At 70.9% G+C, this 57,169-nt stretch carries 44 protein-coding genes, 1 tRNA gene and 2 pseudogenes; 12 read left to right on the forward strand and 35 right to left on the reverse strand.

Going from position 1 to position 57,169, the window contains the following annotated elements; all coding sequences use genetic code 11:
• The 9 genes from AB0L95_RS36875 to eccCa all read right to left on the reverse strand — a co-directional run.
• Window positions 1–1,390: hypothetical protein (locus AB0L95_RS36875; RefSeq protein WP_365169977.1), on the reverse strand; the 1,390-nt coding region annotated here is incomplete at its 3' end.
• A 258-nt stretch (window positions 1,391–1,648) separates the two neighbouring features.
• Window positions 1,649–2,206, reverse strand: a complete 558-nt coding sequence (locus tag AB0L95_RS36880) for a hypothetical protein (RefSeq protein ID WP_365169980.1) — start codon at window positions 2,204–2,206, stop codon at window positions 1,649–1,651.
• 35 nt (window positions 2,207–2,241) lie between these two features.
• Window positions 2,242–2,532: a WXG100 family type VII secretion target gene (locus AB0L95_RS36885; RefSeq protein WP_365169982.1), complete on the reverse strand. Its 291-nt coding sequence runs from the start codon at window positions 2,530–2,532 to the stop codon at window positions 2,242–2,244.
• An 80-nt stretch (window positions 2,533–2,612) separates the two neighbouring features.
• Window positions 2,613–2,945 (reverse strand): WXG100 family type VII secretion target, encoded by a 333-nt coding sequence (locus AB0L95_RS36890; protein ID WP_365169985.1) that lies wholly within the window; start codon window positions 2,943–2,945, stop codon window positions 2,613–2,615.
• A 50-nt stretch (window positions 2,946–2,995) separates the two neighbouring features.
• Window positions 2,996–6,406 carry a right-handed parallel beta-helix repeat-containing protein gene (locus AB0L95_RS36895; RefSeq protein WP_365169988.1) on the reverse strand — a complete coding sequence of 1,137 codons (3,411 nt, stop codon included), beginning with the start codon at window positions 6,404–6,406 and terminating at the stop codon, window positions 2,996–2,998.
• Window positions 6,407–6,408: 2 nt separating this feature from the next.
• A complete protein-coding gene (locus tag AB0L95_RS36900) occupies window positions 6,409–9,420 on the reverse strand; it encodes a hypothetical protein (RefSeq protein ID WP_365169991.1) in 3,012 nt (1,003 codons plus the stop codon).
• A 2-nt stretch (window positions 9,421–9,422) separates the two neighbouring features.
• Window positions 9,423–10,754 carry a type VII secretion protein EccB gene (eccB, locus tag AB0L95_RS36905; protein ID WP_365169994.1) on the reverse strand — a complete coding sequence of 444 codons (1,332 nt, stop codon included), beginning with the start codon at window positions 10,752–10,754 and terminating at the stop codon, window positions 9,423–9,425.
• Window positions 10,755–10,764: 10 nt separating this feature from the next.
• Window positions 10,765–12,171, reverse strand: a complete 1,407-nt coding sequence (gene eccD / locus AB0L95_RS36910) for a type VII secretion integral membrane protein EccD (protein WP_365169997.1) — start codon at window positions 12,169–12,171, stop codon at window positions 10,765–10,767.
• A 55-nt stretch (window positions 12,172–12,226) separates the two neighbouring features.
• Entirely contained in the window at window positions 12,227–16,189 is a 3,963-nt protein-coding gene (gene eccCa / locus AB0L95_RS36915) for a type VII secretion protein EccCa (protein WP_365170000.1), read from the reverse strand.
• Between the two features lie 530 nt (window positions 16,190–16,719).
• Between eccCa and AB0L95_RS36920 the strand changes: the two genes are divergently transcribed.
• Window positions 16,720–17,361, forward strand: coding sequence for a response regulator transcription factor (locus tag AB0L95_RS36920; protein ID WP_365170003.1), 642 nt, complete (start codon window positions 16,720–16,722; stop codon window positions 17,359–17,361).
• A 430-nt stretch (window positions 17,362–17,791) separates the two neighbouring features.
• Here the strand turns inward: AB0L95_RS36920 and AB0L95_RS36925 are convergent, their stop codons facing one another.
• Both AB0L95_RS36925 and AB0L95_RS36930 read right to left on the reverse strand, forming a co-directional pair.
• The gene (locus tag AB0L95_RS36925; RefSeq protein ID WP_365170006.1) at window positions 17,792–17,932 is read right to left on the reverse strand and encodes a transposase; all 141 of its coding nucleotides are present in this window, start codon (window positions 17,930–17,932) and stop codon (window positions 17,792–17,794) included.
• Window positions 17,933–18,182: 250 nt separating this feature from the next.
• Window positions 18,183–20,618, reverse strand: a complete 2,436-nt coding sequence (locus AB0L95_RS36930; protein ID WP_365170009.1) for a GDSL-type esterase/lipase family protein — start codon at window positions 20,616–20,618, stop codon at window positions 18,183–18,185.
• A gap of 640 nt (window positions 20,619–21,258) precedes the next feature.
• Between AB0L95_RS36930 and lpdA the strand changes: the two genes are divergently transcribed.
• Window positions 21,259–22,656: a dihydrolipoyl dehydrogenase gene (gene lpdA, locus AB0L95_RS36935; protein WP_365170012.1), complete on the forward strand. Its 1,398-nt coding sequence runs from the start codon at window positions 21,259–21,261 to the stop codon at window positions 22,654–22,656.
• A 51-nt stretch (window positions 22,657–22,707) separates the two neighbouring features.
• Here the strand turns inward: lpdA and AB0L95_RS36940 are convergent.
• From AB0L95_RS36940 to AB0L95_RS36995, 12 genes are all read right to left on the reverse strand, one after another.
• Window positions 22,708–22,781: transfer RNA gene (locus tag AB0L95_RS36940), tRNA-Pro, on the reverse strand.
• A gap of 102 nt (window positions 22,782–22,883) precedes the next feature.
• Entirely contained in the window at window positions 22,884–23,243 is a 360-nt protein-coding gene (locus AB0L95_RS36945; protein WP_365170015.1) for an MmcQ/YjbR family DNA-binding protein, read from the reverse strand.
• Window positions 23,244–23,284: 41 nt separating this feature from the next.
• Window positions 23,285–23,881: a GNAT family N-acetyltransferase gene (locus tag AB0L95_RS36950; RefSeq protein ID WP_365170018.1), complete on the reverse strand. Its 597-nt coding sequence runs from the start codon at window positions 23,879–23,881 to the stop codon at window positions 23,285–23,287.
• Window positions 23,878–24,450 (reverse strand): XRE family transcriptional regulator, encoded by a 573-nt coding sequence (locus tag AB0L95_RS36955; protein WP_365170021.1) that lies wholly within the window; start codon window positions 24,448–24,450, stop codon window positions 23,878–23,880. Before AB0L95_RS36955 ends, AB0L95_RS36950 begins: the two co-directional genes overlap by 4 nt.
• 98 nt (window positions 24,451–24,548) lie before the next feature.
• Entirely contained in the window at window positions 24,549–25,454 is a 906-nt protein-coding gene (locus AB0L95_RS36960; RefSeq protein ID WP_365170024.1) for a LysR family transcriptional regulator, read from the reverse strand.
• Window positions 25,455–25,485: 31 nt separating this feature from the next.
• Window positions 25,486–26,685: a glycine C-acetyltransferase gene (locus tag AB0L95_RS36965; RefSeq protein ID WP_365170027.1), complete on the reverse strand. Its 1,200-nt coding sequence runs from the start codon at window positions 26,683–26,685 to the stop codon at window positions 25,486–25,488.
• 54 nt (window positions 26,686–26,739) lie between these two features.
• Entirely contained in the window at window positions 26,740–27,768 is a 1,029-nt protein-coding gene (tdh, locus tag AB0L95_RS36970) for an L-threonine 3-dehydrogenase (protein ID WP_365170029.1), read from the reverse strand.
• Between the two features lie 285 nt (window positions 27,769–28,053).
• Entirely contained in the window at window positions 28,054–28,611 is a 558-nt protein-coding gene (locus tag AB0L95_RS36975) for a GAF domain-containing protein (RefSeq protein ID WP_365170032.1), read from the reverse strand.
• Window positions 28,608–29,213: an ATP/GTP-binding protein gene (locus tag AB0L95_RS36980; protein ID WP_365170034.1), complete on the reverse strand. Its 606-nt coding sequence runs from the start codon at window positions 29,211–29,213 to the stop codon at window positions 28,608–28,610. The genes AB0L95_RS36975 and AB0L95_RS36980 overlap by 4 nt, the downstream gene beginning before the upstream one ends.
• Window positions 29,191–29,562: a DUF742 domain-containing protein gene (locus AB0L95_RS36985; protein ID WP_365170095.1), complete on the reverse strand. Its 372-nt coding sequence runs from the start codon at window positions 29,560–29,562 to the stop codon at window positions 29,191–29,193. Before AB0L95_RS36985 ends, AB0L95_RS36980 begins: the two co-directional genes overlap by 23 nt.
• Window positions 29,563–29,564: 2 nt before the next feature.
• Complete coding sequence (locus tag AB0L95_RS36990; RefSeq protein WP_365170037.1) at window positions 29,565–29,999, reverse strand: roadblock/LC7 domain-containing protein; 435 nt, start codon at window positions 29,997–29,999, stop codon at window positions 29,565–29,567.
• A 104-nt stretch (window positions 30,000–30,103) separates the two neighbouring features.
• Window positions 30,104–32,098, reverse strand: coding sequence for an ATP-binding protein (locus AB0L95_RS36995; protein ID WP_365170039.1), 1,995 nt, complete (start codon window positions 32,096–32,098; stop codon window positions 30,104–30,106).
• Between the two features lie 511 nt (window positions 32,099–32,609).
• Between AB0L95_RS36995 and AB0L95_RS37000 the strand changes: the two genes are divergently transcribed.
• The 3 genes from AB0L95_RS37000 (at window position 32,610) to AB0L95_RS37010 (ending at window position 35,518) form a co-directional block, all read left to right on the forward strand.
• Window positions 32,610–33,068: a MarR family transcriptional regulator gene (locus AB0L95_RS37000; RefSeq protein WP_365170042.1), complete on the forward strand. Its 459-nt coding sequence runs from the start codon at window positions 32,610–32,612 to the stop codon at window positions 33,066–33,068.
• A gap of 41 nt (window positions 33,069–33,109) precedes the next feature.
• Window positions 33,110–34,831 carry an MFS transporter gene (locus AB0L95_RS37005; RefSeq protein WP_365170045.1) on the forward strand — a complete coding sequence of 574 codons (1,722 nt, stop codon included), beginning with the start codon at window positions 33,110–33,112 and terminating at the stop codon, window positions 34,829–34,831.
• Between the two features lie 138 nt (window positions 34,832–34,969).
• Window positions 34,970–35,518, forward strand: a complete 549-nt coding sequence (locus AB0L95_RS37010) for a hypothetical protein (RefSeq protein WP_365170048.1) — start codon at window positions 34,970–34,972, stop codon at window positions 35,516–35,518.
• Here the strand turns inward: AB0L95_RS37010 and tnpA are convergent.
• Window positions 35,481–35,909, reverse strand: a complete 429-nt coding sequence (gene tnpA, locus AB0L95_RS37015; protein ID WP_365170051.1) for an IS200/IS605 family transposase — start codon at window positions 35,907–35,909, stop codon at window positions 35,481–35,483. The two genes, AB0L95_RS37010 and tnpA, sit on opposite strands and share 38 nt — an antisense overlap.
• A 51-nt stretch (window positions 35,910–35,960) precedes the next feature.
• Here tnpA and AB0L95_RS37020 point away from each other — a divergent pair, with 51 nt between their 5' ends.
• Window positions 35,961–37,175 carry a transposase gene (locus tag AB0L95_RS37020; RefSeq protein ID WP_365170052.1) on the forward strand — a complete coding sequence of 405 codons (1,215 nt, stop codon included), beginning with the start codon at window positions 35,961–35,963 and terminating at the stop codon, window positions 37,173–37,175.
• Between the two features lie 104 nt (window positions 37,176–37,279).
• On the opposite strand, the pseudogene AB0L95_RS37025 reads toward AB0L95_RS37020, so the two are convergent.
• Together AB0L95_RS37025 and AB0L95_RS37030 are read right to left on the reverse strand one after the other, a co-directional pair.
• Window positions 37,280–37,566: pseudogene (locus AB0L95_RS37025) on the reverse strand (hypothetical protein); the annotation flags it as partial.
• Window positions 37,567–37,896: 330 nt separating this feature from the next.
• Window positions 37,897–38,031, reverse strand: a pseudogene (locus AB0L95_RS37030) (MBL fold metallo-hydrolase); the annotation flags it as partial.
• Window positions 38,032–38,270: 239 nt separating this feature from the next.
• On the opposite strand from AB0L95_RS37030, the gene AB0L95_RS37035 reads away from it, so the two are divergent.
• On the forward strand, window positions 38,271–39,059 hold the full coding sequence (locus AB0L95_RS37035; protein ID WP_365170054.1) for an SAM-dependent methyltransferase: 789 nt from the start codon (window positions 38,271–38,273) through the stop codon (window positions 39,057–39,059).
• 574 nt (window positions 39,060–39,633) lie between these two features.
• On the opposite strand, the gene AB0L95_RS37040 is transcribed toward AB0L95_RS37035, so the two are convergent.
• The gene (locus AB0L95_RS37040; protein ID WP_365170057.1) at window positions 39,634–42,009 is read right to left on the reverse strand and encodes a peptidoglycan recognition protein; all 2,376 of its coding nucleotides are present in this window, start codon (window positions 42,007–42,009) and stop codon (window positions 39,634–39,636) included.
• 547 nt (window positions 42,010–42,556) lie between these two features.
• Between AB0L95_RS37040 and AB0L95_RS37045 the strand changes: the two genes are divergently transcribed.
• Together AB0L95_RS37045 and AB0L95_RS37050 are read left to right on the forward strand one after the other, a co-directional pair.
• Window positions 42,557–43,579, forward strand: a complete 1,023-nt coding sequence (locus AB0L95_RS37045; protein ID WP_365170060.1) for a glycosyltransferase family 2 protein — start codon at window positions 42,557–42,559, stop codon at window positions 43,577–43,579.
• Window positions 43,580–43,733: 154 nt separating this feature from the next.
• Window positions 43,734–44,954: a metallophosphoesterase gene (locus AB0L95_RS37050; protein WP_365170063.1), complete on the forward strand. Its 1,221-nt coding sequence runs from the start codon at window positions 43,734–43,736 to the stop codon at window positions 44,952–44,954.
• 288 nt (window positions 44,955–45,242) lie between these two features.
• On the opposite strand, the gene AB0L95_RS37055 is transcribed toward AB0L95_RS37050, so the two are convergent.
• On the reverse strand, window positions 45,243–46,430 hold the full coding sequence (locus AB0L95_RS37055; RefSeq protein ID WP_365170066.1) for an MBL fold metallo-hydrolase: 1,188 nt from the start codon (window positions 46,428–46,430) through the stop codon (window positions 45,243–45,245).
• Between the two features lie 331 nt (window positions 46,431–46,761).
• Here AB0L95_RS37055 and AB0L95_RS37060 point away from each other — a divergent pair, with 331 nt between their 5' ends.
• Window positions 46,762–47,952, forward strand: a complete 1,191-nt coding sequence (locus AB0L95_RS37060; protein ID WP_365170069.1) for a Glu/Leu/Phe/Val dehydrogenase dimerization domain-containing protein — start codon at window positions 46,762–46,764, stop codon at window positions 47,950–47,952.
• A gap of 14 nt (window positions 47,953–47,966) precedes the next feature.
• Window positions 47,967–48,587: a TetR family transcriptional regulator C-terminal domain-containing protein gene (locus tag AB0L95_RS37065; protein WP_365170071.1), complete on the forward strand. Its 621-nt coding sequence runs from the start codon at window positions 47,967–47,969 to the stop codon at window positions 48,585–48,587.
• Between the two features lie 115 nt (window positions 48,588–48,702).
• Here AB0L95_RS37065 and AB0L95_RS37070 read toward each other — a convergent pair whose 3' ends face one another.
• Together AB0L95_RS37070 and AB0L95_RS37075 are read right to left on the reverse strand one after the other, a co-directional pair.
• The gene (locus tag AB0L95_RS37070; protein ID WP_365170098.1) at window positions 48,703–49,488 is read right to left on the reverse strand and encodes an SGNH/GDSL hydrolase family protein; all 786 of its coding nucleotides are present in this window, start codon (window positions 49,486–49,488) and stop codon (window positions 48,703–48,705) included.
• Between the two features lie 208 nt (window positions 49,489–49,696).
• The gene (locus AB0L95_RS37075) at window positions 49,697–51,769 is read right to left on the reverse strand and encodes an alpha-galactosidase (protein WP_365170074.1); all 2,073 of its coding nucleotides are present in this window, start codon (window positions 51,767–51,769) and stop codon (window positions 49,697–49,699) included.
• 192 nt (window positions 51,770–51,961) lie between these two features.
• Between AB0L95_RS37075 and AB0L95_RS37080 the strand changes: the two genes are divergently transcribed.
• Window positions 51,962–52,759 (forward strand): tyrosine-protein phosphatase, encoded by a 798-nt coding sequence (locus AB0L95_RS37080; protein ID WP_365170077.1) that lies wholly within the window; start codon window positions 51,962–51,964, stop codon window positions 52,757–52,759.
• Between the two features lie 70 nt (window positions 52,760–52,829).
• Here AB0L95_RS37080 and AB0L95_RS37085 read toward each other — a convergent pair whose 3' ends face one another.
• From AB0L95_RS37085 to AB0L95_RS37105, 5 genes are all read right to left on the reverse strand, one after another.
• Window positions 52,830–52,949: a DUF6126 family protein gene (locus tag AB0L95_RS37085; RefSeq protein ID WP_365170080.1), complete on the reverse strand. Its 120-nt coding sequence runs from the start codon at window positions 52,947–52,949 to the stop codon at window positions 52,830–52,832.
• Window positions 52,946–53,563 carry an XRE family transcriptional regulator gene (locus AB0L95_RS37090; RefSeq protein ID WP_365170083.1) on the reverse strand — a complete coding sequence of 206 codons (618 nt, stop codon included), beginning with the start codon at window positions 53,561–53,563 and terminating at the stop codon, window positions 52,946–52,948. Before AB0L95_RS37090 ends, AB0L95_RS37085 begins: the two co-directional genes overlap by 4 nt.
• Before the next feature lie 79 nt (window positions 53,564–53,642).
• Window positions 53,643–55,037 (reverse strand): aspartate aminotransferase family protein, encoded by a 1,395-nt coding sequence (locus AB0L95_RS37095; RefSeq protein ID WP_365170086.1) that lies wholly within the window; start codon window positions 55,035–55,037, stop codon window positions 53,643–53,645.
• A complete protein-coding gene (gene dxs, locus AB0L95_RS37100; protein WP_365170089.1) occupies window positions 55,034–56,929 on the reverse strand; it encodes a 1-deoxy-D-xylulose-5-phosphate synthase in 1,896 nt (631 codons plus the stop codon). The genes AB0L95_RS37095 and dxs overlap by 4 nt, the downstream gene beginning before the upstream one ends.
• Before the next feature lie 29 nt (window positions 56,930–56,958).
• A partial coding sequence (locus tag AB0L95_RS37105) for a flavodoxin-dependent (E)-4-hydroxy-3-methylbut-2-enyl-diphosphate synthase (RefSeq protein ID WP_365170092.1) occupies window positions 56,959–57,169 on the reverse strand: 211 nt, incomplete at its 5' end.

Consider the following 57,169-nt stretch of genomic DNA (forward strand, 5'->3'; position numbering starts at 1 on the left):
CCTGCGACTGCCCCGGCACATTCTGCGACTCAGGCTGCGACGACGGCACACCCTGCGCCATATGCACCGGATGCTGAGGCGTCACCTGCGACTGCCCCGGCACATTCTGCGACTCAGGCTGCGACGACGGCACACCCTCCGAGAAATGCACCGGATGCTGAGGCGTCACCTGCGACTGCGCCGGCATGTTCTGCGACTGAGGGGTCAGCTCCACGGGCAGACTGCCGTTCGGTATGGCGTCGCGGTAGGGGCCGTATCCGTAGGACTGGTTGCCTGCGGGCCGGTAGTCAGCAGGCACGTAGCCGGGTGCGGTGTCCACTCCCTGCTCGCCGCCGTAACCGTTCTCAATGTTGTAGCCGTTCGGCGCGTACGTGTACCCACCCTGACCGCCGGAACCGCCCCCAACGTTGTAACCGTTCGGCGCGTACGTGTACCCACCCTGACCGCCGGAACCAACCCCAAGGTTCGGCTTCGCGTACGTGTACCCACCCTGACCGCCGGAACCAACCCCAACGTTGTAACCGTTCGGCGCGTAGGTGGACTGCCCCTGGCCGTATCCGTAGGGGTACCCCCCCGGGCCCGGGCCTTGGCTCTGGCCCTGGCCTTGGCTCTGGCCCTGGCCTTGGCCCTGGCCCTGGCCCTGGCCCTGGCCCTGACCCTGACCCTGACCCTGGTCGGCCGGATCGCTGGAGCCGGGAGCGTTGTTCGGGTTGTTGGGTGAGTGCGGCTGCGCGATGGAGTCCTTGTTGAGTTCGTAATGACTCGCCAGGGCGATGAGCACCTGTCGCATGTCGTCACTCATCATCTTGACGATCTGCTGGCTCCCCGAGACGCGGACCTGGCCGTTGTCCATCACGAGGTCCGGATCGACCTCGGCGGCCTGACGGGCGTACCACATGTCGATGTCGTTGACCTTGGCTATGGCCTCGCGCAGGTGCTGCGCGTTGTTCGCCAGTTGCTGGGGGACATTCTCGTCGCCGGTGACACCGCCCGACAGCACGTCGGCCATCGCCAGGGTCTGCTTGGCCACGCCGGCCATCGCGCTGTTGAGCGCCTGAGCGGCCGGTCCCTGCCACGGGCCGTTCTCACCGGTCAGCGCGTTCGTCTGGTCGATGATCGACTGCGCGACCTCCTGCAGCACCTGCTCCGTGTAGTACAGGGTGTTCGCGGCGTCCTGGAGGGATTGCGGGTTGGAGTACTGCTGCGCGCGCTGGGTGTGGGCGGCGGTGTCGGTGTAGGCGGCGCCACCGCGGATGGCGGTCATGATCCGCCGCCAGTCCCACTGGCTGTAGTCGCCCGTGGTGTCGCCTTGACCGGTCGCCCACGTGCCTTCCGAATCGGTGATGAAACCGTCGGAGTTGTCGTCAAGATAATTGTTGGAGTCAGCCATGCCGTCCGCGCTCCCGTTCGCCCTACACTGATAAGGCGCACCGCCCAGCTCACGGACGCCGCACCGCCTACACCGTCAAGTCCGGACCCCCGGCCCGGTGGCCGGGAGATCCGACGTCTCCGTACCCCATGCTGTCAACCGCGGACAACGCGGCAGAGCTGTCGGCCCGGTGACACGTCACCGGGCCGACAGCACACCTAGGTTGCCCGCCACGCGTGTCGGGGCGGACACACGCGGCTCCGTCGCGGCGTCCCGCGGTCAGAGCTGGTCCCGCTGGAGAGTCTGCAGCTCGCCCTCCGCCTGGTTGATCAGGTTGGTCAGGTCACTGCCTGCTTTTGCGTTGATGTCCTCGATGGTCGAGTACTTGGTGGCCAGGTTCCGAATATTCTCGGCCGTCTGCTTCAGCACGACCCGCAGGTCGTGCAGCGCCTGGTAGTAGTTCCCTCGCAGTCCCCCGCCGCTGCCACCGGAGTCGCTCGTGCTGTCACCGGTGCCGCCGGCCGGCCGGTCGCCCGTGACCGCCCTCTTGAGGTCTTCGGCCTCCTTGAAGGATCCGGCGGCAAGGTCCTTGATCCCCTGGATGCGGGTCCTGGCGTCCCCCAGCATGTCCGCCAGCGTATCCAGGTTGTCGGCGAACTTCTTGAGCGACGAGGTGTCGACCGAGGTCTTGCCGTTGCCCTGCTTCTGGGACACGGGAACGGCGGGTACCGGCGGCAGTGAGGACTTGTCGATGTGACCGGTGCTGCCGTCGGTGTAGGTACCGCCGTTGTACGGCTGCGGCTCGGGCTTCTTCACCGCATCAGTGCCAGATCCCATTCCGAGCGTCTGCGCTCGTTCCCCTGACACGACGGTCACTGCTCCCAGAGGCCGACACCGTACTTCTCGCCGCTCTGGTAGTAGCTGTCGATGCTGCCGAGCGACTGGGTGGCGGCGGCCGCCTGCTGCTGCATCCGCTGGGCGGCGGCGTCCCAGACCGCCTTGGCCGCGTTGTAGGCGTCGCGCGCGTCGCTCGTCCACTCGGCGAGGTTCTGCTTGGCGGCGTCGTCGAGGTTGCTCAGCGTCTGCTGGATCTGCTTGGTGATGCCGTCCATCTCACCGGCGACGAACTCCATCTGCCCGTGCACGACGGAATACGTGGTCATAGTGTCTTCCTTACGGTCGCGATCGCGTGAACGTTGACGATGTGGTCACCGGTCTGCCGGCGACCCGCACTCCGGTCCGGTCAGAAACCGGGAAGGCCCGCGGCCATGGCCTGCCGCAGGGCAGAGGCCTCGTCGCTGGCCTGGGAGTGGACGGACTGGTAGCTGTGGGTGTTGGCCGCCAGCTTGTCGGTGATCCCCTGCAGCGCCTTCTGGACCGCGCTGCAGTTCTCCAGCCACGAGCTGAGCGCGCCGAGGAAGGCGGCGGAGGAGTCGCCGGTCCAGCTGCCCTGAAGCGTCAGGTACTGGTCGTCCATGTTGCTGTACACGGTGGAGGTCTCGGCGAGCGCCTGCTCGAAGTGCGGCTGCGCCGCGAGCATTCCAGAGACATCAACGTTCGTCTGCCCGGTGGCCATGACGGATTCCTCTCGGTGATGCAGCGATCTCACTCGCTGTCAATTGCCACTCAATGGTTGCGCGCTGCCGCACTCGTGAGATAGGGCGCGCGCTGTTCGTTGCCTTCCGATACAAGGGCTTGTGCCTGCGTGTCCGGTGCCGGGGTGGACGCAGTAGCTCCGGGTCCGGTCCGGGGGGGCCGTAGGCGCAGGTCCGGCGATGTCACCCGCTCCGCCATGCGGTCCGCGAACCGGTGGACTCCCCAGGCCCCGTTGGCGGGTGGCTGGACCGACAGCCGTTCGGCGAGGATCGCGCGGGACTCTTCCTGGACACGGTAGCCGCGCCCGATGAGCCGACGGCACACCAGGTCGGCCAGCTCCTCGGCGGTGTAGCCGGGGAAGCGCAGGTACTCCGCGAAGCATCGGGCCACGTCGTTGCGCTCCCGCAACACTCCGCTGAGGTCCTGATGTGCGCCACGCAGGACGAGGCTGGTGTTGGGGACGCGCGGGGCGCCGGCGGCCAGCGCCTGCCACACCGCGCCACGCTCGTGGTCGGGCCGCGCGGAGAACGCCGCGTCGAGTTCGAGCTCCAGTAGGCCGCCCTCGGCCTCCCTGAACAGCATCGCCATGTATGCCGGGGCCTCCTGGGCCCAGCGGGCGGGGATCTGCGAGAGCGCGGCACGGTACACCGCGCCGTTGGGCAGGACCCCGGTCTCGGCCAGGCATTTGGCGTACAGCGCGGCCACGGCGCGCCGGCCGCTGCCCTGTTCGCCGGCCAGCACGACGTTGACCCCCGGCACCGGCGCCCCGCCGTCCCGGGTGGACGCGACCAGTTCGTTGACGCGTTTCAGCAGCGCGGTCCGCACCTCGCCCAGGCCGCACAGCCCCGCCAGGCGGCGCATCGCGGGGGGCGGCTCGTTCGGCGGCTGCGGTGTGCCGCGCAGGGGGGCGGCCGTCCGCCGCCCGCGCTCGTCCGCCGCGTGCTCGTCCCCGGCGCGCTCGGCCTGCTTGCCGGCCCTGCTGCCCTTGTCGGTCCTCTCCCCCTCGGGGATGGGGCCGATGTCGCCGGCCTCCAGGCGGTTGAGCGCGGCCGTGTCCTGCGGCGGGTCGGCGGCGAAGCGGGAGGCCTGGTTGCTGATCATGGTCTCGAAGACGGACCGCGCGACGCGGCCGTTGCCGAACGTCGGTCCCTTCGGGATGGTGTCGAAGTAGCGGGTGAGGGCCTCGAGGGCCGAGTCGTCCAGCTCGTAGTAGTGCTTGCTGCACAGGCCCTGCACGATGGTGACTAGTTCGGAGACCTCGTAGTTGGGGAACTCCACCGTGCGGGAGAACCGAGAGGCCATGCCCGGGTTGGACTCCAGGAACTGGCCCATCTGCTCGGAGTATCCGGCGACGATGACCACGATCTCGTCGCGGTGGTCCTCCATGAGCTTCATCAGCGTCTCGACGGCCTCCTGCCCGAAGTCGGGGCCGCTGCCCTTCGACTGGTTGGTCAGGGTGTACGCCTCGTCGATGAACAGCACGCCGCCGATGGCCTTGTTGAACACCTCGGTGGTCTTGATGGCGGTGCCGCCGATGATCTGGGCGACTAGCCCGGATCTGGACACCTCGACGATGTGGCCCTGGCTGAGGATGCCGAGTTCGGCCAGGACGGCGCCGTAGAGCCGGGCCACGGTGGTCTTGCCGGTGCCGGGCGGCCCGGCGAAGACCAGGTGGCGGCTCATCGGCGGCATGGGCAGACCCAGCTCCTCACGCCGCTGGGCCATCTTGTTGAGGTTGATCAGCCCGGTGACCTCGCGCTTGACGCTCTCCAGGCCGACGAGCGCGTCGAGTTCGGCCAGCGGACCGTTGCCTCCCGAGGGCCGCTGCTCCCCGCCGGACGGGGAGGCTGACGTGCGGCCGCGGGCGGCGGGGCGCGGCTTGGCGGCGGCCGGCGCCGCGAGCTGCTCACCCTCGCCGTCACGCAGTCGGTTGACCGCGGTTCCCCCGTTGTTGACGACGTCGCTGCGCTGGACGGTGACCGGCTCCTCGGAGTTGGAGCGGACGCCGTCCCCCGCGTTGTCGACGACGGTGCAGTCGCTGATGTCAGCGCGTCCCGACGCCTGCACGTTGACACCGTGTCCCGCGGCCTCGTGCACCCGGCAGCCGTTCGCGGTAAGACTGCCGCCGCCGAGCACCCGCACCCCGTCGCCCCCGGCGCCGACCAGTTCGGTGTCGCGCAGCGCCACCTCGCCGTCGGTGCCGATGAGCAGGCCGGCGTCGGCCACGGTGGAGGACTCGATCTCGGCACGGGCGCCGCCGGAGACGGTGACGCCCCAGTCCCCGGTGCTGCGCAGCCGCACACCCTCGAAGCGGGCGGTGGCACCCTCGGTGAGTTCCACACCGGTGGCGCGGCCTGCGTCGATCTCGCACTGCCGCAGTTCGACCCGGGAGGAGCCGGCGACCCGCAGGCCCGCCGAGCCGTCGCCGACCTCCAACTCCTCGAAGGTTGCGGTGGCCCCGCCGCTGATCTGCGCCGCGTTCCGCGACGCGCCCTTGACCCGCAGCCGTTTGAAGGTGGCCTGGCTGGCGTCCTCGACGAGGACCGCGAGCGGCGTGCCGTGGATCTCGCACTGCTCCAGGCGGGGGCTGGAGCCTCCGGTCACCTGAAAACCGCTGCTGGCCGCGGAGGCCAGGGTGCAGTCCCGCAGGACGGGGGCCGCTCCCCCGCTCACGTGCACGGACTGGCCGCGCGAGCCGCTGAGGGTGCAGTCGGTGAGCGTGGTCAGTCCGGTGCTCGTCAGGTATGCGTCCAGGCTGGCGGAGCCGGTGACGGTGACGCGCAGCAGTTCCGCCCTGGCCTGCTGCTCCACGACGACGGCGGGCTTCTCGCTGCCGTTGACCGTGGTCGACTCGACGGTGACGCTGCCTTGGCCGTTGACGCATACGCCGTTGCCGCGCACCCGTTCCAGCGTGCAGCCGCGCACCGTCAGGCGCCCGCTCTCGGCGACGACGACGGCGGAGGACCCCAGGTCGCTGACGGTGACGCGCTCCACGGTGTTGTCGGTCGAGGCGGTCACGACGATGCCGGCGCCGCCGGGATTGGTCACCTGGCAGTCGCGGGCGGCCAGTTGGCCGGACTGCCAGGCGATCATCCCGGCCCACGCCGTGTCGCCCTGGACGGTGCAGCGTTCCAGCGCCGCCTGGCCGCGCCGGACGTCCAGGACGGCCGCGTTGGCGTCGGAGCCGCACAGGGTGAGGCCGGTCAGCTGCACCGCTTCGGCGTCGACGACGACCGCGCTGCCCGTCGGCGACTGGAGCCGTACGCTGCCGGGCTCGCCGTCGGCGGACAGGGTGACGGTCCGGGTGAGGGTGAGCGCCTCGCTGTAGGTGCCGGGGCCGATGGCGATCAGTGCGCCGTCGCCGGCGGCGGCCAGCGCCTGGGTGACGGTGCGGTAGGCACCGGGCTGGCTGGTGGAGACCCGCAGGACCTGCCGGTTCACGGCTACGCCCCTTTCTGTGGCAAGGTGCCTGCCCGTGCGGCGGGCTGCCGTGGCCCGCCTGAGATGTCGGGCCTGGTTTGCAGGAGCCCGGGAGCGCTGCGGAAGGACTCCGCGTACTCCTCGGGAAGTGGCTCGCCCCCCTTGCCGTCGGGGTCCTCCTCAGCCTTCTTCCAGAAGGCGTGGACCTGTTCGAGTCCGGCGGCGGCGATCTCGTCCAGTGGCACGCGCTTGCCGCTCACCTGGCCGTTCTCGTCGACCTCGGCGGCCGACAGCTCGCGCAGCAGGATGGCCGGGCGGTCGCCGTCCAGCACCCGCAGCACCTTGAAGCGGGTGCCGGGCGCGAACAGCACGCGGTCGGGGACCTCCGCGGCCACCAGCGCGGTGCGCCGGGCGGTGAGGGACCAGACGAGGATGTCGGTGTCGCCCCGCAGGCCGCGCCGGACCGTGGTCAGCGCGGCGAGGAACGAGTGCTCGGCCACCACCGCGCCCTCGCGGTACCAGGCGCGCTCCTCGGCGCTGAGCGTCGCGCGCAGCATCGTCGCGCCCCGGTGGGAGGGCAGCCGACGCAGGCCGCTGGCGGCGCACCGGGCCAGCGGGACGTGCGGGCCGGGCGCGGCGGAGCGCACCGCGGCGTCGATCGCCGCGGTGGCACCGGACAGGTACAGGCGGACGGCTGCCAGGTCGGCGAGCGCGTCGCCCGCGGAGCTGCGCGGACCGCCGTGCAGGCCGGGCGACTCCGACAGCACCCGCGAGACGAAGGCCGCCGCGGTGTCGTAGCCCTCCCCCAGGCTGCGGCGCAGCCAGTCGCGTTCGCGCTCGACCCCCTTGGCCGGCAGCGTCACGTCGGCGGCGGGCCCCGGCGCGGGCTGGGCCCGCACGGCGCCGCCGAGCCCGGGGGCACCCGCCGGGGTGGGGGCCGCGGGCACCTCGGGGCCCGGAGGCGTCTCTGGGGCCGGGGCGGGGGGCACCGCCGGTTCGGCGGCGGACGGCGGCCCTGGCTGTGCTCCACCGGCCGGCCGCGGTGCGGGCCACACCGGTCCGGGGGTGGGCGACGACTCCAGGCGGATGCGCGGGGCACCGGGCGGTGCCGCGGTCGGCGGTTCGACGCGCCCCGCCGGGGCCGGCGGCGCCGCGTCGGAGGACGGCGGTGCGGCGGGCACGGGAGGCTGTGCCGCCCCCGGCGGGGTCACCGGGACGGCCGGCTGCACCGGCACAGGGGCGGGCGGCACGGCCGGCTGCACCGGTGCAGGAGCAGGCGGCACAGGCGGCTGCACCGGTGCAGGAGCAGGCGGCACAGGCGGCTGCACCGGTGCAGGGGCGGGCGGCACGGGACGCTGCTCGGCCGCCGCACGGGCCGTGGCCGCCGGTGGGGCCGCCGGCAGCTCGGGGCCTGCCACCGGCGTGGCCGTCGGAGGCAGGGACGGCTGGTGCGCAGGCCCCGGGAACTGTGGCTGGGAGTCGAGGGGCACGGCGGGCGGCTGTTGCCGTGGGGCGCCGTACTCCGGCCCGGCACCGGGTTCCGGTCGCGGTGGGATCGGCTGGTCGGTCCAGGTGCCGCTGTCCCCGGCGGCGGGCGGCAGAGCCAGCCGTCCGGCCGCCGGGTCGTGCGCGACCCAGCCGTCCGCCGTCCCGGGCGCGGCGACCGGTCCGCGCCGGGTCGCGTCCAGCGGCGCGCCGTTCGCCAGGGACGCGGTGGCGCCGTCGGGGAGGCGGCCTGCCTCGCTGGAGGGCATGATGCGGCTGTGCCGGCTGAAGGAGGGGTCGAGGCCGCGCAGGAGTTCGTAGGAGATGGACCGCATCCGGTCGGCGGCCATCGGGTCGGTCTCGTCGTAGAGGATGGCCGGGTAGGGCGCGTGGGCCGGCGCGCCGCGCACCACATGGCTGTCGTGCGGTTCGACGGGCGGGCGCACCCACAGGCCGCTCTGCACGACCTCCAGCAGCACGTCGGGCGCGTACTGGAAGACGCCGGGCGCGACGGCCGGGATGGCCCCCACGGGGACCCGGGCGTCCAGCGCGACCGGTGCCAGGGCGTGGCCGCCGGTCTGCGCACGCGGCACGAAGCCGAACGCGTCCGTGTAGGGGCGCCATCCGCGGGTGCCGTCGCGCAGGAGGGTGCTGACCTCGGGCGTGCCGCCGTCGCCGGCGACCGGGAGGCCGGCGTAGACGCTGACGTGCGCTCCGAGCAGGTCGGCGAGGGCCTGGCCGAGCGGTGCGCCGTCGGGGACCGCGACCGGGCCGTAGGGGATGAACCGCACCAACGGCCGTGCGCTGGGCGGCAGCGAGTTCCAGAAGGCGGCGATCTCCTCCATCGGCAGGGCCGACGTGCCCGGGCTGCCGAGCGCGATGCCGAGCAGGTCGGGGTGGGCGGCCAGCAGGTCCACCAGCCGCTGCCGGTGAACGGCGGTGTCCGCTTCCTCCCAGCTGCCGCGCAACCACACCCCGCCGGGCAGCGGCTCGGCCAGGCCGCCCGGGCCGAGCGAGAGGGGCCGGTCGGGGACCGAGTACTCCCACTGCGGCTTGGGGAAGCGGCGCGAGTCCGGCATGGACGGCTTGTTGGGCCGGTAGCGCAGCCATCCGGTGCCGTGGTGGGCGGGGACGAACAGCGCGCCGCCCGCCGCGGGCAGCACGGCGCCGTCGGGGGCCAGCACACTGCGTTCCAGCCGGTCGGCGAGCCACTGCGCGGCGCGATTGACGTCCTCGCGGGTGCCGCGGCCGGGGACGAGCCGGAAGCTGCGGCCCTGCCGGTCCAGCGCCCGCGCCACGGTCTCCCAGACCACGTCCTCGGGACGGGAGGGCAGGTCGAGGACGACCAGCGTGTTCTGCGGGTCGGCGGCCAGCCGCTGGGTGAAGGTGAGCGCGCGGCTGTCGACGAACCCGCGCGGGTGCACCAGCAGCGCGTTGCCGACGCTGCGGGACTCCAGCGCGGGGCCGCGCGGATGCAGGGCGGCGCGTGCGAGCCGGGACGGCCAGGGGTCGCCGGGGCCCGCGAGGCGTTCACGTGGGGTGCGAGCCATGGTCAGTTCGCTCCCGAAACAGGTGCGACGGCCTGCGCGCGGGTCAGCCGCACGCCGGACGGTATCCGGGCGAGCAGGTCGGCCGGCAGGATCCGCGGCGTCACACCGCCGTAGCCGAGCGCTTCGGCGGCCTGGCCGTCGAGTTGGTGCTTCACGCCCTGGTCGGTGATCAGGTAGGAGTCGGGGGTGGTGCCGCCGGCCGAGTCCTTCGGCGGCGCCGCGAGGACCGCGTCGCCCGGCGGCACGATGACCGAGGCGCCGGCGGTCGCCGCGCCGCCGGTCTCGCGCACGACCGTGGTGGTGCGGCCGTCGGCGGAGTACAGCAGGCACAGTGCGGCGCCGCCGTCGGCGGTGGCGTCCTTGCCGTCGAGCAGGTCGGGGATTCGGTGCATGAGCGTGGTGTCGCTGGACGTCCGCACCGCGGCGATGTCCGCGGCGCTGACCTGCACCGGCCCGTGGCCGCCGGGTGCGGCGGCGATCAGCGCCGCCTCGGTGGCGGTCAGCGGGGCGAGGCCGTCCGCCTTGAGGACGTAGTAGTGGCTCGTGCCGCGGATGACGGTGCGGAACACCTGTCCGATCACCGCCGGGTTGCCGGCCACGGCGGTGCCCTTGGAGCCGGTGCCGGGGATGACGGGCGGGGCGATGGAGGGGCCGCTGGGCAGCTCGGCCAGCCAGTCGGCGGTGGCCTTGACGGGCTGCTCGGTGTCCAGGCCCAGCGCGACGAGGACGGAGCGGGAGCCGACGGCGTACTTCGTGCCGTTCCACAGCACGTAACGCGTGGTTCCCGAGCCGGCCACGAGCACCGCGGCGTCGCCCGGTATCCGGTGGACGCCGGACGGGTCGAAGTCCAGCGCCTCGTCGACCGCGGTCCCACGGCGCACGCAGTCCGCCCACCCGCCGGTCAGCAGCGCGGTCGGCGGGGCCACGTCGTCGGGCGCGCCGGGGATGCCGACCGGCACGCCGCGGGGCACGCCGGCCAGCGACGCGCGTGAGACCTGCTGGAGGTGCACACCGCTGCCGACCGCCAGCAGCGCGGAGGCGTAGTTGGCGGTCGGGTGCAGCTGCCTGCTCAGGTACAGGTACCGGGTGCCGGTCTCCTTCTCGACGACCAGGGCGCCGTTGTGCGCCCAGGCGGTGTTCTGCACGGGTCTGAGCAGGCCGTAGACGGTGGCGGCGACCACGAGCAGCACGGTGATGACGACGCCGAAGGTGGCGCCGAGCCCGGACCGGCGCATCGGCGCCTCACCGGATCCGGGGTCACCGGAGACTAGGGAGGAGGCGAGTCGGCCGGTGGCGAACTGGTAGGCCTGCAAATGGTCGCGGCGGCTTTGCACTGCTTCCCCCTCAGCTGACCGACGCGCGGAAGTACGCGTAGGCGTGGAGCAGTTGCAGCAGCAGCGGCAGCAGGGCCAGCGCGGTCAGCAACTCCAGGATGTCGGCGACGTGCCCCCAGACCGGCAGCAGCCGGGCCGTGGGCAGCCGCCAGGCGCCGACCAGCAGCAGTCCGGCGGCAACCAGCAGGCCGAGCAGCAGGACGCACTGCCCGGCCGCGGAGAAGTGCCCGCCCCAGGTCAACACCACGCTGAGCAGGCCGACGGTGCCGGCCACCGCGGCCGGCACCCGCTGCCAGGTCGCGCTGAGGCTCTTGGTGCGCATCAGCACCGCACCGGACAGGACCAGCGGGAACAGCCAGTTGATCCAGCCGGCGGTCCCGGCCAGCAGGATGAACGCGGCCACGCACTGCAGCGCGCCGGCGATGCTGATGGCGGTCAGGATGTTGTCGGCGCTGATGGCACGCTGGTTGACCTGCCGCTCCGGATGGGGGTCGGTGTCCTCCTGGAGCTCCTGCGCGTTGCGCGGCAGTTGGGGCACCCGGATGCGGGCCAGGCGCAACGAGGTGCGCGGCGCGAGGTGGCCCAGCAGGAAGAAGACGACGGCGACCGCGCTGGTACTGAGCGTGGCGCTCCAGCCGAACGTGGCGGACAGGCCGCCGGTCACGACGGTCAGCGCGGCGACGAGCAGCACCGTGCCGGTCACCGCGGACCGCAGCCTCGGCAGGGGCAGCAGGATGGCCGCCAGCGCGGCCGCCCAGCCCCCGCCGGCCATCAGGTCGACCGGCTGCGGCGAGGCGAAGGCTTGCGTGCCGTGCAGCACGGTCAGCCCGGACAGGCCGGCGAACACGCAGGCGCCGACGCCGGTGATCAACGTGGCCTCACGGTCCACGGGTTGGCGCTGGTCCAGCAGCAGGCCCGCGACGAGGGCGACGGCGGTGACCCCGTACAGCACGGATTCCAGCCGTCCCGTCCCGATCCCGCCGATCGCCACGGCGAGGACGCCGAGGACCACGCAGGCCAGGAAGAGGAACAGCCGCCGGGTCAGATCGGGGCGCCAACGGTTGGAGCGGGAGGCGATGACCTGGGAGACGCCGTCGGCGATGTCGTCGAACTCCAGCTCCGGCATCGGCTGGTCGATCGGGCGCAGGTAGAGCAGGTCGCCGTGGAGCAGTCCCGCGCTCTGCGGCGTGGCGTCGAGGTCCAACGGGGGCTCGCCCAGCCGCTGGAGCGTCCACACCCCGGCCGACCGGTTGGGGTCGGCGGGGACGTGGCGCAGCAGGACGGGCAGGAGAGCCGAGACGGTGGTGGTGACCGGCACGGCCAGGTCGGCGCGCCCGGCCGGTCCCGCGATGGTCAGTCGGCACACCTCGGTGCTGACCGCGCCGAGGGTACGGGGGTCGGGTATGGCGGTGGTCATGGTACTCCTGGGAACGGGGAGGTACGGCGGCGCCGTGGGCGGGGCCGGTACGCGGTCAGGGGCCGGCGTGTCCCACCTGGACCAGCCGTACACCGCGCCGGGTGACGAGCTGGGCGCGGCCGGGGGGAAGGGTGCGGGGCCTGGCCTCGCCGATGAACTTCCCTTCCTCCTTGGGGTAGGAGTGCAGGAGTGCCGGGCTGCCCAGTTCCCAGATCCGACGCAGGACCGGGTCCATCATGGCGCGGGTGGCACCGGAGGTGGAGCGGGAGATCACCATGTGCAGGCCGATGTTGGCCGAGTGGGCGAGCATCGGGGCCAGCGCGCCCAGCGGCGACCCGGCGCCCGGGCCGCCGCCGTACAGGTCGTAGTCGTCGACGACGAGGAACAGCCGGGGGCCCGTCCACCAGTCGCGGCCGGCCAGGCGCTCCGGGCTGATCTCAGGCCCGGGCACCCGCTTGCCGACCGAGACCGCGGCGTTGCCGGCGAGTGTGGTGAGGGCGTCGCCGTCCACGGCGAACCCGACACGGTACTCCTCCGGGACGGCGCCGAGCAGGTCGCGGCGGGTGTCGGCGAGCAGGATACGCGCCTCCTCCGGCCGGTAGCGGCGCAGGATCGCGTCGATGGCCAGGCGCAGCGAGTTGGTCTTGCCGGTCTCGCTGTCGCCGAAGACCATCAGGTGCGGGGTGACCCGGAAGTCGTGCCAGACGGGGGCGAGGCGCTGCTCGTCCCAGCCGAGGCAGACCCGCAGGTCGCCCTCGGGGGCCGGGAGCTTGTCCAACGGCAGCTTGGCGGGCAGCAGGCGCACCCCCGGGGCCGGCTTCCCGGCCCAGAACGTGTCGATCTCGGCCACCGCGGACTTGGTGGCCGCGGTGAGGTCCGCGGTGTCCGAGGAACTGTCCAGCCGGGGCAGGGCGCACAGGAAGTGGAACTTGGACTTGGTCAGGCCGCGACCGGGCTGGTTGGGGACGCTGGCGGCCAGCTTGGAGCCGATCTCGGACTCCATGTTGTCGCCGAGCCGCAGTTCGAACTTGGTGCCGAACAGGTCGCGGGCCCGCGGCCGGATCTCCGACCAGCGCACCGCGGAAACGACCACGTGCAGTCCGAACGACAGGCCGCGAGCCGCCAGGTCGATGATCCGCGGTTCGAGGTCCTCGAAGTCCTGCTTGAGCGTGGACCAGTTGTCGATGACCAGGAAGACGTCGCCGTAGGGGTCGTCGATCTCGCCGCGGTCACGCTGCTGCCGGTAGGCCGTCATCGACTCCAGGCCCAGGTCGGTGAAGCGCTGCTCGCGGACCTCCAGCAGCTGGGTCAACTCCTCGATGGTGCGCTGGACCCGGTCGCGCTCCATACGGGTGGCGATCGAGCCGACGTGCGGCAGGCCGGCCGTGGACTGCAGACCGCCGCCGCCGAAGTCGAGGCAGTAGAACTGCGCCTCCTGCGGGGTGTGGGTAAGCGCGAGCGCGAGCATCAGGGTGCGCAGCATCGTGGACTTGCCAGTCTGCGGGCCGCCGGCCAGCGCGAGGTGCCCGTCGGCACCGGACAGGTCGGCCACCAGCAGTTCCCGCAGTTGCTCGAAGGGCCGGTCGACCATGCCGAGCGGAACCCGCAGGCCCCCGAGGGCCGGGTAGTCGCTCGCGCTCATGCCACGTACCGGGTCCGGGACAATGCCGGGCAGCAGTTGGTCGAGGCTGGGCGAGAAGTCCAGCGGCGGCAGCCACACCTGGCGGGCCGGCGGGCCGGCGCCCTCCAGGCGTTCGATCAGGACGTCGAGCAGACTCTCCTGGTCCTCCGAGGCGGGCTCCGGCTGCGGCTCGGGCCGCGCGGTCAGCTCCTCGGCCTCCGCCAGGACGCCGGGGGCCGCCGGCAGCCGCTGCTCCATGCCGAAGGCGACGACGCCCTCGGCACCGGCCGCCGGCTCCGCCGGCCGGGCGGCGCCGACCGGCACCGGGCAGGGGCCGGAGACGTAGGCGGCCTTGAACCGGGCGAGGTTGGTGGTATCGACCTTGAGGTAGCCGTTGCCGGGCGCGGAGGGCAGCTCGTAGGCGCTGCCGACGCCGATGACGCTGCGCGACTCCATCGAGGAGAAGGTCCGCAGGGCGATCCGGTACGACAGGTGGCCCTCGACGCGATGGATGCGCCCTTCGTCCAGCCGCTGGGACGCCAGGAGCAGATGGACGCCCAGCGATCGGCCCAGCCGCCCGATGGAGACGAACAGGTCGACGAACTCCGGCTTGTTGGCGAGCAGTTCGGAGAACTCGTCGACGACGACCACCAGTGAGGGCAGCGGGGTGAGCGCCGCGCCGCCCAGGCGTGCCTTCTCGTACTCGTACAGCGAGGAGTAGCCGCTCTCGCGCAGCAGTTCCTGACGGCGGATCATCTCGCCGTTGAGCGAGTCCCGCATCCGGTCGACCAGGTGGAGCTCGTCGGCGAGGTTGGTGATGACAGCCGACGTGTGCGGCAGCCGGTCCATGTTGAGGAACGTGGCGCCGCCCTTGAAGTCGACCAGGACGAAGTTGAGCACGTCCGAGGAGTGCGTCACGGCCAGGCCGATGACCAGGGTGCGCACCAGCTCACTCTTGCCCGAGCCGGTCGCGCCGATCAGCAGTCCGTGCGGGCCCATTCCGGCCTGGGCGGACTCCTTCAGGTCCAGTTCCAGCACCTCGTTGTCCTCGGTGATGCCGATGGGCACCCGCAGCCGGGTGTGCTGGGGGAGGCGGGTGCGCCACAGGGCCGCCACGTCGAAGGAACGGGGGTCGCGCACGCCCAGCAGGGTGACGATGTCGAAGTCGCTCTCCAGCGGCTGCTCGACGAGCTCGATGCCGCCGCCGGTCCGCATCGGGGCGAGGACGCGGGCGAGCGCGTCAGCGGACGACGGGGACAGCGAGTCGGCCCGGGCGGTGACAGTGGTCTCGCCGGCCGGGTACTCCACCTCGCCGTCGCGCACGGTCAGCCGCAGTACTCGCGGACCGCCGGTCATCGCGCCTGTGGCGTCCAGCAGGACGACGTTGCGCAGGCCGGCGCCGAGCAGCCGGGAGGTCTCGGGGATGTGCACCCGGTAGGCGACCACCACCACGAACGGCTCCCCGATCCGCGGCGGCGCGTCGGCCTCGTGGTCCGGGCGGTCGGTCAGCTCGGCGCCCAGCAGGTCCAGCAGCGCCTCGTAGTCGTCGGCCACCAGACGCAGCGGCCCCGCCGCGTCCTCCTCGTGCGGGTGGGCGTTGTGCGGCAGCCACTTGAGCCAGTCCCACTCGGCGCGGCCGACCGCGTCGGTCAGCAGGGCGATCCGCAGCTCGTCGGGCGAGTGCAGCACCACCAGCTGGCCGATCATCGCGCGCAGCATGCCCAGCGCCGCGGCGCCCTCGCCCGCGAACTCCACGCTGGCGAACCGCCGCAGAGGCACCGGAACCGGCACGTTGCCGATGGACTGGTACGCCTTGGTGAAGCGCCGCAGCGAGACGGCCGACAAGGGTTCGAGATCCTCGACCGGCTTGGTCTCCGGCGGGATCAGCTCCAGGTTCGCACGGCGGGCGCCCAGCCCGATGCGCACCTCCGCGAAGTCCTCGTGCCCGGCCCGGCGCTCCCACAGCCGGGGCCCGGCAGCGATCGACCACAGGTCCCGCGGACTCGGGTTGTCCCAGGTCACCGCCACACGCTGCTCGGCCGCCGCCTGCCGGACCTCGCGGCGCAACTGGGCCAGGTAGCGCAGGTAGTCACGGCGTTCGGCGCGCATCTTGCGCTTGCGGTCGGCACCACGCCTGCCGAGCTGGCCGAGCCCCATGCTCATCATGGCCACGCCCATCATCCCGGACATCATGTACGTGGACGACGAGCCGGAGCCCATGGTGAACATCATGACCATGGAGCCGACGCCCAGCGCCATGGGCAGGTACACCATCGCCGAGCTGAAGTCCGCGGTAGCGGGTTCGCCGAGGACCGGGGGCTCCGCCAGCTCGATCCGGCCCTCGGGCGCCTCAGGCCCCGGTTCACGAGGGGAGCGCTTGACGACCACAGTGCTCATCGGACGGTCTCCTGCGGACTTGTGGTGATTCAGAGCGCACCGGCGGTACCGGCGGATCACGCGTGGCCGGGGGCCGCGGAGCGCCGCAGCGGGGGCTGCCCGTCCACCCTAGGAACGAGCCGTCCGGCGGGGGGCCCGCCGTGCGCACCCCTGTCCGTGCGGACAGCCGATTCTGCCTGCCAGTTCACCTCCGCTCCTCCAGGCCCGCCTCCTCGTCCGGCTCCACCGCTTCGCCCAGGACCGCGACCGCGGCCCCAATCTCGACCGCGCCCAGGCGGCGTCCGGCGCGTCACGCGGTACGACAGGCGGACGGGCGCCGGCGTTCCGCGGCGGGCGAAGAGGCACCGGTCGGCCGGGAGGCACCGGCATCGCACCCTCAAACGCCCTGGTCACGCCCCGGCGGGGGCCCGCACGCCGCTCGCGCCAGGTTTCCCTGTTCTTAACCCTCAGGGAGCCCACGCCAGCCGAAGAACCGTTCACCCGTGTGAGGATCCCCGGAGATCAAAAGCAGTATCCCCACGGGAGGACAGATGCCCTCACAGACAATCGCGGACACCATACGCGTCGCCGTGCACGCACCCGACGCCATCACTCGGGCAGGCCTCCTCAGCTGCCTGCAGCAGGCCAACCGTCTCCGCGAGATCCCCCTCAAGAAAAGCAACGAAGCCGACACCATCGTCGTCGCCGTCGACACCGTCGACGCCACCACCCTCGACCTCCTCCCCACCCTCAACGACAAACCCGACGCGCGCTTCGTCATGATCACCGGACGCGAATGGCGCGCCGACATCTCCGCCGCCATCGACCGCGGGGTACGCGCCGTCATATGGCGCGACAACTTCACACCCGCCGCCTTCATCCGCACCCTCCACACCATCGCCGACGGCGGCGGGAGCTTTCCCCCCACCCTCCAGGGCACCCTCATGCAGCAGGTCCAGTGGGCCCATCGCGAAATCCTCGCCCCCCGCGGCCTCACCGCGTCCGGCGTCACCCCCCGCGAAGTCGACGTCCTCCGCCTCGTCGCCGACGGCAAGGAACTTTCCGAAATCGCCACCAAGCTCTCCTATTCCGAACGCACCGTCAAATACGTGCTGTACGGCCTCATGAAGCGGCTCCACCTGCGCAACCGGGCGCACGCCGTCTCCTACGCCATCCGCGCCGGCCTCATCTGACGTCCCGGCCCCGGACACCCCGGCCCCGAGCCCCCCGTTCCCCCAGATCCACGCACCGCCGGACCGGAACACCGCCAGGGCTCCACCGTCCCCGAGCACCGGGCGGACCGACGCGTCCGCCCTCGAGCAGCCCCCCGGCCCCCGCACGTCAGATGCCTCCCGGCATCCGCCCGTTCGCGTCGTGCCCGCTTTCCGGTCGACGGGAGAAGCACGTCGATCCGGGCCGCGCCGGGAATGTCGCCGCGAAAGCGGATTCTCCGCCGGGCGCCGCCCGCACCGCCCACCGATTCCCGGTACTCATCGAACGCGACGTCCACCGCAAACAGGTCGGCGTCTACCTTTGATCTTGGCCAGTGCTCCGGCGTTTACGCCGGGGTTGAAGGCCATCTCAGAATTGCTCTGACCCGCAGTGGGCACAGGTCAGCACTGTTTACCTCAGCCCACGGGGCGCTTCTGGTTCTCGATGTACTGGCGTACGACGGTCAGCGGGTGCCCCGCCGCAGCTCCCGGCGAAGTAGGAGTCGGACCAGAAGTGGCCGCCCCACAGGTACCGGCGGACATCGGGACCCACACCGCTCTCAGTGGAGGCCTCATCGGCCGGGGTCCCGAAGGGCGTCGTAGTCCCGGACTCGAACAGTGCGGCGCGGGAGGTCCCCGCTGCTGGGGCTGTTGACAAGGATCAGGGCCTCCCGGCGCGCTCGTCGGTCTCGACGACCCCGAGCCGCGCAGGAGGCCCTGTCCTCAGGCACACCGCGGCCGAAGATCACCCGCTCGGGACGCGACACCCGAACTCACGCTTCGGCGGGCGACTTCGGTCGCGGTCAGGGCACCACCGTTCCCTCCGCGATGTGCGGCATCCCCTCGCCCGACGCGTTCCAGCTGCATATGTACACCTGGTAGTGGTGGCCGGGGGTCAGGCCGGTGATGCGGCGCAGCGGGCTCACCGTCGGGGCGTAACCGTAGACCTTGGCGAAGACGAGCGGGGTGTCCGTGTCGTAGACGTAGACGGCGTAGCGGGTGAGGGAGGCGTCGTGGACCGGGGTCCAGCTGACGTCGATCTCCCCCGGCCCCGCGGCGTGGGCGGTCACCTCGTCCGGCGGCTTGGGCGTGGTCGGGTGGGCGATGCCCGAAACCGGCTGGGACCAGGGCGATTTCAGATCGTCGGCGTCGCCCGCGACCTCGCGCACCCGGACCTCGTAGCGGTGGCCGTCGACCGGTTGGAAGCTGAACTGCCAGGGCAGGTCCCATCGGTTGAACTGGGCCGACGGGACGGCGTCCTCCCAGGGCTTCTCCGCGCCGTCGACCACCTCCCGCCACTCCACGTCGTAGCTGTGCGCGCCGACCACCTTGTCCCAGGTCACGGTGACGCCCTGCTGGCTGCCGTCGAACACCAGGTTGGTGGGTGTGGTCACCTGCCGGTCGGGGACGCTCGCCGGGGCCTCGGGCGCCGCCGTGCCGATGCCGAACGCGTCGTGCAGGGCGGTGCCGAAAGCGGACGCGATGCGGTACTCGCCCAACGGATTGGGGTGAAGCCCGTCATAGGCGGTGGCACAGGTCTTGGAGGACGAGTCGCAGCCCATCGCCTTGTCGATGTCGGCGATCACGACCGGTGAGTCGGGGGTGGACCAGCCGGGTGCAGCCTGGGCGAGGGCGGCGTCGTAGTCCCTTGTGCGCTGCGGGAGTTGCGGGTTGGCGTCGCCGAGTGTGGTGCGCTGCGGGACGTTGGCCAGCACGATCTTCACATGCGGGTTGGCGTTGCGGGCGTTGTCCACGAACTTCTTCATGGTGTCGACCAGGCCGGCGCCGGCGCCCTGCCAGCCGATGTCGTTGAAGCCGAGCTCGACCAGGAGCACATCGGGCAGATGCCCCTGGGCGCCCTGGGCGGCCATGACCAGCTCGATGGTGCCCACGTCCTGCCCCAGGGTGCGGCCCCACATCGCGTAGTGGCCCGAATCGCCCCGGACGAAGCCCGGGGCGTCGCTCTGCGCGTAGGCGCCGGTGAACTGCGACGGGTCGGGCTGCGCCGGTGGCGGGTCAGGGGGGTTCTCCACCAGCGGCGGCGGCTCCGGCGGGTGCGCCGCGTTCTGCTTCTCGGTCCCGGTCAGCGGTCCGACGAAACGGGCCTGCCAGTTCTGGTCCTGGGCCCACTCCCACAGCCGGTACCGCCAAGTGCTGTCGCCCTCGTACCCGTTGCTGATCGAGTCGCCGACGACCATCACGTTGCACGTCTTGTCGTCCGTCGTGCCGCACTGCTCTGCGGAGGTGGAGACGTCCGTCGTCCTGAGTCCCGTCTCGAAGTTGCAGACGTCGTTGTACGGCTCCGGCCGTCCCGGCGAGTAGCCGCCCTGGTAGTTGTAGATCTGGATGAGGTACGGCCGTCTGTCATCGTGGTGCAGGAACCATGCGATGAGCCTGTCGGAATGGTTCACGTGGTAACTGGGGTTCGCGGGACCGCTGTCATCGGGTTCGATCGAATACTGGTACCCATAGGCGTGGGGATCCACCTTGGAGTCCCGCTTCCCGAACCAGGGCTCCCCTCCGATGTACGCCCACTGGTACAGATAACTCCAGCTGTCCTGCCCCTGCTGGTCGTAGTGCCGCCACTTGAAGCCTTCGTCGAGGTCCTGCTCGTCGTACGGGACGCAGGCCAGCGCGGCTGTGTTGTGCAGGTGCACCTGGCCCTTGCAGGTACTGCCCCACCACCACGCGTTCCAGAGCAGCTTCTCGTGGCCGAGGTCGCCCGCGTCGATCTCCCAGATGCACTTGACCTTGCCGCGGTTCTCCAGCTCGGGCAGCTCGCGGGTCTCCCAGGTGTTGCCCGAGCGGACGCACTTGCCCTTGATCACCCACGCCTGGTCGGAGGTCTGCCGGGCGTATTCGGCCGAGGCGAACCGCCAGATGTCCTTGGCCTTGTTGTCCGGGGTGTCGAACGGCGGCATCTTGAGACCCGCGTCGGCGAGGCGCGTCTCCAGCGTCTTCTGGCCGCGCTGCTTCGCGTACTTCTCAGTGATCGGCTTGACGCTGTCGGCCTCGCTCTGGCAGGAGCCGATCCGCCCGGTCCAGAACAGGTTGCTGCCCGGCGCGCTCACCAGCGCGGCCCGCACCTGGTCCTGCGTGGGGATGTCGTCTGCGCTCGCGTGGGGGGCCAGCGCGGTCTGCCCGAGAGCGAGCAGGGCGCCGACCAGTACAAGTGTCAGCCATCTTCGCCATTCGAGCCTCGGGCGGCTGCCCCGCCGCCCGGGATGCACAGTCAGCACCCGGAGCACCCCGCTCCCGGCCGGCTGGGCAAGAACGCACGCCGAAGCGCCGTCGTCCGTAAGGGACGTGTGGCCCGGCCCGACGCGCGTAAGAACGCGTCCGAGGTCATGAATGCAGTCAAGGCAACTCCTCAGTGGGCGTGACCGCAAGGGGGTAGAGACCCGCGCATTATTGCCGCCCCGCCGGGCGCCGTGCCGGGCAATGACGGAGTGATTACCGCGGCGCGGGACAGCGCCTGTAGTGTTCAAGTTCCGTTGGGAATCCGGACGTTGGACGTTCAGAGGGACGGCGCGGGTGCCCTTGACGCAGAGGATATGGGCCCTTCGCGCTTGAGGCGCGAAAGGCCCACGCGTGAGAGAATACTGCGAAAACGCCGGATTTCCCTTGGGCCGCATAGCCGGTCGGATTTGTCATGGTGCTCTGCGAAACGACCTTCTCCGCCCCTCCATGAAGACGACTGGAAATCGCCGGAACCGCGATTCATGACCCATGCGACGAGGAAGTCGAAAACACACTTCCCCTTCAGGAAGAGGTGCCCACCCGACACCGACCGGCGTCGACATGCCGTGCGGCCGGGCCGCGCTTAGGCTGACGAGGGCCGCCGCCGGATGTGCACTTCGTCAACCGTGAGGCCGGATCATGAACGCAGAGTTCGACGTGGTGGTCCTGGGCGCGGGCCCGGGTGGGTATGTGGCGGCCATTCGATGCGCCCAACTGGGTCTGAGAACCGCCATCGTCGAAGCACGGTTCTGGGGCGGAATCTGCCTGAACATCGGCTGCATCCCGGCGAAGTCCCTGCTCAGAAACGCGGAAGTGGCCCATCTCGTGTTGCAGGAGCGGGACACGTTCGGCGTACGGATCGACGGTTCGGTGAGTCTCGACTACGGGGCGGCGTTTCTCAGGAGCAGAAAGGTGGCCGACGGCCGCGCGAAGGGCGTCACCTATCTGATGCGCAAGAACGGCATCGCGCAGTACGAGGGACAGGGCGCCTTCGTCGACCCCCACACCCTGAGCGTCCGGATGCCCGACGGGGACACCACCCTCACCTTCGCCCACTGCATCATCGCCACCGGCTCCACCGTGAAGCTGCTGCCGGGAACCCGCCTCGGCGCGCGCATCGTGACGTACGAGGAGCAGATCCTCTCCGACCACGTGCCCGCGAGCATCGTCATCGCCGGGGCGGGCGCCATCGGCGTGGAGTTCGCCTACCTGCTGCGGGCCTACGGCGTCGACGTCACCCTGGTCGAGTTCTTCGACCGCGTCGCTCCCCTGGAGGACGAGGAAGTCTCCGCGGAGCTGGCCCGGCAGTTCCGCCGGCAAGGGATCAAGCTGATGACGTCCACTCGTGTGGAGTCGATGGAGGAGACGGCGAACGGCGTCCGCGTCGTCGTCTCGCAGGACGGTCGCCAGCAGATCCTGGAGGCGGACAAGGTGCTCCAGGCCCTGGGCTTCCAGCCGCGCACGACCGGGTACGGGCTCGGGCAGGCAGGGGTCCGGCTCACGGACCGCGGTGCCATCGACGTGGACGCCCGGTGCCGTACCAGTCAGCCGCACATCTTCGCCATCGGTGACGTCACGGCGAAGCTGATGCTGGCCCACGCGGCCGAGGCGATGGGGGTCGTCGCCGCGGAGACCATCGCCGGTGTGGAGACGATGGAACTCGACTACCGCATGATTCCCCGCGCCACGTTCTGCAGGCCCCAGATCGCCAGTTTCGGCTGGACCGAGACGGAGGCCCGGGACGCGGGGTTCGACGTCCAGGTCGCGAAGTTCCCCTTCACCGCGAACGCGAAGGCGCACGGTTTCGGCGAAACAGCCGGCTTCGTGAAGCTCCTCAGCGACGCGCGCCACGGCGAACTTCTGGGCGGCCATCTGATCGGTCCGGACGTCACCGAGCTTCTTCCGGAACTGACCCTGGCGCAGAAGTGGGATCTGACGGTGACCGAGCTGGTGAGGAACGTGCACGCGCATCCCACGCTGAGCGAGGCGGTCCAGGACGCCCTGCACGGCCTGGCCGGGCACATGATCAATCTGTGATCGCGAAGAAGGGTCTTCACAGGCTCTCACCTGCGAAGACCCTTCGCACTGTCGGGACGACAGGATTTGAACCTGCGACCCCTTGACCCCCAGTCAAGTGCGCTACCAAGCTGCGCCACGTCCCGTTGCCCGTCTGACCTGGGGTTTCCCCGGGCCGAACGTGCACAGAAACAATACCGCACTCGGGACGGTGGTCGCGCACCCGTTATGCGCCGTCCCCTGTCCTGTCACTCTCCGGTCGGGGCGCCCAGCTCGGGATGGTGCTCCAGGAGCCGGGGCGAGGCCGCCTGGCGCCAGGAGTCGGCGAGGATGTCCCGCAGTTCGGCCTCGTCCTCCAGGGCGGCGAGGCGTACCCGGATCCAGGCGAACTGCGACTCGTGCCCGGCGACCCAGAACTTCCCGGGCTCGGCGAGCACCAGCTCGTCCCGCTCCTCCTTGGGGCAGCGCACCGCCATGGATGTCTCGTCCTCGGGCAGGGTGGCGAACATCTTGCCCGCGACCCGGAACGTGGGCATGCTCCAGGCGGTCTTCTCGGCCGTCTCGGGCAGGGACAGGGCGATACGGCGTACGTCTTCGGCATCCGGCATGTCCCGCACCGTAGCCAATGCCACTGACAGCCGGCCCGTGCTCAGGGGGACGGCGTCGGCCCCTGAGGCGACACGGCGCCGACCCGCACGATCCGCCCGACCCGCCCGATCCGCTCGATCCGCTCGATCCGCTTGTAGAAGATCGTGGTCGGGCACAGCGCTCCGGCCGGTGTCGCCGCGTAGTCCGGAATCATCCCGGCGCGGGTCCAGCCCGCGGTGCGGTACAGGGACTCGGCCGGGCTGCCGGTCTCCGTGTCCAGGTGGAGCAGGGTGATCCCGGCCTCGCCGGCGGCCCGCTCCGCGGTGGCCAGCAGCGCGCGCCCCAGGCCCCGGCCGCGCGCCTCCCGGTGCACCATGAGCTTGCCCAGTTCGGCACGGTGGCGGCTGTTCGGCTTGTCCGGGAAGGCGAGACTCACGGTGCCCGCCACCCGCTCCCCCGCCGTCGCCACCCACACCGCGAGACCTCCGGCGTCGACCGCGGCCGCCCGCTCCTTCCACCAGGCGAGGGCCTCCGCCCGGTCGAGCGGGGCGAGGAACCCCACGGAGGCGCCGCCCTCGACGGTGTCGGTCAGCAGCTCAGCCAGTTCTTCGGCGCGGGCGAGCAGGTCCCCGGCGGCGAGCCGGACGATCGGGGTCATGGGAGCACCACCACGAGCGCGTAGCGCACCTCACCCGGGCCCGGGCAGCGGAACCGGGTCGGACCCCACACCCGCAGCCGCAGGCAGTCGCCGGCAGCGAGCCGGTGCTCCACGTCCTGGGCGGTGACCTCCAGCGTCCCGTCGAGGACCCAGATGTGCTGTTCGAGTCCGGGCACGGGCGGCCGGTCGTAGGCGATGTCCGCCCCGGCCGTGAGCCGCCCCTCGACGAGTTCGCCGCGCAGCCCAGGGTGCGGAGGGGACACGGAGCGTCGTACGAAGCCGGAGGCCGCGTCCTGCCACCGGGCCTGGTCGGCGGCGCGCACCACCTGGGCGGGCTCGGTCTCGATCTCGCTCAGCAGCTGGGACATGGTGCGGCCGTAGACGCCGCACAGCCGGTTCAGCATCGAGGCGGTGGGGCTGATCTCGGCGCGTTCCGCGCGGGACAGGGTGGACCGGCTGACCCCGCTGCGGTCCGCCAGCTCGCCCAGCGACCAGCCGCGCTCCGCCCGCAGCTCGGCCAGGCGCGCGGCGAGCCGGGCATCGACGGGATCCATGACGTCACTTGCCATGACGGGAGTCTATCCCGAATCCGGGATTGCGTGCCGGATATGGGATGGGTGGGCTCAGTCGCGATGAGCCGCCTCGGTCCGGCCCCGGTCCGGCCCCGTCAGTCCACCGTCGCGGCCTTTGCCAGCGCGTCCAGCACCGGGCGGATCAGCGGGTGTCCCTCCGCCCCGCGGCGCACGGCCGCGAAGACCCGGCGGGTGGGGGCGACTCCGTCGACCGGGCGGACGACCACACCCGTCAGGTCCATTCCACGCAGGGCGGAGCGCGGTACGAGGGCCACTCCCGCGCCGGCCGAGGCGAGCGCCACGACCGCACGGAAGTCGTCCGAGGAGTGTTCAAGACGGGGCTGGAACCCGGCGTGCTCACAGGCCAGCACGACGACGTCATGGCAGGGATTGCCCGGGTACGGGCCGATCCACGGGTCCTTGGCCAGCTCGGCCAGCGGCACCTCGGGCGCGTCGGCCAGACGATGGGTGACCGGCACGACCGCGTCGAAGGGTTCGGCGTAGAGCGCGACGGGAGTGAGCCGGGGGTCGTCCGCGTCGGGCGCGCCCCGGTACTCCACGGCGACGGCGACGTCGACCTGCCGGTCCAGGACCATCGGCAGGCTCGCGTCTCCCTCGGCGTCCTGGACCCGGACCCGGATGCCGGGCGCGGTGCGGGCGAGCCGCGCCAGCGCGGGGGCCACCACCAGGCCGATGCCGGTGGCGAAGGAGGCGAGTGTCACCGTGCCCGCCGAGCCGGCGCCGTAGGCGGCCAGCTCGGCCTCGGCGCGCTCCAGCTGGGCGAGGACGGCGTTGGTGTGGCCGAGCAGGATCTCACCGGCCGGGGTCAGCCGTACTCCCTTGGCGCCCCGCTCCACCAGCCGGTGACCGGTCTCCTGTTCCAGCGCGGCGAGCTGCTGGGACACGGCGGAGGGGGTGAGATAGAGCGCGGCGGCAGCGGCCGTGACCGTGCGGTGGTCGGCCACCGCACGGAGGATGTGCAGCCGCCGCGCTTCGATCATGCAACCGATTATCGCAAGACGCGCGGGCTGATCAGCCCTCCAGCTCCGCCCGGGCGGACACGAACGCGTCGACGGCGCGGTTGACGTCGTCCGTGGAGTGCGCGGCGGACAGCTGCACCCGGATACGGGCCTGGCCCTGCGGGACCACCGGGTAGGAGAAGCCGACGACGTACACGCCGCGCTCCAGCAGCAGTTCGGCCATGCGTCCGGCCTTCGACGCGTCGCCGATCATCACCGGGGCGATCGCGTGGTCGCCCGGCAGGATGTCGAAGCCCTCCTCGGTCATCCGGCGGCGGAAGAGCGCGGTGTTCTCCGCCAGCTTCACGCGCAGGTCGCCCGCCGACTCCAGCAGGTCGAGCACCTTGAGCGAGGCCGCCGCGATCACCGGGGCGAGCGTGTTGGAGAAGAGATACGGCCGCGAGCGCTGGCGCAGCAGGGCGACGATCTCGGCGCGGGCGGCGACATAGCCGCCGGAGGCGCCGCCGAGCGCCTTGCCGAGGGTGCCGGTGATGATGTCGACGCGGTCCATGACCCCGTGCAGCTCGGGGGTGCCGCGACCGCCCGCGCCGACGAAGCCGACGGCGTGCGAGTCGTCGACCATGACCATGGCGTCGTACCGGTCGGCGAGGTCGCAGATCTCCCGCAGCGGGGCCACATAGCCGTCCATGGAGAACACGCCGTCGGTGACGACCAGCTTGCGGCGGGCGCCGCCCTCCGAGGCCTCCTTCAGCTGCCGCTCCAGATCCGCCATGTCGCGGTTGGCGTAACGGAAGCGGCGCGCCTTGGACAGGCGGATGCCGTCGATGATCGAGGCGTGGTTGAGGGCGTCGGAAATCACCGCGTCCTCCGGGCCGAGGAGGGTCTCGAAGACACCGCCGTTGGCGTCGAAGCACGAGGAGTACAGGATCGTGTCCTCCTGGCCGAGGAACGCGGACAGCCGCGCCTCCAGCTCCTTGTGCACCTCCTGCGTACCGCAGATGAACCGTACGGACGCCATGCCGTAGCCCCAGCGGTCCAGCGCCGTGTGAGCGGCGGCGATGACGTCAGGGTGGTCGGCGAGGCCGAGGTAGTTGTTGGCGCAGAAGTTGAGCACCTCACCGGGGCGGCCGCCCGCGGTGACGTTCACGGTCGCGGACTGCGGGGTGTCGATCACCCGCTCGGGCTTGTGCAGGCCGGCGGCCCGGATCTCGTCGAGGGTGGCGCGCAGGTCGTCGCGCACGGAGTCGAACATGGGGGAAGCTCCTCAAAGTGCTTACGCGGGAAGGCGGGCAATCGCGGGGAAGGGCTACGCGGTCCAGTCCAGGATGATCTTGCCGCCCCGGCCGCTCGCCGCGTCCTCGAACGCCGCCTCGTGCTCGCGGTAGTCGTACCGGCCGGTGATCACGGGCGAAAGGTCGAGCCCGCCCTCGAGCAGGACCGACATCGCGTACCACGTCTCGAACATCTCGCGGCCGTAGATGCCCTTGATCGTGATCATGGAGGTGACGATCCGGGCCCAGTCGACGGGGAACTCCTGGGACGGCAGTCCGAGCATGGCGATCCGGCCGCCGTGCGTCATGTTGGCGATCATGTCGCGCATCGCCTCGGGGCGGCCGGACATCTCCAGACCGATGTCGAAGCCCTCACGCAGGCCCAGCTCGCGCTGGCCGTCGGCGATCGTCGCGTCGGAGACGTTCAGCGCGAGGCTCACGCCGATCTTGCGCGCCAGCTCCAGGCGTTCCTCGCTGACATCGGTCACGACGACGTTGCGTGCGCCCGCGTGCCGGGCCACCGCCGCGGCCATCAGGCCGATCGGGCCGGCACCGGTGATCAGGACGTCCTCGCCGACCAGGGGGAACGACAGCGCGGTGTGCACCGCGTTGCCGAACGGGTCGAAGATCGCGGCCACGTCGAGGTCCACGGGGGCGCGATGCACCCAGACGTTGCCGGCGGGCAGGGCCACATACTCGGCGAACGCACCGTCGCGCCCGACCCCGAGCCCGACCGTCGCCCGGCACAGATGGCGGCGCCCGGCCAGACAGTTGCGGCACTTCCCGCACACCAGATGGCCCTCGCCGCTGACCCGGTCGCCCACGTTGATGTCCGTGACGTCACGGCCGGTCTCGACGACCTCGCCGACGAACTCGTGCCCGACCACCAGCGGGGTGCGGATCGCCTGCTGCGCCCAGCCGTCCCACGCCCGGATGTGCAGGTCGGTGCCGCAGATACCGGTCCGCAGGACCTTGATGAGCACGTCGCCGGGTCCGACGGCGGGTTCCGGGACGTCCGCGAGCTGGAGCCCGGGCTCCGCCTTCTCCTTGACCAGCGCCTTCAACGCTACGGCTCCTGTGAGTGAGGTCCCGGTTCCAGGCACGCCGAAGGAGCCCGCACCGGGGAGAGGAGTGGAATCGCGTAGCAATCTGCCCTACGGCGACGCACTGGTCCATCGAGGATTTCTTAAGCGCCGCCACAGCTTTCCTTCACGCCCCCCGTGTCACCTGCGGCTTCGCTTCCCGTTCCACGGACACGACCGGCTCCGGACCGGGCGGGACACGGAGTGCGGGGCGCCCGAAACGGCACCGAGGGGCGCGCCACGGCAGGGCGATCCGGCGCACGCCTCTCAGGTCGTGCCGCCCTCCCGTCGTGCGATACCTTCCGTCAGCTCCGCGGCCAGCGCCTTGATGGTCTCCAGACCTGCCCGGCCCCAGGGACGCGGCTCCACGTCGGCGGCGCAGACCGTGCCGAGGGCGGTGCCCGTGCGGTCCACGAGCGGCGCGCCGAGATAGGAGCGGATACCGATCTCGTCGACGACGGGGTTCTGGGCGAAGCGCGGATAGTCGCGGACGTCCTCGAGGACGAGCGCCCTGCGCCGGACGACGACGTGCGGACAGAAGCCGTACGCGCGGCCCAGCTGACGGACGGGCGCGCCCGTGCCGTCCGGGGTGGGGAGCGCGGTGAGCGGGCGGTCGTCGGGCTGGTGGAGGCCCGCGAAGAACTGCCGGTGCTCGTCGACGAAGGTGACCATCGCGTACGGCGCCGCGGTGAGCTCCGCCAGCCGATCCGCGAAGGCGTCGAACTCCGGTTCGGCGCGCTCGCCCAGGCCGAGCAGGCGCAGCCTGCGGACGCGCTCGGGGGCGTCCCTGTCCTCGGGGGTCAGCAACAGTCGGCGCAGGGTCATGTGCGCGCTCCGGGCCTCGGGGCCGGTGTCGTCGCCGGGTCGTGTGCGAGGAGATGACGGACGAGCGTGAGCAGGGTCTGCACCCCCGAGCTGGAGATACGGGCGTCGCAGCGCACCACGGGAATCTTCGGGTCGAGGTCGAGGGCGGCACACACCTCCCCGGGGTCGTAGCGATGGGCGCCGTCGAACTCGTTGAGGGCGATGATGAAACCGAGTCCGCGCTGCTCGAAGAAGTCGACGGCGGCGAAGCAGTCCTCCAGTCTGCGGGTGTCGGCGAGGATGACCGCTCCGAGCGCGCCTTCGGACAGCTCGTCCCACATGAACCAGAACCGTTCCTGACCGGGCGTACCGAACAGGTACAGCACATGCTGCGGGTCGAGGGTGATGCGGCCGAAGTCCATCGCCACGGTCGTCTCGACCTTGTTCTCGATCCCGTCGAGGCTGTCGGTCGCGGCGCCGGCCGTGGTGAGCAGTTCCTCCGTGCTCAGCGGCGCGATCTCGCTCACCGCGCCAACGAAGGTCGTCTTGCCTACTCCGAACCCTCCCGCCACCAGGATCTTCAGCGCGGTGGGAAAGGGGTCAGAGCTGTCGTCGTAGTCCATCGAGCACTGCCTCCAGCAGAGACCGGTCAGTGGGGTTGTGGTGGAAGACGGGGGGTTTGGTGGTGAGCGCCCCGCAGTCGACGAGGTCGGCGAGCAGCACCTTGGTGACCACCGCGGGCAGCTTCAGCTGCGCGGCCACCTCGGCGACCGAGACGGGGGCCCCGCACCGGCCGAGCGCCTCGGCGTGCTCGGGGCCGAGCGTGCCGAGGAGGGTCGTGCCCGTGGCCATCACCTGGGAGAGCAGATCGAGGGCGGTGCTCGGCCGGGTGCGGCCGTTGCTGACCGTGTAGGGGCGGATCAGTCGTCCGGCCGCGTCGTCGAGCCAGGGGCTGTCACCGGCCGCGGTCACGTTCAAGGCCCGGTCACCGAGGGCTGCGCCGCGCTCCGGCGGGGCGCGGTGACCAGATACGGCCGTACGCTCTTCACGAGCATCGCCATCTCGTAGCCGAGGACGGCCGCGTCGGCCTCGCGGTCGGCGAGCACGGCGAGACAGGTGCCGGAACCGGCGGTGGTGACGAAGAGCAGGGTCGAGTCGAGTTCGACGACGACCTGCCGTACGTCGCCGCCGTCCCCGAAGCGGACGCCCGCGCTGCGGCCGAGCGAGTAGAGGCCGGAGGCCAGGGCGGCCATATGGTCGGCGCTGTCCGTGTCGAGGCCGTGCACGGACTTCACCAGCCCGTCGCAGGAGAGCAGCACCGCGCTCTTGGTGTGGGGTACGCGCTGCACGAGGCCGCTCATCAGCCAGTCGAGATCGGAGACATGGGTAGTCGGCATGTCGCTCGCCATGGTGGATCGACTCCTTGGGGTACACGGGTTCGCGAGAGCGGGTGGAACGGGGGCGGTCATCCGGCCGACGAGTTCGACGGTCATCCGGCCGAGGTGTTCGGCGGTCATCCGGCCGATGGGTGGCCGTGATGACGCGCCGTCAGCTCCGGGCCGGGCGTGCGCGGGACATCGGACTCGGGGCGGGCGGCCGTCTCGGTGGGGTCGAGGTCCGCCTGCTGCCGCGCCTCCGCGAGGGAGATGCCCCGCTGGAACGCGGCCATCAGGCCCGGATCGTGGCCGACGAGTTGCTCGGCCTCCTGGCGGACGGGCGCGGCGGGGCCGCCGCGGAGCTGGGGTGCGATGTGCTCCTGGGCCCGTCTGCGCGGCAGTTGGGGCTTGCCCATAGTGCCTCGCACGGTGCCCGGCTGCGGTGTCGGCTGTCTGCCCGAGGTCCCCACGAGTCCGCCGGGGGCCGAGACAACACCGAGCGGAGGCGGTACGAATCCGCCGGGGGTCGGCGCCAGATCGCCGGGAGTCGGCACGAGTCCGCCGGCCGCCCCCACGCCGCCGCCAGGAGCGCCCACGATGGTCGGACGGTCACCGGGCCGGACTCCGGGCTGCGCCTCGGCGGGGTTGGGGCGCGGGATGTCGGCGTCGCGCACGGGAAGCGGTGACCGGGCCCGGCCGGCCGGGATCCGGATGTCCCCCGGCTGCCGGGGTCCCGGCGGCACGGGGTGTTCCGAGGCACCGGACGGGGAGTGGCCGGTGCGAGCGTCCCACGGCGGCGGGGCCTGGGTGTGCGTGCCCGCGCCTTCCGCCTCCCGGGTGCCGGTCGCACCGGATGCCGTGAGCGGTGCCGTCACGATGCCCGTGCCCTGCACCGCGCCCAGCGTCATGGCCTCGGCCGTGCCGCAGTCCTCCCCGAGCAAGCCCTGCGGCAGCACGAGCACCGCTTGGACACCGCCGTAGATGTTGGTCTGCAACCGCACATGGATGCCGTGCCGACGGGCGAGTTGGGAGACCACGAACAGGCCGATGCGGCCGTCCGCCAGCAGGCCGGCGACATTGACCTGGTCGGGGTCGGCGAGCAGGGCGTTCATCCTGCTCTGCTCGGCCGGCGGCATGCCGAGCCCGCGGTCCTCGACCTCCACGGCGAGCCCCGAGGTCACAAGGCCCGCCCGCAGCACCACCTGGGTGTGCGGAGGCGAGAACACCGTGGCGTTCTCCACGAGTTCGGCGAGCAGATGGATCACATCGGCGACGGCGTGCCCGCGCAGGGTGCCCTCGACCGGGGGGACGAGTCTGACCCGCGCGTACTGCTCGACCTCCGCGGTGGCGGAGCGCAGCACCTCGGTCATGGGCACCGGCGTGCTCCACTGGCGACGGGAGACGGCGCCGCCGAGCACCGCGAGGTTCTCGGCGTGGCGCCGGATGCGGGTGGCGAGGTGGTCGACATGGAAGAGGCCCTTGAGCAGGTCGGGGTCCTCGATCTCGTTCTCCAGCTCGTCGAGGATCGAGATCTCCCGGTGCACGAGGGACTGCAGTCGCCGGGCGAGGTTGAGGAACACCTCCAGTTTCTGTTCGCTGCCGGCCCGGCTGGAGAGCTGTGCGGCCTGGACGACCGCGGCGACGGCGCCGTCGTGGGCGCGCGCCAGCTCCGCGGCGAGCTGCTCGAAGTCGTCGGAGTCCACCGGCCGTTCGGCGTGAGGGCCGGGTGCGGACGGTGCCTCGCCGCGGCGCAGCGACTCGACGAGACGGTGCAGGTCGGTCGCGCCGCGGGCGCTGGCGCGGCGCAGTTCGTGGAGGCGGTCTCGCATGGACGCGGCGGTGCGTTCGGCGGCGACGGCGGCGATCACGATGCCCGCGAGGGTCACGGCGAGGGCGCCCGCGAGCACGGCCCAGAGGATGGGGGTGGGGCGCGCGCCAGTGGTGCGGACGGTGAAGAGCACGGCGGCGCAGGCGCTCAGGGCCACCGCGACCGGCGGCAGGATCGCCAGGCGCAGCAGTTGGTGCCGTATGGGGGTCTCTGCCGGTGTGGGGGTGGGCTGGGCGGCCGGCCGCCCGTGCCGGCCGCCCTCACGGCGGTCTGCGCGTGCGGCCGGTGCGCGGAGGTGAGACATCGGCGTCCTCGTACTGGGTGTGTCGGGGCGTGGGGCTCCCGCGGGTCTGCGCGACTCGGGCGTGCGGCATCGCGGCGCCGGTCGAAAAGAGCCGCATCTCCCGTCTCTGCGTCGACCGACGACAACTCAGAGTAGTCGCCCTTCGGGCAGCCGTGATGGCCTGTTGACAAAGTCCTCCGCAGAGCTTCCCGCTCTGGTATGAGGCCTCGTACGACAGACCGATAACCGCGCCCCGCATACATCCAGAGACGTCATTGAAGCGATCAGGGCTGCTCAGAAGTGGTCACAAGAGAGGGGTGAGCGCCGACGCCCCCTCACCTCCTAGCCCCGCTCCGGGGTGGCCCCTTGAGGTCGCCTTCCGCCCTCAACCTGACGCCGAGCACCCCTGGAGCTCGCCTGAAGCTCCCCCGAAAAGGTCACGCGGCGTATCGAGAACGGCCATCCGCCACCCCGGACCACCCGGCCCGCCACACCCATTGATTCACGGTACATCTATATGCATAATACGGTTATGCATAAGCCGGTTATGGACTCCGATCCGCCCGAGGCCTCGTCCGAGGACCTGATGATCGCCGTGGAGCGGATGGTCCGCTATGTCCGCCACAGAGCCACCACCGGCGGACTGAGCACCGCGGCCTCCTCCGCCCTCGGCCGTCTGGGGCGGGAAGGTCCGCACCGGCTGACGGACCTGGCCCGCGCCGAGGGTGTCTCCCAGCCGAACATGACCCAGCTCGTCACCCGCCTGGAGCGCGCGGGCCTCGTACGGCGCAGCGCGGACAGCACCGACGGACGGGGCGTCCTGGTGGAGATCACCGACACCGGACTCGACGTCTTCCGGCAACGGCGCACCGAACGCGCACGAGCCCTGCAGGAGCTGATCGAGGAGCTGACCGAGCCCGAGCAGCGCGCGGTGAACGTCGCACTGCCGGCCCTCGCCCGTGCGATCCAGGACCGCCAGAAGCGTTCCTGAACCACCCCACCCACCCGTCAACTTCCGGAGGACACGTACGCATGAGTGCTTCGCACGGAGGGGTCGCGAGCCCCTTCAAGCAGCCCAAGGCCGTCTGGGCAGTCGCGTTCGCCTGCGTCATCTCGTTCATGGGCATCGGTCTGGTCGACCCGATCCTGCCCGCCCTGGCCAACAACCTGCACGCCTCACCCAGCCAGGTCTCCCTGCTGTTCAGCAGCTACCTCATCGTGACCGCGGTGGCGATGCTGATCGTCGGCTGGGTCTCCAGCCGCATCGGCGCCAAGCGCACCCTGATCACCGGCCTGGCGCTCATCGTCGTCTTCGCCGCCCTGGCCGGCACCTCCGACTCCATCAACGGGATCGTCGGCTTCCGCGCGGGCTGGGGCCTGGGCAACGCCCTGTTCATCGCCACCTCGCTGGCCGTCATCGTGGCCTCCGCCAGCGGCGGCTTCGGCGGCGCGATCATCCTCTACGAGACCGCGCTCGGACTCGGCATCGCCGTGGGTCCGCTGCTGGGCGGCGAGTTGGGCGCCATCAGCTGGCGCGGACCGTTCTACGGCGTCGCCGTGCTGATGGCCGTCGCCCTGCTCGCGACCCTCGCCTTCGTCCCGTCCCTGCCCAAGCCGGAGCGCCCCACCTCACCGATCGCCCCGCTCCGTGCGCTGCGCCACCGCGGCCTGCTGACCATGGGCATCATGGCCCTGTTGTACAACTGGGGCTTCTTCACGATGCTCGGCTACGCGCCCTACCCCATGAAGCTGGACGCCCATCAGCTCGGCCTGGTCTTCACCGGCTGGGGCCTGCTGGTGGCCGCGTTCAGCGTCTTCTTCGCCCCTCGTCTGCAGGCCCGTTACGGCACCGCTCCCGTGCTGTACGTCAACCTGCTGGGCCTCGGCGTCGTGATGGCCGTCATCGCCGCCGGCGTCAGCACCCCGGCAGTGGTCATCGTGGCGGTCATCGTCAGCGGCGCCTTCATCGGCATCAACAACACCCTCACCACCCAGGCCGTCATGCTGGTCTCCCCCGTCGAGCGCCCCGTGGCCTCCTCCGCCTACGGCTTCCTGCGCTTCATCGGCGGTGGCCTGGCCCCGTACGTCGCCGGCAAGCTGGCCGACGCCACCGACCTGAGCGTCCCCTTCTACCTCGGCGCCGCCACCTTCGTCGTGGCCATCCCGGTCCTGGCCAGCGGTCACCGGCTGCTCAGCCAGGCAGAGCAGCGCACCGGTGAAGGACGGCCCGTGACCCCGGCCTTCACCCCCGTCGGCGCCCCGGTGGCGGCCGACACGCCTCCTGTCGTGGTCGCGGTGGGAGACCACGACCGGGCCGCGATCATCGTCGACACGGCGGCCCGCCTCGCCCGCGACACCGGCAGCCCCCTGGAGGTCGTCCACGTCCTGCAGACCGCCGTCGTCGAGGAACAGTCCGTCGACACCGAGGACTTCGACCAGGCCCGTACGGCCGTCACCGCCCATCTCGACCGGCTGGCCGCCCATGGCATACCGGCCACCGGCCAGATCCTGGCCTCCGTCGGCGACCACGCGTCGGCGGGCCGGGCCCTCGCCCGGCACGCCGCCGAGATCCACGCGCCCACGGTCGCCGTCGGACGCTCGCCGCGCGGCCCGCTGGCCCAGTTCGCCGACGGCAGTTTCACCACCGCCCTCACCCATGCCGCCGCCTGCACCGTGGTCCTCGTCGACCCGGACCACACCCCTCGCCCGCTGACCGCGTCGTCCCTGACAGAGCTGCGCAACAGCCCAGCCTAGAAAGGAATCTGACGGCACGACACTTTCCGCCCTGCCCTTCGGGGCCGTATCGGTCATGCGGTCGCCCCGCACCTCCCGTGCGCAGAATTGTGGCCTCCGCCACAGCGAGGCGGGGCGTGCACTGATGGAGTGATCCGCATGACCGACGGAATCACCTGGCTCGCGGAACCGAAGTCGAGCGACTGGGGCGGATACAGCGTCGTCATCGCCCTGTACCTCGCCGGAGAGGAGCTGGCGGCGCGTGTCGCCGCCAGCCGGTTCGGCCGGAACAAGCAGCTGCCACGGTTTCTCGGAAGCCTCACCGGGTGGCAGGCGGACGACGCGATGAGCGGCCTGTTCGGTGACACCCACCAGGCCATCGCTCTGCGCTACGGCGAGATCGACGAGTGGTCCCACGTCGTCCAACACGGCTTCTGGTGCGGGGAGTTCGGCCATGAGCCGCCCGTGTCACGAGGCGGCGCCCACGTCTACCGCCTGTGGTACGAGGAGGAGAACGGCAAGCCCGTCCCCCCGTACTTCTCCTACGAGCACGACAGCCGCACCATCCCTTGTTCTTCGCAGGGAATCCCGGCCTTCAGGCCGGGCGGGAATGCGATCCTCGGCCGGGAAGCGCGAAGCGCCGGAGATCTCTGCGTTTGTGTGGTGCCGGTCAGGCTGGGCGCTTCTGGTTCTCGATGTAGTCCTTGACGATGCTCAGCGGTGCGCCGCCGCAGGACCCCACGAAGTAGGACGGGGACCAGAACACCGAGCCGGTCCCGGTCCGGTTGATCCGGCCGGTGTACTCCGCGCGCAGGTATCGGGAGCTGACGCCTTTGAGGCTGTTGACGAGTTTGGACAGGGCGACCTTGGGCGGGTAGTGCACGAGAAGGTGGACGTGATCGTCTTCGCCGTTGAACTCCCGCAGTTCCGCGCCGAAGCTCTCGCACACGTCGCGCATGATCTCCTCGCAGCGTGTCAGCATCTCGCCGTTGAAGACTTCACGCCGGTACTTCGTGACAAACACCAAGTGCGCGTGGAGGTTGCAGACAACGTGGTTTCCACGCCTGATACCGGGGTCTGGTTCCCATCGCGGTGACATGCGCCAAGTGTAGTAGGATCGAACGGAATCGACCGGTGTGGGTGGGCTGAGGTGATCCGTGCGTACAAGTTCCTCATGCGGCCCACCGTCCGGCAGGGTCAGGCGCTCGGCGAGATGCTGCGGGACCACTGCTCCCTCTACAATGCGGCGTTGCAGGAACGCCGCGACGCCTACCGGCACGTGTCGAAGACCACCGTCAAGTACGGGATGCAGTCCGCGCAGCTCAAGGAGATCCGGGCGTTCGACCCGGAGCGTCAGGGCCGCTGGTCGTTCAGTTCGCAGCAGGCCACCTTGCGCCGTCTCGACAAGGCGTTCGCCGCGTTCTTCCGCCGGGTTAAGTCCGGCGACACCCCGGGCTACCCGCGTTTTCGCGGGGTGAACTGGTTCGACACGGTGGACTTCCCCAAGGACGGGGACGGCTGCCGGTGGAACTCCACCCCGCACGACCCCGTCACCCGCGTCCGCTTCCAGGGCGTGGGCCACGTCAAGGTCAACCAGCACCGCGCCGTGATCGGCAGGATCAAAACCGTGTCGGTGAAACGCGAGGGCCGTAAGTGGTTCGTCCTGCTCAGTGCCGAGCAGGACCAGCCCGAACCGCTGCCCGCGACCGGCTCCGTGGCCGGCATCGACCTGGGCATCGCGAACTTCCTCGCCGACTCAGGCGGCGAGTTCGTGCCCAACCCGCGCCACGGGCGCCGTGCGGCTGAGAAGCTCGCGGCGGCGCAGCAGGCCCTGTCCCGGTTCCCGCGCCGCAAGGCGAAGGACCGGACCGCCAACCACCAGCGCGCGGTGGAGAAGGTTGCCCAGCTTCACGCAAAGGTGCGTCGCCAGCGGCTCGATCACGCACACAAGACCGCGCTCGGCCTGGTCCGCGCACACGACTTCATCGCGCACGAAGACCTCAAGATCCGTAACATGAGCAAGGCCCCTGCACCGACACCCGCCCCTGGCCAGCCGGGCACCTTCCTGCCCAACGGGGCCGTAGCCAAAGCCGGGCTCAACAAGTCGATCAACGATGCCGGATGGGGGGTGTTCCTGACGATCTTGCACGCCAAGGCTGAAAGCGCCGGACGGGAAGTGATCGCCGTGGACCCCCGCAACACCTCCCGCACCTGCCCCGCATGCGGGCACACCGCGAAGGAGAACCGGCCCACACAGGAAAAGTTCCACTGCGTCTCGTGCGGCCACAACGCACACGCTGACACGGTGGGCACTCTCAACATTTTACGGGCCGGGCTGGTCCGTCGCGACGCCAACCCGGCATAACGAGAAGCCCCCGGCTTCAGCCGGGGGAGGAGTCACCATGACCATCCCGACGCCGACCGACCCGACCCACCAAGAGGCCGCTGAAGTCGTCCGACCAGTCGTAAGTCGTCCGACCAGTCGTAATAGGCAGCAACGGTGAGTCCGGCCGTGGTGCCGAGCACAGCGCCTGCGATGTAGCGCCGAGATGCCGCCCAGTACACCGGTGCCAGCAGAGTCAGCACCAGCCCCCGATCACCTGCCACGCCTCGTACGGACCGGTCGTGGTGCCATCAGGTTGCACGTCACGATGCTGGTCCCAGCCCAGCCAAGCAGCCCATGCCGCCAGCGACACTCCAGCCGGCACGAGGATCGGCAAGAGCTGGAGAACGGGTTTCAGTAGTCCTTGGCGCATGCCCCAAGCGTTTCGGCTCACCCCGTCACCGACCAGAGCTCAGGTACTCAGCTCCACCCGAGTACATCAGCCCAAGCGCCGGCCCACATCCTGGGCGAGTGTCTGGCTGCGGATGGCTCGCGCCACGACGGCTTTCAAGATTGCTCGTGTGGTCGGTCCCTGACTTCCCCGCTTCCACAACATCGTGCCCGATGTCCGCCTCCGGCAAGGAGGCGCCTGCTAGAGGAGCAAGGCATCCTCGCCAGGGACCGCCACGGTTCCGACGGTACCGGACAGGTCCCGATACCTGGCACACAAGTCGGCCGACTCCTGGGCCGTCCCAAGGTGGCTCTCACCGGGCTCGGCCCACGCGTACGGCGCCAGGTTGGCGGTGCCCCAGTGGATCGGCAGTTTCACACCGTGCGCCTGCCCGCCCTGCAGATCGAGGTGTGCGCGCATGCCCTCCTCGGGCGTCATGCGGATGTCGGAGCACATGACGCTCTATCAAGCTTCAGGATCTCAGCCACGTGCAGAGCCAGCACATCTGGCTCCACAGTCGCTGCCGACCACGCGAACTCGCCGTTCCAGCCAATGCGACCCGAGTGACAACTCTGCGCGAGGGCTGGGCCAATGGCACAATCGCGATGCCCCCTACTGTCTCACCCACAGCGCTCGAAGCGACCTCGGTGAGTCGGTCAGCGATCTAGTACACGCTGGAGTCATGCATGAAGGCCGACCCCTCCTCCGAAAGTCGTATCGACACGAGCAGGCCCCACCCGGCACGCGTCTACGACTGGCTGCTGGGCGGCAAGGACAACTATCCGGTTGATGAGGAGGTGGCGGCGAAGCTGCCACCGGAAGCGCGTCTCAACGCCATGCGCAACAGGGCGTTCATGCACCGCGCGGCGGCGTGGCTGGCCGGAAACGGCATCGACCAGTTCCTCGATATCGGCACGGGCATCCCGACCCAGCCGAACCTGCATCAGATCGTGCAAGGCATAGTGCCGTCGGCGCGGATCGCCTACGCCGACAACGACCCCATCGTGCTGCGGCACGCGGAGGCTCTGCTCGTCAGCAGTCCCGAGGGGAGCACCGACTACATCGAGGCCGACGTACGGAACCCGGGAACCATCCTCGACCACGCCCATACGTTCCTGGACTTCTCCCGGCCTGTCGCGCTGTCGATGATCGCGCTGATGCACTTCATCACCGACAACGAAAACCCCTACGGTCTTACACGGACGCTTCTCGACGCGCTGCCCTCGGGTAGTTACTTCATGTTCTCCCACGGCACCACCGATGAGCATCCGCACCTCGTCAAGTCGGTGACCACGACCTACCGCAAGGGCGAGATCCCCCTGCGCATGCGTACGCGGGCCGAGATCGAGCCGTTCTTCGAGGGCCTGGAACTGGTGGCTCCAGGGCTGGTAACAGCGACCAAGTGGTACAAGGACTCACCGGCTCCCGCCCAGGAGCTGAGCGGCTTCTATGTCGGCGTCGCCCGCGTGCCGTAAAGGGATCTCCTCGCGCCCGAGGGCAGCGGGCCGCCCACGACGGAGGGCTGGTGTGCCCCGACCGCGGACGCCACTCGCCTGCTCCCTCAGCGCCAACCGCAACTGGCTCCGCCCGTTGCAGCAGCGCATTCTCGACCCACGGATAAGATGCCGCGCCGCCGCGCACCGTGCGCGGCAGATCAGAGGCCCTTGGGTGAGCTTCTGGAGGTGTGCATCATGGCCCGAAGCGTCAAACGAGCGTCAACGCCATCCTGCCCCTTGATATCGGCGGCTGTGTCCGTGGGACGGAGGGCTGAGCCCAGCGCGGTCCGGGCCGCTGTCGACAGCCTCGCCTCGGGCCGTCCTGACGCGCCAACCGTCCGGTATCCAGGGTCTCCAGACCCGGTCACGGCGGGGAAAAGCCGAGCCTGCCCCTGCACAACGGCGCCTGCATACCTCCCCCGGAGGATGGGCGCCATGACCCCGCCCGGGGTCACTCCTGTCAGCGCGCCGCACGTCGTATGTGCCCGAAAGAGCCCTCTGCCCGCAGACTTGCCGCGTGCGGAGGGCTCCTTCGTGAGGTGCCGCTGACGGGTCAGCCGATGGTGGCGATGCCGTCGGTGGTGACCGCCGGGCGGCCCGAGGTGCCGACCACGACGATCTTCAGGGTGTGCTTGGCGGAGCTGGACCAGGTCTTGGTCCAGATCGCCTGGCGGTAGAGGGTGGTGGAGGACTTCAGGTCCACCGTGGTGACCTTGGTGCCGTCGATGTAGACGTACGCCTGGCCCGAAGTGGAGGCCCGGGAGACGATCCAGGCCACCGAGCGTCCGGTGAAGGTCCAGCTGATCGAGGCCCCGGCGGAGGAGGAGCTGTAGGAGTAGCCGCCCAGGTAGCTGGTGCTGCTCTTACGGGTCCAGGTGCCGGTCCGGGTGGTGGAGGTCTCCTGGATGATGTTGGGCGTCCGGTAGACGGAGGCGCCGCCGGTGTTGCCGGCCATGTCGTACGCCTTCAGGGCGAACAGGTCCGAGGCGCCGGGCTTGGCGCTGGTCGCCCAGGAGGTCACCGTCGGGCCGAAGGTGGCCGAGGACGGCGAGCTCGCCATGACCTTGGCGAGTGCCGCGTTGTCGGCGGCCTTCCAGGTCACCGTGACCGGGACAGAGGTGGAGTTGACCGTGCCGGTGCGCAGGTTCGCGCCGGGAGCGGTCGGGAAGGTCGGCGCGGTCGTGTCGCCGACCAGGGTGACCGAGCCGGACAGCGTGGTCGCCCCACGGACGTGGGTGGCGCGGACCTGGACGGTGTGGCTGCCGGAGGCGACCGAGATCGAGGTGGAGCGGGCGGAGCCGGAGGTGTGTGCCACGGCCTTGCCGTCGACCAGGACGTCGAAGCCGGAGATCACTGCGGACGGTGTGGAGGTCGTCCAGCTCACCGTGGCCGAGTTCTTGGTGTAGTAGCTCGTCCCGGACTTGACCGCGCCGCCCGCGAGCCCGGTGACGGAGACAGCGCTGACCGGGCCGGACGCGTAGGAGCGGATGGTGCCCAGGGCGTTGTAGAGCTGGTTGCCGGGGCAGTCGGTGGCGAAGCCGTTGCGGTGGCCGGAGATGACGTTGAACGTGTAGTCCTTGCCCAGGGTGAAGCCGGAGCTGTCGGAGGAGCCCTCGGGCAGAGAGGCGGTGGCGGTAGCGGGATCCACGCCCGTCATGCCGAACTTCCAGGCCGCGATCCGGGCGATGGAGCTCAGCAGGGCCGGGCTCGGCGCGGCTCCGGTGTAGGAGGTCTCTTGAGAGTCGCCGCCGCTGAGGTCGGTGTAGGTGCCGATGGCGGCCACACCCACGCTGTTGGTGTTGAACCCGTACGTCTGAGCACCCACGACCGGCAGCGCCATCCCGCCGAAGCGGCCCTCGAAGATGGTGCCGCACTTGTCGACCAGGAAGTTGTAGCCGAGGTCGCGCCAGCCCTGGCTGAGGTGCGCGGCGTAGAGGCTGCGCACGATCTCCGGCGAGTCTGCGCAGGAGTAGTCGTTGGGGGTGTCGGTGTGATGGACGAACATCACCTTCACCGCCGAGCCGTACGACGGGTAGCCGGTATCGCGGGCGCACTCGTCCGCGCCCCAGCCGGCCCGGGTGACCACAGTCGGCGGTGCCACCGTCGAGGTGGTCGCGGCCGGCATCGGGTCCGGCGGGGTCGGCGACGCCGTCGCGGAGGGGCTGCTGGGGGTGGTCGTGCAGGACGGGTACGCCTCGGACAGCGACGGAACCTGGCTGGGCCAGGACGTCAGGGACGCGCTTGGTGAGGCGGAGGCGGAGGCGGAGATTCCCGTGGACGGCGAGACGGATGCCGAGTCCGTGACCGTGGGGCTGTCCGTGGGTGAGGCGGAGTCCGTCGCGGTCGGGGTCCCCGAAGCGTCGCCGCCTGCTGTGGCCGTTGCGGTGTCGGTGGGGGCGACGCTGTCCGTCGGCGTCGCGGTGTCGGTGGCCGTCGCGTCCATGGCGTATCCCGCCGGGCCCATGCCGGAGTCCTGCGTCGCGCCGGTGGCGGGCCTGCCCGGGTCGACCAGGTCCACCCGCAGCCCGGCGGGCAACGCGGTCGCCTTGCCCGCACCGGTCACACGGACCTGGATTCCGTTCGACGGCCCCGACCACATGGGCGACATCCCGCCACGCACACCGGGACGGTTCAGCTCGGCAGCGTCGGGGATGTCGTCCGGCTGCTGCATCTTCAGCCACGACGTCCAGTGACCGCTTACGGCGGAACGGGTCCGCACCTCCACCGTGCCGCGCAGCTTGGCGTGCGCGCCGTTCCAGGTGACGCCCACCATGCTGAACGGAGCCGTGGCCTGGGTCCCCAGCATCTTGAGCGACGCACTGGCCCCGGTCAGGGACAGCGAGTGGACATGCGTCTTGACCGGTCCCCGCGCGGCCGACGCTCCGGCATGGCCTCCCGACCCGGCCATCGCGACGGTCGCCACAGCCACGCCCCCACCGACGACGACCGCCCCCAGCGCCAACCACGTGCGGGTTCTCAGACCGGCTCGACGACGACCGCGCCGAACCCCGTGTTCAGTTCTCATGCCCCACCCTTGAATCCCCGTTGCCGTTGTCATCAGCCATCGCAGGGCACAGCTGTCACAGGAGTGCCCCCTGGAATACCAGCGCCTCCGGACGCTCCAGCGTCACAAGTCCCGCACCCGGGCGGCGGACGCACGCCAACGGCGACTGCGCGGCCCCTTACACACCGGGAGCGGACGGTCCAGCACGCGGCGTCATGAGCGGGATCAAGCACGCGGCCGCGTGGCGCTGATCCGGCAAAACAGCACCACGCGGCAGCGCCAGGCACTACCCGCCAAGGATTCGATCCCACTCCTGAGGCGGGTGTCGCAGGTTCGGAGTCGCTGTTGCTGAAGCCGTTGCTGTGTGAGCATGTTCAGAACTTTGTATGGTGCTGCTGTGGACGGGCTGCCCGAGGGGCTTGTCACGCTGTGAGCTGCCCACCTATGTTCGGTCACCGTGCTCGCTTCCCCGATGATCAGTGTCATAGTCGCCGCGCACGACCTTCAGGGACAGCTGGAGGTCTGCCTCAATTCGATACTGAACCAGTCCTTCCGGGACGTGGAGGTTGTCGCGGTCCTGGACCAGTCTGCTGAATGCCCTGCGGACTTGGTGGATGACTACGCTCGGCGCGATGGGCGGGTCTCGGTCGTGCGGCTGACGGGCGTCGTCAGCATCGGCCGGATACGCAACGCGGGGGCGGAGCGCGCCGCCGGTCACTACCTGCTGTTCCTGGACAGCGATCACATCATCGGGGGTGAAACGCTTCAGGCGATGGGCGATCAGCTGCGATCGGCAGACGAGCCGGATGTTCTTCTCTTCGGGCACACTCGCCTCCATCGCGGCCGCGCGTGGCCCGGTGCCGCCGCCGGCCTGCTTGCCCGGCAGGGACGTGAGCCCTTCGCCTCGATCGACCAGCCAGAGTTGTTCGGTGCTCCCGCCTACTCCTGGGACCGTTTGGTCCGTCGCGACTTGTGGATCCGGCAGGAACTCGCGTTCCCTGACGGTCTTCACGAGGAGGTCCCCGTCGTCCATCGCGCCATGCTCGCCGCCGACCGGGTCGCTGTCCTGAAATGGAACTGCGTCCAGGTCCGTCGTCGGCACACTCAACACCCCGCAGGCTCACCGGACGGCACCCACTTCGACGTCTTCGGCCGGTACGAAGAGAGCTTCGACTTGCTCAAGGAGCACGACGCGCTGGACGTTGTGGCTCCGTTTCTCTTCACTCGTATGATTCGTCATTACCTCTTCCTTCTCCATCTCGAGGGATGTCTCTCCCGCTCCGAGCGCCCGCAGTTCTTCGCACGCGCCAGCGAGCACTACCGGCGGTTCCTCCCTGACGGCTACGAGCACCCCGAAGGTCGGGAGGGTGTCAAGTTCCAACTCGTGGCGAGCGGGAGATACGGTGCGCTGAAGGCCGCCAGCCTCCCTCAGCACGCGCGGAGTTTCGTCTCCCGAAGCGCTGCCGTCCGCGGACGGCAGCCCCAGGCGGGGTGACGTCCACCGCCAAGGGAGGTGTCTGCGGCGGAGTCTTGCCATCCCGCAGAGAACCCTTCGCCCCATGGGGCCGCGCCTGTGAACGCCCGTCCGGCCGGCCCGAGGGCGACCGGATACAGTGCGCGAGACGGCAACCTGGTCAGGGAGGGGAAGCGTGACCGCCACCGGCAACATCCGACCCGCCGACGGTGAAGCGCGAGCGCCGCGGCAGAGCCGACTGCACCGCCTGATGCGCTACATCCCCCTGATCGCCCCCGTCCTGCTGTGGGCCGTGCCCTGCTGGGTGCTCCTGCACAGCGGCCAGCACTGGCCGCTGCCCGTCACGCTGGTCGGCACCGCCCTGTTCGCCCTCGGCCTCATCGGTATGCCGCTCGCGATGGTGCGCGGCCACGGCCGGCGCCAGCAGGACCGGGCGGCGATCGTCGGTGACACCCTGCTGGGCACCAGCTGGGTTCTGTTCACCTGGTCCGTTCTGCTCGGCGTCCTGCTACGGCTCGCCCTGACCGCGGCCGGCGTCGGCGAGAGTCAGGACCGGGCCCGAATCGTCACGTGGGCCGTCCTCGGCGTAACCGCCGTACTGCTCGCCTGGGGGTACGCCGAGGCCCGCCGCGTACCACGCGTGCGCCGACTCGACGTGGAACTCCCGCGACTGGGTGCCGGGTTGGACGGCCTCCGCGTCGTCCTCATCACCGACACCCACTACGGCCCGCTCGATCGCGCTCGCTGGTCGGCAGGGGTATGCGAGACGGTGAACACTCTGGAAGCCGACCTGGTCTGCCACACCGGCGACATCGCGGACGGCACGGCCGAACGCCGCCGCGCCCAGGCCGTCCCACTCGGTACCGTGCGGGCCACCCGGGCCCGTGTATACGTCACCGGCAACCACGAGTACTACAGCGAGGCCCAGGGCTGGGTCGACCTGATGGACGAGCTGGGCTGGGAGCCGCTGCGCAACCGCCATCTGCTGCTCGAACGCGGAGGCGACACCCTCGTGGTCGCCGGCGTGGATGACGTCACCGCCGAGTCCTCCGGCCTGGCAGGCCACCGCGCCCACCTCGCCGGAGCCTTGAACGGCGCCGACCCCGACCTGCCCGTCCTGCTCTTGGCACACCAGCCCAAGTTCGTCGACCGGGCGGCAGCCGACGGCATCGACCTCCAACTCTCCGGCCACACCCACGGCGGCCAGATCTGGCCCTTCCACCACCTGGTCCGCATCGACCAGCCCGCCCTCGCCGGCCTCAGCCACCACGGCACCCGTACCCTCCTTTACACCAGCCGCGGCACCGGCTTCTGGGGCCCGCCGTTCCGCGTCTTCGCCCCCAGCGAGATCACCCTGCTCGTGCTCCGCTCTCCGCAGCTGCCCACCTCGCCGTAGCACCAGGCGGGCCAACACCCCCGCTTGAAGGTGTCCTCGAGCTGAGGTTCTCCTTCGCCAGTGGCTCGCCTGACGCAGCACAATCCCTTCTGTCGCGGCGCTACGCGCCCTTCACGGTCACTCGCAGACTCACGCCCCTACGGCAGGCTGCGGGCAACGGCCGGAACTCCGACGCCGGTTCGCGGCCCTGCCGACGCAGCGGGCCATCGATGACCCGTAGAACCTGCTCGCGCTCGGCCTCCGAGATGGTTACAAGGACATCCGTCACGCGCTTCAGTTCGTCCTCGGTCAGCCCTCCGCCACCAGGTCGAGGTCGTCGTCACGGGTCGCCGTCCGGGCGACCTCGGGGACCGGCCACTCGGTGTCGGGCACGTACCCGACACCGCGCCACCACGGGTCGGTGGGCAGCACTCCGGCGGGCTCGAACGGGTGGCCTGGAACGGGGAGAGCGACCGCCTGTCCGACGGCGTCGGCGGCGGCCTTCGTCCACTCACCGGGCTCGGCCCACGCGTGCGGCGCCAGGTTGAAGGTGCCCCAGTGGATCGGCAGCATCACACCGTGCGGCTGCCCGCCCTGCAGATCGAGGTGGGCGCGCATGCCCTCCTCGGGCGTCATGTGGATGTCGGGCCAGAACTCGGAGTAGGCGCCGATCTGGATCATCGTGGCGTCGAACGGGCCGTGGGCGGCGCCGATGTCCTTGAAGCCGTCGAAGTAGCCGGTGTCACCGCTGTGGTAGATCCGGTGCTCGTCGCCGGCCACGGACCACGACGCCCACAGCGTGTGCTGAGCGTTGCGCAGGCCGCGGCCGCAGAAGTGGCGGGCGGGCGTAGCGGTCAGGGTGATGCCGCCGACCTTGGTCGACTCGTGCCAGTCCAGCTCGCGCAGCCGGTCCGGGGACACGCCCCAGTGCTCCAGGTGGGCGCCGACACCGAGGGGTATCGCGAACACGGTGTCCGTGCCGGCGAGGGCCTTGATGGTGGGCAGGTCGAGGTGGTCGTAGTGATCGTGGGAGATGACGACGACGTCGACCGGGCCGAGCGAGGCCAGCGGCAGGGGCACCGGGTGCAGCCGCCGGGGACCGGCGAAGTCGAAGGGTGAGCAGCGCTCGCCCCACACCGGGTCGAAGAGCACCCGGTGCCCGTCGATCTCGGCGAGCACGCTGGAGTGCCCCATCCAGGTCAGCCGCACCCCGGTCGCCGGGGGCTTCGCCAGTTCGGCGTAGGTCGTGGGGTGCACCGGGATCGTGCCGCTCGGGGCCCGGCGGGCCCGTGACTCCTTGCGGAAGTAGACCTTCGCCAGCTCCAGTGTGGAGTTCCCGGACGGGCGGATCCGGGTGCCTGACGGGTTCACGAAGACGCCGTCCGCGAAGTGCGGCGATCTGCGGATGCGCGCCAGGCGCTCCCCGCTCGGATCCGCGCCGAAGGCGGTGGGCCGCAGCGCGCGGAGCCCTGAGCTCAGGGAACGGGAACCGGTCACGGGTCCTCCAGTGGAATCGGTGGGGGCTTCCATTATGAGCAAGCCCTCCCACGGCGCCGGGTCGGCCGTGTCACAGTGCGATGTCCCCGGCTCTCACCACGCTGTGCGGGCCCGGAGGTCACATCGGGTTCCGGGCCCTCAGCACCACAACCCCGGGCCGCACGTTCTTCTTCCGCATCGCGGGGCCGAAGTGCGCGCGCGGGACGGCGGCGGGAAGCCGCAGCGGCGTTCCGGTGCACTGTGAGACGCCTCTCCCGCCGCCCGCCCGTACCTTCCGGAAGACCTCGGAATCTCGGCGGGAAACTGAATGTCCGGTCAGTACAGTGTGCGCATGACCATCGATCGGAACGCTCCCCTCCTGACACTCGTGTGGACCGACCACATCACGGGCCGGCGCGGCTACCTCGTCGTCGACCGACTCGTCCGCGGGGTCGCGAGCGGCGGGCTGCGGATGCGCCCGGGCTGCACGCTGGACGAGGTGGCCGGGCTGGCCCGCGGCATGACCATGAAGGAGGCGCTGCACTACCGCCCCGAGAGCCGCTATGTGCCGCTGGGCGGCGCCAAGGGCGGTATCGACTGCGATCCCCGGGCCCCGGAGGCGTACGACGTCCTGGTGCGCTATCTGCGCGCCATGAAGCCGTACATCGAGAGCGTCTGGACCACCGGCGAGGACCTGGGGCTCACTCAGGACCTGGTGGACCGGGCGGCCGCCGAGGCAGGGCTCGTGTCGTCGGTGCAGGCGGTGTATCCGCTGCTGGACGACGAGACCGCGGCGCGTCGCCGGCTCGCGGACGCGTTCGCGGTCGAGGTGGACGGGATCGGGCTGGACGGGCTGGTCGGCGGGTGCGGGGTCGCCGAGTCCGTCCTCACCGCCCTGGACCGGGCCGGCGTGCCGTACGAGGGAACGCGCGTGGCCGTGCAGGGGTTCGGCACCATGGGCGGGGCCACGGCGCGCTTCCTGGCCCGGGCGGGGCTCGCGGTCGTCGCCGTCGCCGACATCAAGGGCACGATCGCCCATCCGGACGGGCTCGATGTCGAAGCGCTGCTCGCGGCGCGCGACGCCTACGGGACGGTGGACCGTGGGGCGTTGCGCCCCGACGACCGGGAACTGCAGGGCGACGCCTGGCTGTCGGCCGAGGCGGAGGTACTGGTGCCGGCGGCGGTGTCGTACACGGTCGACACGGTGAACCAGGCGCGGATCGGCGCCCGTTGGATCGCCGAGGCGGCCAACATGCCGGTGCTGCCCGAGGCGGAGGAACTGCTCGCGGCGCGCGGGGTGACCGTGCTGCCGGATGTGGTGGTCAACTCCGGGACGAACGCCTGGTGGTGGTGGACGCTGTTCGGTGACATCGAGGCGGACGCGGACGAGGCGTTCGCGTACACGCGGCAGGCGATGCGGGAGCTGGTGGGCCGGATACTCGACCGCGCGAAGGCCGACGGAACGAGTCCGCGGGCGGCCGCGCACGCCCTCGTCGCGGACCGGCTGCCGGTGATATCGGAGCGCTTCGGGTGGTACCGGTGACGTAGGGTAGCCGCGTGACGAGGGTGCGATTGAGCGTGACCGAGCGGCGCGAGGAGTTGCTCCGGGCCGCCGTCGGTCAGATCGAGGAGCGGGGCGTGGCGGCCGTGCGCATCGCCGATGTGGCCTCGGCCCTCGGGGTGAGCAACGCGCTGGTGCTGTACCACTTCTCGACCAAGGAGAAGCTGGTCGCGGAGGCCTTCGCCTACGCCGCCGAATACGACCTGGCCCATCTGCGCAAGCTGCTCGGCCGCCGTACGACGGCGTTGCGCCGGCTGCGTACCGCGGTGCGCTGGTACGCGCCGACCGGGCAGGCCAAGGGCTGGCGGCTGTGGATCGAGGGCTGGGCGGCGGCGCTGCGCGAGCCCGCACTGCGGGAGGTCGCGCGCAACCTCGACCGGGAGTGGAAGGCCGCGATCACCGAGGTCGTGGCGGAGGGCGTGGCCGGGGGCGAGTTCCGCTGCCCCGACCCGGCGGCCACGGCACTGCGGCTGACCGCACTGCTGGACGGACTGGCCGTGCAGATGACGGTGTACGAGGGCGCGGTCTCCCGGGCCTGTGCCCGGGAGTGGGTGGACGAAGCCCTCGCTCGTGAACTGGGCGTGGAGCGCGCCGAGTTGACGACAGCGAGGAGCTGACTCTCGACCGCACGCGACACCATCGCCAGGAAGCGCACCGCAGGGAGGTCCGGCCCGCATCGGCCCCGGCCGGGGCTGTGGCCCGGACCGGGGCCGATGCGGGAGCGGTGCCGGTTCAGACCGCCTTCGCGATCCGCATCCTGATGTCGTCCGGCGACAGGGCGCCCTTGGCCACCACACGGTCCCCGGAGGACTCGCCGCGCAGCCGGCGCCCGATCCACGGGACCAGGAACTCGCGGGCCCAGTGGATGTCGTCGCGCCGCACCTCGAACGTGCCGCGCGGCGGCAGCGGCGGCCACGGCTGGTCCGGGTCGGCCGGCACCTCGATGCCGAGCACCTGGCCCGCCCGCAGGGCGACCCGGGTGTGTCCCTCGGGCGAGAGGTGGAGGCGGTCGTCGTCCCAGGCGCGGCGGTCCTGGACGGTCTTCAGGGACCACAGGTCGAGCACCGGGCAGCCGTACCGGTCGGCGATGGCCCGGACGTGCCCGTTGTACGTGGCGATCTTGCCGCGCAGATGCTTGAGCACGGGCACGTCGCGGGTGTCGAAGCCGGTGGTGACCATCACGGTGCCGACGGCGGCGGTGAGACCGGCGACGGCGCGCTCGAAGCGCTCGGCGACCTCGTCGGGGTCGGTGCCGGGCCGGATGATGTCGTTGCCGCCCGCACAGAAGGACACCATGTCCGGGGCCAGTTCCAGGGCCTTGGGTATCTGGTCCTCGATGATCTGGTCGAGGAGTTTGCCGCGTACGGCGAGGTTTGTGTACCGGAAGTCGCCCTCGGGACGCAGGTCGGCCAGGAGCACCGCGAACCGGTCGGCCCAGCCGACGAACTGTCCGTCAGGGCCGGGGTCGCCGACGCCCTCGGTGAAGCTGTCCCCCACCGCCACGTACGACCCGATCACTGATCTCTTGTCACTCTTCGAATCGTCTGCCACATCGGACCATGATTCACCCTTTGGTGTGAGCTACGCGACCGTAAGAAGGGGTTGACGGGCGGTGAGATAAACCACTCGACTTGTTCGGGCCGATCCGGAATAAGCCCCTGAAGAGGGATGTTGAACGGCCCGAAGTGCATCCGCAGGATCAGTGGCATGATGTGCGCCGACCGGCTCAGACGCGGCGCAGCCGGATGACCGTCGCGTCGAAGTCGCCGTGCAGTCCGGTCCGCAGACCGTGGTGCAACAGCACGGCACCTCGGTGGATTTCGCCCGTTTCGCGGCATTTATATGTCGCTGTGGGGTCGAGGCCCCGAAGCCGCAGCGGCGCGACCGGCTCGCCGTGGTGCTGCGCCTGGAGCAGGGCCAGGACGACGGTCTCGTCGCCGAGGACGTACTGGACCGCGCTGAGACCCCCCTCGGGACGCCGTAGCCGGTAGAGGTCGCCGCGCTGGACGACGGGGCGGATCTCCTTGTAGAGGCCCACCCAGTCCCGGGCCTCCTCCAACTCCTCCTCGGCCCACTCCGCCAGGTCGCCGCCGACACCGAGCACCCCGGCCATGGCGCTCACAAACCGGAAGCGCAGGGAGCTGACCCGCCCGTTGAGCTGGGTGTTGGGGCTGTCGGTGACCCAGGCAGCCATGACCCGGGCCGGATGGATCTGGCTGAAGCCGTGCTGGATGGCGAGCCGGTCGAGCGGATCGGTGTTGTCGGAGGTCCACACCTGGTCCGTACGGCTGATGATGCCGAGGTCGACGCGCCCGCCGCCGCCCGAGCAGGATTCGAAGGCGACCGAGGGGTGCGCGGCCCGCAGCCGGTCCAACAGTCCGTAGAGCGCGCGCACATGGTCGACCCACAACCGCTGCGGATACGCTTCGCCGGGCCAGCCGGCGTCGGTGAAGCAGCGGTTGAAGTCCCACTTCACATAGTCGATCGGGGCGCTGGAGAGCAGTCCGTCCAGTTGCTCCCACAGGTACTCCTGGACGTCCTCGCGGGCCAGGTTGAGGACGAGCTGGTTGCGGAACTCCGTCCGCCTCCGTCCCGGCTGGTACTGCACCCAGTCGGGGTGCGCGCGATAGAGGTCGCTGTCCGCGTTGACCATCTCGGGCTCGACCCAGATGCCGAACTGCATCCCGAGGGCGTGCACATCGTCGGCGAGCGGCTTCAGGCCGCTCGGGAAGCGGTCGGGGTTGGGGGTCCAGTCGCCGAGTCCGGCCCGGTCGCTGGTGCGCGCCCCGAACCAGCCGTCGTCGACCACGAACAGCTCGACGCCCATCGCCGCGGCCCGTCGCGCCAGCACCCGCTGCTGCTCCTCGGAGATGCCGAATCCGGTCGCCTCCCAGGAGTTGTAGAGCACGGGCCGGTCCCGGTCCGCGTCCGGGATGACATACGCCCGCTGGTAGGCGTGCCAGGCGCGGCTCGCGCCGCCGAAACCGCCGTCGCTCCACAGTCCGGCGAAGACGGGGGTGGTGTGGGTCTCCCCCGGCGCCAGCCGCAGCAGGCCCGAGTCGTCGTAGCCGGCGCCGCCGGTGATCTGCACCCGTGCGTCGGGGAGTTGGGCGACGGCGATCCGCCAGCTGCCCGACCAGGCGAGCGCGCAGCCGTAGACCTCGCCCCGCTCCTCGGTGGCGTCCGTGTCCAGCGCGACCCAGGGAAGGTGCTGGTGGCCGGTGTGGCCGCGGCGGCTGCCGATGACCTTCTCGCCGTAGGTGAGGCCGGACCGTACGAGCCGGGACTCGGCCGCCCAGCGGCCGTGCAGCTGTGACAGCCCCCAGCCCTCGCGCTCCGGCAGGGTCCAGGTGGCCGAGTCGGCGCGCAGCAGCTCCACCGGGGCGGCGCCGTCGTTGGCGAGGGTCACCCAGCGCTCGACGACATCGCCGCGCATCCGGTAGTGGAGGGTGATCCGCAGCCCGGTGTCGGTGAACCGCAGCCGCAGCTCCTCGCCGTCGGTCTCGTACGACGCGAAGGCCCACTCGGTGCCCCGGCGCTCCTCGGTGCGCACGGACAGGGCTGGCCGTACGAAGCGGGGGCCGCCCTCGACCGGGTACTCCTCGCGGCCGTCCAGCGGGGATTCGAAGGGCCGGTAGCGGGGGGCGGGGAGGGCGGCGAGGGCCTCCGCGTCGGCGAGGGCGATACGCGGGCCCCAGTGCAGATGCAACAGTTCGTCGCCGTCGGTGAGCCGCACCGCGTAGCTGCTCCCGGGTCCCGACAGCAGCCAGGTACGACCGTCAGCGCCGATCTCCAACATGGGACCCCCACAGATTCGATCAGGTACGACCAGGCCTCAACATGATCGGGCCTGAGAGGCCTCCTGGGCAACGGCTGCGGGCCGGGTTCGGCCAGGCACCCCGTCCGCGATGATTGCCCGTTCAACCCATGTCGTATCGTCGAAGCGCGGCCCGTCGACGAGCAGCGTCGACGGACGGATGGGAGGACCCCCGTGACGCAGCAGATCCCGTCTACCGAGCCCGAGCTGACCGGAGTGCGCAACTTCCGCGACCTGGGCGGCCTGCCGACCGTGGACGGGCGGCGCGTACGGCACGGAGTGCTCTTCCGCAGCGGCCACCTCGCGCACGCCACGGAGCAGGACGCGGCGTTTCTCGCTTCCCTCGGTCTGCACACCGTCTTCGACTTCCGCAACGCGGCGGACATGAAGCTGGAGGGCCCGGACGTCGAGCTGGCGGGCGTGCGGAACGTCAACCTTCCGCTGACGGACCCGGCGGACGGGGCCGAGTTCTGGAAGATGGTCCGCGACGGCGATCTGGAGCAGCTGCGCGGGCTGCTCTCCGACGGCAAGGCCGCGAACCGCATGATCGCCTCGTATCGCACGATCATCCGGGAGCGCACCGCCGAGCACTCCCGGGTGCTGCACGCGATGGCCGAGGACAGCGTGCCCGCGCTGATGCACTGCGCCGCGGGCAAGGACCGTGCGGGCCTGTCGATCGCGGTGACGCTCATCGCCCTCGGGGTCGAACGGGACGCCATCCTCGCGGACTACCTGGAGTCCAACGCCAAGCACCGCCGGTACAAGGTTCGCCGCAACGGCTCCTCCGCCGACACGTACTCGCCCGAGGTGATGGAGCTGCTCAGCCCCCTCTTCGACGCGCGGGTCGAGTATCTGGCGGCGGCACTCGAGACCGTCGAGGAGACCTGGGGTGGCGTGGACGCCTATCTGGAGCAGGGGCTCGGTGTGACTCCGCAGATGCGGGAGAGGCTGCGCGGGCGACTGCTGGACTGAGCGGCCGGGCCGCCGTGCGGGACCTGGCCCCACCGGCCCGGTCGGCCCGGTCGGCCCGGTCGGCCCGGTCCTACTTGGCGCCCACCGAGAACAGGAGATAGATGAAGCCGGCGAAGAGGTGGCCGGCCGCGATGTAGATGATCAGGCGGACCCACAGAGCGCGGGGGAACTTGTCTTCGATGTCGCTCATGGTGTTTCTCCAGGATGAGGGCCGAGGCAGAGTGCGGTGAGCGGGCTCTGCAGCAGCGTGTGGACGAAGAGCAGATCGGTTCCGCCGTGATCGGCGGCCGCCAGCCGGTGCGGGGTCAGCGAGTCGAAGTGGGCGCTGTCCCCCGGTTCGAGCACATGCGTGGTGTCGCCGAGGCTCAGCCGCAGCCGTCCCCTGAGGACGTACAGCCACTCCTCGCCCGGATGGACACGCACGATGTCGCCCTGGGTCCCGTACGGGACGTGGACACGCAGGGCCTGCATTCCGCGCCCGGACGCGCCGGCCTGCCAGTACGTCCAGCCACCCGCCCGGGTCGGCTCCATGGCGGGGGCGCGCACGATGGCGTCCCGGTCGGCGACGGTCTCGCCGAGCAGTTCGGAGACGGTCGTACTGTAGACACGGGCCAGCGCGAGCAGCATCGGCAGCGAGGGCTGGCGCTGCCCGGTCTCCAGCCGGGACAGATGCGCGGGCGAGAGCCCGGCGGCGCGTGCCGCGGCCTCCAGGGTGAGCGAGGCGCGGCGGCGCAGCGCACGCAGTTGCGGCGCGACGGCGGGCAGGTCCTCGCCAGGGCCGGACTCGTTCTCGGGAGCGGTCATGCTCCCTATTCAGCCGCAGACTTGCCTCTCCGGCAAATTTATTGCCCCAGAGGCAAAGCCATGGCCATCACGGTCGCGGCTAGCGGTTCGCCACCGCCTGCTTGATCAGTGTCTTTCCGAAGTCCCACATCAGGCCGCCGCCGTGCGCGTCGTCCATCACCGCGGTGAAGCCGTCCACGAACCGGTCGACGTCCTGCTCGTTGATGACCAGCGGCGGGATCAGCTTGATCACCTCCAGATGGTCGCCGGAGACCTGGGTGAGGATGCGGTGCCGTTGCAGCAGCGGGACGACGACCATCTGCGCGAACAGGCCCTTACGGGCCGCCTGGAGCATGGTCCACCGCCCGCGCAGCCTGAGCGAGCTGGGCCGGCCGAACTCGATGCCGATCATCAGGCCCCTGCCGCGTACGTCGCTGAGCAGCTCGTACTTGTCCACGAGCGCCGTGAGCCGGGACTTCAGCTGCTCGCCGACGGCCCGGGCATTGGCGACGATCTGCTCGTTCTCCATGACGCTGAGGACCGCGAGCCCGGCCGCCATCGCCTGGGCGTTGGAGCCGAAGCTCGCCGAGTGCACCAGCACCCGGTCCATCGACGAGTAGACCTTCTTGAAGATCCACTCCTTGCCGAGGGTGGCGCCGACCGGTACATAGCCGCCCGAGAGCGCCTTCGCCACGCACACCAGGTCCGGTGCGACGCCCTCCTCGTGCTGGTAGGCGTAGAAGTCTCCGGTCCGGCCGAGCCCGGTCTGCACCTCGTCGGCGATCAACAGCGCCTTGTGCCGGTGCAGCAGCTCCTGGGCGGCCCGCAGATAGCCGGGCGGGGCCTCGTGTACGCCCTTGCCCTGGATCGGCTCGACGATGAGCGCCGCCACGTCCCCCTTGTCCAGCTCCCGGGCCAGGGCGACCAGGTCACCGAGCGGGACCGGGGTGTCGGGCAGCAGCGGGGCGAAGCCGTCGCGGAACCCGGATTCGCCGTTCACCGACAGGGACCCCGTGGTCAGCCCGTGGAAGGCGTGGCTGCAGTACAGGATCCGCGGCCGGCCGGTGGCGTACCGGGCGAACTTCAGCGCGGTCTCGACCGCCTCCGTCCCGCTGTTGCCGAAGAACACCCGGTCCAGATGGGGGCTGTGCGCGAGCAGCTTCTCCGCCAGCAGCCCGGGCAGCGGCTGGCAGTCGAAGCGGGTGAGGTCGGCGAGCCGCGCGTCCAGGACGTCGTGCAGCGCCTTGCGCACCACGGGGTGGTGGCGGCCCAGGCCCATCACCCCGAAGCCGGCGAGCATGTCCAGGTAGTCGTTGCCGTCCGCGTCCCAGAAGTGGGCGCCCTCGGCCCGCTCGTAGATCTTGTCGAAGCCGATGGTGTGGAGCATCCGCGGGAGCTGGTGATTGAGGTACCGGGCGTGCAGCTCGTAGCGCTCGGCGCCGCGCTCGGCGAGGAGCGCGCCGAGGTCGAACTCACCGCCGGAAGGGATGGTCATTCCTGTTTCTCCTTGGACAGCTCGTCCCTGACGGTCAGGCTTGCGCTGATCCGCCCCGCGATCTCGACGGGCGTGAGGCCGATGTCGGCGAGCACCTCGGCGCGCTTGGCGTGCGCGAGGAACTGCTCCGGGATGCCGAACCTGCGGACGGGTACGTCGACGTCGGCGTCGCCGAGCGCCAGCGCGACCGCGGATCCGACGCCGGCGGCGCGGCTGTTGTCCTCGACGACCGCGACGAGCCGATGGCCGGCGGCCAGGCCCGGCAGGGCGGGGTCGACCGGCTTAACCCAGCGCGGGTCGACGACCGTGCAGCCGATGCCGCGGGCCTGAAGGAGTTCGGCGGTCTGAAGGCAGACGGGCGCCATGACGCCGACGGCGACCAGCAGCACCTCCGGCCGTTCGTCGCGGTGCAGCACGTCCAGGCCGCCCACCCGGTCCACCGCGGGGATCGCCGGACCCACCGACTCTTTCGGGAAGCGGATCAGGGTCGGCGCGTCGTCGACCGCCACCGCCTCCCTCAGCTGTGCCCGCAGCTGGTCGGCGTCGCGTGGTGCGGCGATCCTGAGCCCCGGCACGACCTGGAGGACCGACATGTCCCACATGCCGTTGTGCGAGGCTCCGTCGACGCCCGTGACCCCGGCCCGGTCCAGGACGAAGGTGACGCCGCAGCGGTGCAGGGCGACGTCCATGAGGAGCTGGTCGAAGGCCCGGTTGAGGAAGGTCGCGTAGACGGCGACGACGGGATGCAGTCCGCCGGTCGCGAGGCCCGCCGCGGACACCGCCGCGTGCTGCTCGGCTATGCCGACGTCCCACACCCGGTCGGGGAACCGCTCCGCGAACCCGGCCAGGCCGACCGGGTGCAGCATGGCCGCCGTGATCGCGACGACGTCCTCGCGCTCCTCGCCGATCAGCGCGATCTCGTCGCCGAACACCGACGTCCACGAGGGGCCGCCGGAGGGCTTCAGCGGCGCGCAGGTGAGCGGGTCCATCACGCCGACGGTGTGGAAGCGGTCCTCCTCGTGGGCGAGTGCGGGCTCGTAGCCGCGGCCCTTCTCGGTCAGGCAGTGGACGACCACCGGCCCGTGGAAGCGCTTCGCGCGGCGCAGTGCCGACTCGACGGCCCGGATGTCGTGTCCGTCGATGGGTCCTACGTACTTCAGGCCCAGGTCCTCGAAGAGGCCCTGGGGGGCGAACGCGTCCTTGAAGCCCTTCTTCGCGCCGTGCAGGGCCTCGTAGACGGTGTTGCCGACGACGGGCGTACGCTGCAGCACGTCCTTGCCCCAGGCCAGCACCTTCTCGTAGCCGTCCGTCGTGCGCAGGGTGGCGAGGTGGTTGGCGAGACCGCCGATGGTGGGCGCGTACGAGCGCTCGTTGTCGTTGACGACGATGATCAGCGGGCGGTCCTTGGCAGCGGCGATGTTGTTGAGCGCCTCCCAGGCCATGCCGCCGGTGAGGGCGCCGTCGCCGATGACCGCGACGACATGCCCCCTCTCCCCCTGCACCTGGCGGGCCTTGGCGAGTCCGTCGGCCCAGCCGAGCGCGGTGGAGGCATGGCTGTTCTCGATGATGTCGTGCTCGGACTCCTCACGCGACGGATAGCCGGACAGGCCGCCCTTTCCGCGCAGTTTGGAGAAATCCTGACGTCCTGTCAGCAGCTTGTGCACATAGCTCTGGTGGCCGGTGTCCCACAGGATGCGGTCGACCGGTGACTCGAAGGCCCGGTGGAGCGCGATGGAGAGTTCCACCACCCCCAGATTGGGCCCCAGATGACCCCCCGTCCTCGCGACCGCGTGGATCAGGAACTCCCTGATCTCCTCCGCCAGTCGACTCAGGTCCGCCTCGGACAGTGCCTTCAGGTCACGTGGTCCCCGGATGCTCTCCAGAATCGTCACGCTCGGGCCCCCTCTCACGTCCGTGCTGTTCAACTCACGGTGACGGCCGGTTCTCCGGCCCCGGCGCCGTCCTTCTCCATCTGCTCGGCCAGCTTCATGGCCTCCTCGATCAGGGTCTCCACGATCTTCGACTCAGGGACCGTCCTGATGACCTCGCCCTTGACGAAGATCTGGCCCTTGCCGTTGCCGGACGCCACACCCAGGTCGGCCTCCCGCGCCTCGCCCGGGCCGTTCACGACA

Source organism: Streptomyces sp. NPDC052036, from assembly GCF_040680495.1.
Classification (GTDB): domain Bacteria; phylum Actinomycetota; class Actinomycetes; order Streptomycetales; family Streptomycetaceae; genus Streptomyces.

Bases quoted from the DNA above. Each gene is read 5' to 3' on its own strand.
- AB0L95_RS36920 (WP_365170003.1), top strand. From the start codon at position 16,720: ATGCCCTCACAGACAATCGCGGACACCATACGCGTCGCCGTGCACGCA.
- AB0L95_RS37005 (WP_365170045.1), top strand. From the start codon at position 33,110: ATGAGTGCTTCGCACGGAGGGGTCGCGAGCCCCTTCAAGCAGCCCAAG.
- tnpA (WP_365170051.1), bottom strand. From the start codon at position 35,909: ATGTCACCGCGATGGGAACCAGACCCCGGTATCAGGCGTGGAAACCAC.
- AB0L95_RS36900 (WP_365169991.1), bottom strand. From the start codon at position 9,420: ATGGCTCGCACCCCACGTGAACGCCTCGCGGGCCCCGGCGACCCCTGG.
- eccD (WP_365169997.1), bottom strand. From the start codon at position 12,171: ATGACCACCGCCATACCCGACCCCCGTACCCTCGGCGCGGTCAGCACC.
- AB0L95_RS37010 (WP_365170048.1), top strand. From the start codon at position 34,970: ATGACCGACGGAATCACCTGGCTCGCGGAACCGAAGTCGAGCGACTGG.
- AB0L95_RS37045 (WP_365170060.1), top strand. From the start codon at position 42,557: ATGATCAGTGTCATAGTCGCCGCGCACGACCTTCAGGGACAGCTGGAG.
- AB0L95_RS36980 (WP_365170034.1), bottom strand. From the start codon at position 29,213: ATGGACTACGACGACAGCTCTGACCCCTTTCCCACCGCGCTGAAGATC.
- AB0L95_RS36945 (WP_365170015.1), bottom strand. From the start codon at position 23,243: ATGCCGGATGCCGAAGACGTACGCCGTATCGCCCTGTCCCTGCCCGAG.
- AB0L95_RS37095 (WP_365170086.1), bottom strand. From the start codon at position 55,037: ATGACCATCCCTTCCGGCGGTGAGTTCGACCTCGGCGCGCTCCTCGCC.
- AB0L95_RS36950 (WP_365170018.1), bottom strand. From the start codon at position 23,881: ATGACCCCGATCGTCCGGCTCGCCGCCGGGGACCTGCTCGCCCGCGCC.
- AB0L95_RS36990 (WP_365170037.1), bottom strand. From the start codon at position 29,999: ATGGCGAGCGACATGCCGACTACCCATGTCTCCGATCTCGACTGGCTG.
- eccCa (WP_365170000.1), bottom strand. From the start codon at position 16,189: ATGAGCACTGTGGTCGTCAAGCGCTCCCCTCGTGAACCGGGGCCTGAG.
- AB0L95_RS36880 (WP_365169980.1), bottom strand. From the start codon at position 2,206: ATGGGATCTGGCACTGATGCGGTGAAGAAGCCCGAGCCGCAGCCGTAC.
- AB0L95_RS36960 (WP_365170024.1), bottom strand. From the start codon at position 25,454: ATGATCGAAGCGCGGCGGCTGCACATCCTCCGTGCGGTGGCCGACCAC.
- AB0L95_RS37085 (WP_365170080.1), bottom strand. From the start codon at position 52,949: ATGAGCGACATCGAAGACAAGTTCCCCCGCGCTCTGTGGGTCCGCCTG.
- AB0L95_RS37035 (WP_365170054.1), top strand. From the start codon at position 38,271: ATGAAGGCCGACCCCTCCTCCGAAAGTCGTATCGACACGAGCAGGCCC.
- lpdA (WP_365170012.1), top strand. From the start codon at position 21,259: ATGAACGCAGAGTTCGACGTGGTGGTCCTGGGCGCGGGCCCGGGTGGG.
- AB0L95_RS37000 (WP_365170042.1), top strand. From the start codon at position 32,610: ATGCATAAGCCGGTTATGGACTCCGATCCGCCCGAGGCCTCGTCCGAG.
- AB0L95_RS36885 (WP_365169982.1), bottom strand. From the start codon at position 2,532: ATGACCACGTATTCCGTCGTGCACGGGCAGATGGAGTTCGTCGCCGGT.
- AB0L95_RS36955 (WP_365170021.1), bottom strand. From the start codon at position 24,450: ATGGCAAGTGACGTCATGGATCCCGTCGATGCCCGGCTCGCCGCGCGC.
- AB0L95_RS37060 (WP_365170069.1), top strand. From the start codon at position 46,762: ATGACCATCGATCGGAACGCTCCCCTCCTGACACTCGTGTGGACCGAC.
- AB0L95_RS36890 (WP_365169985.1), bottom strand. From the start codon at position 2,945: ATGGCCACCGGGCAGACGAACGTTGATGTCTCTGGAATGCTCGCGGCG.
- AB0L95_RS36965 (WP_365170027.1), bottom strand. From the start codon at position 26,685: ATGTTCGACTCCGTGCGCGACGACCTGCGCGCCACCCTCGACGAGATC.
- AB0L95_RS36975 (WP_365170032.1), bottom strand. From the start codon at position 28,611: ATGACCCTGCGCCGACTGTTGCTGACCCCCGAGGACAGGGACGCCCCC.
- AB0L95_RS37075 (WP_365170074.1), bottom strand. From the start codon at position 51,769: ATGTTGGAGATCGGCGCTGACGGTCGTACCTGGCTGCTGTCGGGACCC.
- AB0L95_RS36995 (WP_365170039.1), bottom strand. From the start codon at position 32,098: ATGTCTCACCTCCGCGCACCGGCCGCACGCGCAGACCGCCGTGAGGGC.
- AB0L95_RS37090 (WP_365170083.1), bottom strand. From the start codon at position 53,563: ATGACCGCTCCCGAGAACGAGTCCGGCCCTGGCGAGGACCTGCCCGCC.